Here is a 57,671-nt window from a genome sequence, read left to right as displayed (position 1 = left end):
TGATCTGCAACTACAATATTATCAATAAATTCACTTAATATTTTTGATGCTTCAACAATATTATTTCAATTTACATTTGCAAAATTTTGTTTTACTAATTCGTAATTAACACCATAATAATTTACTTTGCTATACAGTAAGTCATAAATTTTAGGCATTCATAGTTGTGTTTGATTGATATATTCAATAACATAATCAAAACGTTGATTAATTAAATTTAATTGATGAATAATTAGTTCATTATCAATTAGAATTTGTGGATCAAAATCTTTAGAAGCATTAGTTTTTTGAAATAATTTTTCAACATATTCAAAATCTTCTGAAAAAATATCATTAGATAAATCATGAAAAATGTTTTTATTTTCAAGATAAGTTTGAATTTCGATTTTTTTATTATAGATAGTTATAATTTTTTTAATTAAAGCATTTCAATGGTGATTTCATTTTGTTAATTTAATACTTAATTCATTTAAATATAATAATAGTTTTTGTAAATTAGTATAAAATGCTTGTGTTGAAACAATGAAATCAACATTTTGTTTAATATCGTTTTTATCAATTTTAGAACTAATGATTTTTTGATTAGCTTCATTTAAACAAAAAATTAATTGATCAAGTTCTTTTAGTTGATAATTTTTAGAAGTATTTTTTAATTGTTCTAAAACATTATTTACTTTATTAATACGATCATTAATTAAACTAAAATCATCATAAAAACGTTTTTTGTATTTATCAAAAACAGCACCACCAATGTTGTTTTGTGAACTAATATTAAGCCAATTTAAAGCTTGTTGATAATAATTATTTAAGTAAAGATTATTTAAATTTACAAATTTTGAATTATAAATAAAATCAGCTAATTGATTATTAATAAAGTAATTAAAATCATGATTAAATTGTTTTAGTTCTTTAATTTTATCTTCAGTTAAAAAAGTTATTTCTTGAACTTTTTGCATGCTATTTTTATTAGCTTCTTCAATGATTTTAATTGAGTTTAAAATCATAATTATATTTCTTAATAAATGAATTTTATTTTTAATACGATGAATTAATTGCACTAAGAAATAATTATATTTTGGATAATTCATGCTAATTTTAGTTTCAATTAAATTATTAAATAGTTCATCAGTTCAATTGATTGCTTTTTGGAAATTAAGATTAGGAATGCTATATTTACTAATTAAATCTTTATACATTAAATCTAATTTTTTATGAGTATCTGCAATTTTTTTCTCTTGTTGATCAATAATAATAAAGTCATTTCAAAATGATTCGATTAAATCAATAAAATCATTAACATTATTTTGAATTTTTATTTCATTTTCACTTGTATATTTAATAAATGATACATAAGAAAATATTTTATGATTTTCAAGATAATCTTGTAGTTTTAGTAAGCTTTTTTTATGAAAATTTAATTCTTTATTAATTGCGATTAGATATTCATTGATTATTGCTACTTTTTGCTTACTTGTGCGTGCATAAATGTTATCAGTACTAGCATAAATATCATTAAATTTTGTATTTACTAATTGGTCAAAATTAAAAAAATGTCGACGAAATGTATTATATTTTTTGATTGCTCAATCATCTAATAATGCAAAAACAATGTAAGGGATTGAAAATAATAAAACAAAACCTATTAGAAGATAAATTAAAGACATTAATAAAATCCTTTATTTTATAGTATGTAGCATATTAAATTATAATCAAATAATTTTATATTTTTAACCTTCAAATATACTATAATAATTAATAGCATATTAATCAGCTTATTAGATATATCGTTTGCCTATTTAATTCATATTTTAAAAATATGTTTATTAGTAAGAAAGTTGCTGACTTTTTCTGAAAGTATCAAAATTAAATAAAAAACGATAGAATCTAAGTTTTTGTGATTATATGCTTAAAAATGAATTTAGGAGAATATAATCATGAGTCGTTATACAGGTAGTATTTATAAAAAATCTCGTCGTTTAGGTTTTTCTTTGCTAGAAAATAATAAAGAATTTAATTCTGGTAAGAAAAGAACATATGGTCCAGGTCAACATGGTAATAAAAAAGTTAAATTATCAAACTATGGACAACAATTAGTTGAAAAACAAAAATTAATGTTTTTATATGGATTAAATGATCGTCAATTTAGACGTTTATATAGAGTTGCATTAGGACGTCCTGGTGTACTTACTTTAAACTTATTACAAGTTTTAGAATCACGTTTAGATTCATTAGTTTATCGTGCAGGATTTGCTCCAACACGTCGTGCAGCACGTCAATTAGTAAATCACTCACATGTTTTAGTAAATGGCAAAAAAGTTAATATTCCTTCAGCTTTAGTTGAAGTAGGTAGCACAATAGCACTTAAAGAAAAATCACTTGAAATGCCTTTAATTAAAAATACATTAAATAAACCAGCTGATTTTATTGAATTAGTTGATAAAGATAAAAAAGTTGCTAAACTATCACGTTTACCAGAACGTAGTGAATTACCAGCTGATGTAAATGAAGCTTACGTTGTTGAATGATACAACCGTTTAATGTAATTTATTATAAAAACACAATCAATAAAGAAAAGATTAGGTCATTACGATCTAATCTTTTTTATTGGTTTTTATGGAATAAAGAAGCATTAATTAAATTATCTAATAAAACTTTTTCATCATTATATTGTTTTATTAATTTTTCATTATTTGCAATTTGCTCTTGATTATCATTTATATCTAAGTTTAAATTAGTTAATTTTAAGTGTTTAATTTCATTTTTATATCATTCATATAAAAAACTATTTTTAGCTAGTTCAAATGCAATAAGATTGTCTAATTTAGGATTGTATTTAACAACTTGAATTATTTTTGTAAATTGATTAATAATTTCATCATATTTTGCATAATTTTTATTAATAAATTCAATGAAAATCTCACTATCTTTTAAGATTGCATTAACTTCAAAATTATACAAATAAAAATCTTCAATAATATTTACAATTAAGTTTTGATTTCTACTAAATTTATTACGAATTTGTGAATCAAAACGATTTAAAAACTTACGATTCATTAATAAGATAATTACTAAATGATTAAAATGTTTATTGATTTTTGTTAGTGGAAGTTTTTTATTATTAAATGATTGTTGAGTTATTTGTTTTTTAGTTTTGTGATATTTTTTGTCTTGATATACATATGAGTATTCATTCTCTTTATTTTGAATAGGCTTAGATTGTTTTTTTATTAATAATTCTTCAATAATCTTTTTTAATAAAACTTCATCCATTTGCAATGTTTGATTAATAAAATCAACATATTTATCTATATAGAAAATATCGCCATATTTTTGAATTATTTCAAAGCAATCTTGTTTGTAACTATGTTTTAGCGAAGGTGTTGATTTATTTGTATTAGTGATATCTAACAATAAAAATTCACTAATGTGAAGTTGTTGTTCTAATAATTTATTTGTTGCATCATAACCATATTTATTTGCATATTCATCAATATCTTTACAATCATTGTTTTTATGATCAACAACAAAAATATTAAAAGCTAAATTTGCTAATTTTAGAACTTGTTTTTTAGTAGCTAAAAAACCAGCATGATCATTATCAAAACATAAAATTAAATCTTTAATTCCATAATTTGCAATCGTTTCTAAATGTTTATTACTTAATTCAACTCCCATTGTGGCTACTACATTTGGTTTGTTTGATTTATGTGTTGTAATAGCATCCATGAATCCTTCAACAATGAATAATTGATGGTTATCATCAAGTGTTATAACATTATTAAAGTTATAAAGAATTTCATCTTTTTTAAAAACTAAAGTTGTTTTTGTATTTAAGTATTTTGGTGTTTTTTCATTATTAATTATTCGTCCACTAAAACCAACAATATTATTTAAATGATCATAAATACTAAAAATTATACGATCATTAAAAAAATCGTGATAATCACCTTTTTTATCAATTACTAAAAAAGAATTATTTATTAATTTATTAAGTTCAAACTCATCATTTTCTTGTACAAGATTATCGTAATTTGATTTTATTAAATTCAACAATTGATCATTACCTGGAGCATAACCAATTTTAAAATATTCTAAATCACTTTGATTTAAATTGCGTTTTACTAAATAATCAAGCACATGCTTATTATTTTTATTGTTTAAAAAATTAATAAACCATTTTTGAATTTGTTTATTTAAATCAAAAAGTTTATTTTTTTTAGTTTCCTCTGGTGAGATTTTTTGTAAATGATTTAGTAATTTTAAATCTAAATTCATTGTTCGTATTATCTCTTGAGCTGCTAGAACATAAGGAATTTTTTTATAATCAGCAACAAATTTAATCACATCACCAGCATGATTACATGAAAAACATTTAAATATTTGCTTTTTATCACTAATTGATAAAGATTCATTTGTATCATTATGAAAAGGACAAATAGCTCAATAATTATTACCTTTTTTAATTACTTTAATGTAATTTTGAATAACATTTGAAATATTTACTGCATCACGAATTGCTTGAAAAACATTATTAGTTATTTTTGACATTGACGTTGAAAATCTTCATGTGCTTTTTGATTTAAATATAGAGGTAATTCTGATAATTTAATTCTTTTTTGAGCCATTGAATTACGTTCACGAATTGTAAAGGATGGATCTTGTTGATCATCAAGTGAATCAAAATCAATTGTTAAACAATATATTGTTCCTATTGCATCTTGACGACGATAACGTTTTCCAATACTTCCACTATTATCAAAAGTAGCCGAGATATTTAAATCTAAAATTTTGCCATAAATTTCTTCAGCTTTATCTTTTAATTTATTTACTAATGGCATTACAGCAATTTTATAAGGAGCTAAGTCATATTTTAGATCCATTAGAATTCGTTCATCATCATTTTCTAATTTTTCAATAAAAGTTGCTTCAGTTAAAATAGCGTATAATAATCTTTCAACACCAACAGATGGTTCAATAACATGAGGAACATATTTTTCTTTAGTTTGTTCATCAAAATATGTTAAATCTTTTTTTGATAAATTCATATGTACTGATAAATCGTAATTAGTTCGATATGCAATACCATACAATTCAGAAAAACCATGTAAAAAATTATATTCAAAATCAATTGTTTTCTTAGAGTAGTGTGATAATTCTTCTTTAGGATGTTCGTGTTTTCTTAAATTATTTAAACTTAAACCACATGCACTAACTAATCAATTTTCAATTTGGTTTAAATATTTATCAAAAATATCATAAGCACTTTCTTCTTTTAAGAAAAATTCAATTTCCATTTGTTCAAATTCACGTGTTCTAAAAATAAAATTACCTGGTGTTATTTCATTTCTAAATGATTTTCCAATTTGAGCAATACCAAAAGGTAAATGTAGACGCATTGAACGTTGAACGTTTTTAAAATTAACAAAAATTCCTTGTGCAGTTTCAGGTCTTAAATAAACCACATTCTTAGCATCTTCAATAACACCTTGATAAGTTTTGAACATAAGATTAAAATGACGAATTTCTGTTCAATTAAATTGCTTGCATGTAGGGCAAGAAATCTCATAATCATTCAAAACTTTTGCAAATTCTTCATTGCTAGAATTTTCAGCAATATGAATGTTTTCATCAAATGATTCAATTAATTTATCTGCACGATATCTTGCTTTACAATTTTTACAATCGATTAGTGGGTCTGAAAAATTATCTAAATGACCACTCGCTTTTCAAACTAATGGATTTAAAATTATTGCACTATCTAAGCCAACAACATCTTTTTGTTTAGTAACAAATTCTTTTCATCATAAATTCTTTAAATTATTTTTTAATAATACACCCAATGGTCCATAATCTCATGCATTAGCCAAACCATTGTAAATTTCTGAATTTGCAAAAACAAAACCAACTGTTTTTAAGTGATTAACTAACTCTTCTTGTGTTTTAAACTTGTTTTTCATAACTATAGCCTAATTTCTTTTAATAAAATTCTTCTTTAAATGTTTTTTATTATTGTTAAATAAATTCCTAATTGATCATACATAATGGAATTTAATATTTTTAATAAACCTTTAAACGTTAATTCATTATCCTCTATTTGTTCTTTTTGCACTTGTGATGCAAAATAAAGTTTTTGTCATAATTGTAAAGCCTTTGGATCATAATCTATTTTATTAATAATTTTAGATTCGCAATTCACACAAACAAGACCACGATCAACTAAAGAAAATGTTTTAATATTTTTTGAGCTATTACAATAAGCACATGAACGGAAGTTAAAATTAATACCATTCATTATTAAAAATTTTACCAATAAAAAACAGCTTATGTAATAATCATTATATTTTAAAATAATATATTGCAAAATAAGTTGATAAAATTGATAGAATTCAACATTAAAATCAATTACTTTACTCATTAGTTCGCTTAATATTAACATTGAGTATGTATTTTCATATTTATAATCAATTTGGTCTAATGGAATAACTTTTTTAAGTTTAGAAAGCTTTGTTTCATTTGTTGCATGAAAAAACTGAATTTCTAAATAATTACCAAAAAATAAAGCTCTTGCATTTTTAGAAGTGATTCTTTTTGTTCCTGGTGCAAACATTACAAAGCGATTACCATGTTCGTTAATAAATGTTAGTATTTCATCAAAAACATCATAATCACGACGAGCAACTAAATATCCTTTGGTTATAATTTCTGCCATTATTTTTTAATTTTATATCCTAATGATTTAACAACATTATTATTTTCGCGTCAATTATTTTCGACTTTAACAAAAATTGTTAATGAAATATGACAATCATAAATTTCGTGCAGTTGTTTTCTTGCTGCCATACTAATTTTTTTAATCATTGCACCATTTTGACCAATAACAATTGGTTTATGAGAGTTTTTTTCGATTATTATTGATGCTTTAATAATTCAATGATTCGCTTCTTGATTATATTTACTTTCATCAATTTCTACACCAACACCATGGGGAACTTCATGATTTAAATTCAATAAACATTGTTCACGAATTGTTTCTGCAATAATAAACTTATCTTCTTTTTCAACTTTTTGACGAAAATAATCTGTAACAACATCTTTGTGAAGATATTGTTTAATTGTATTAATCAATTTATCAATATTAATGACATGCAACGCACTTATTTGAATAACATCTTTAAATTGTATATACTTGTTTAATTGATGAACTCTTTCATCAATTTTATCTTGATTTTTAGCAACTTCAGCTTTAGAAATAACTAAAATAACATTTTCCTTATTTGATTCTTTAATTAAATTTATAATTTCAAAATCATCTTCACTTAATTCTTTGTCCATACTTGATACAAACAAAATCACATTTGCTTCTTTATACGAAACTTCAATTTCGTGATTTAAAAATAGATCAAGTTTGTTTGATGGTTCATGAAATCCAGGTGTATCAGTAAAAATAATTGCCGAATCATCATCTTCATAAATTTCTTTAATAGCATTACGCGTTGTTTGTGGTTTATTAGAAATAATTGAAACTTTTTTACGCATAATTGCATTTATTAATGTTGATTTACCAACATTAGGTTTGCCAACAATAGCTACAATTCCATATTTTTTAACCATTTTTATTTCCATTTACATTTCTTGTAATATTTAATTCATTTAAAATTTCATCTTGTAAACCAAACATGATCTTTTCCTCTTCAACCTCTATATGATCATATCCTAATAAGTGAAGAAGACCATGCGTAAATAAAAAACATAATTCACGCTCAAACGAATGACCAAATTCCTTTGCTTGGTTAACAACTTTTTGATAACAAATATACATTTCTCCCAATAAAGGCGTAATAATTTCTCCATCATCAAATGCAAAACTAATAACGTCTGTAATATAATCTTTGTTTCGATAATCTCTATTAATCTCTTGTATTGTTTTTTCATCAACAAAGTGACATTCAAAAAAACGTTCTTTATCAATATTTAATTTTATTGAAATTAAATTAGCTATTTGTTCAAATCGTTGTAAATATATTTCATCATTAAAAACACTTTTAACTTCATTAGTTATTAAAAAACGCATAAACCCCTTATCTTAATTATTTAAATATTAAAACTATAAATATTATAACCTTGATATGTTTTAGCCAACTTAATTTTGTGCGATCGAATTAAAACAATTTTTAATAAATATTAAAATTTTATTAATTAAACCATAACCTTTAAGTCAATGAAAATTAGCATTAAGATATTCGTTCAAATACTTATCATTTATCAATATTTCATTTTTAATTTTATTTTCTACGCTACAGTTTGCAATTTCATGTATTAATTCAAGCGCCTTTGACATATTATTAAAATCTTTTTTAAAAAAAATGATCACTGGAACATTGTGAGCACAATTGTTACGAATCATTAAAATTAATTTAGCTTGAACTTTTTCAACTTTATTTTGGAAAATAAAAGCATTTAATAACATTAATACATATAGATTTAGAATTTCTACAAACGATGACAAATCAATATTTTTGCACTTATTAAAATATTTTTCGTAATTAATTAGATACTTATCATTTTTGTAATAATTAAAAAATGACTCAAAAACACTTCTTGGTTCTTCTTCATCATTTATGAAATTATGAATTTTAAGTTTTAGTAAGTGTTCTAAAATCATAATTTTGTTGTTAATATTTTTGCGTAATACAAAATCTAAATTAGATATACGCACAAGATGGAAAAAATCATGAATTTTGTTTTCAAATAAATTATTTAATCTTTTTAATTTGTAAAAATAAGTATGATACTTTAAGTATTGTATACATTCATTAAAACTCATTATTTCATTTTTAATAGCATTTTTTATAAAATAAAGTTCTAATTTTTGATTTTGATATTCATTCATAAACACTCACCTATTAACTAATTAGTATAAAAGGTGTAAGTTTAGAAAATTTATGAATTTTTTAGTAAGTTTGAAAAGAAAAAAGAATTTAATAATTGATATCATTACAATTACTATATAATTATTAATTAGTTAATATGAACATTTTTGAAATTTATATTAATTCCAAATAATATATTTCAAAATATTAATTTAAAGTTAGTTGGTTTGCAAATGTCATTTAAAACAAAAACAAAATTTAAACAAAAATGAAAAAGTGTTTTAGCCTTTTTAGGCATTGGCGCTTTAACAGTTGGAACAATTGTTGGCACTGGTGTTGGTGCTGCTAATTATGCTTACAAGAATAAAAAAACAGGTGATTTTGGCGATAAGATATCAGCAAGAACACAAGTTTTATTAAATGATTATCAAACCGAAGAAGAACAAATAGATTTACTAAAAACAACTGCTAATCTAAATCAAAAACATTTACAAGCATTAGGTGTTAATAACGTAAGTGCTAAATATGGTATTTACCAACGCATTAATAAAAATACGAAAAAATGAGAAAAGTTTGGTGAAATTGTTTATGAATTTTACCCAACAAATTCAAAATTAGACATCGTTAATTTTTTAACAAAAACAAAACCATATGAACAAATTAGTTCAAAAATTCAACTTATAAGTTTATTTACAACTGCTAATCGTTTAGAATTACAAAATATTTCATCACTTTTATCACCAAAACCAGAACTTTCACAAAATAAAGAATTTGATGATACAAATTGATTAACTTTAAATAGTGATGCTAAAAAAATTGAAATTAAAACAACTAATGAAGGCCAACAAGTTGAAGTATCATTACCAAAAACTAGTGCTGATGATCAAAAGTTTGATTTAAATTTTTTTGCTAAAGAATTTGATGCTAATTTCAACTATAGTGCATCAAGTGGTAAAACACGTGCTCAAACTGTAGCTGCTTTTGAAAAAACAAAACAAAATCGTAAAGCCCCAGTTAATTCATGATTATTATGAGTTAATCGTGATGGATTAATTGCAAGATTTAACATGCTATTAACTTTAGCGCATGCTCAAAAACAAAAATATGTAGATGCAAAAAGTTGAGATTATGTTGATGCTACTTATAAAAATTTAAATGTAAATGGTGAAGAAAAAGCATTTATTGATTGATTAGCAACACAAGATTTTGACAAGTATTTTATTCATAATAGTTCTATTATTAAACCAATTAATGTTCAAGTTGATCAATTATTAAATATTATTCGTGCTTTTTATCAATCATCATCACATAAAGTAAAAACTAAAGATGCTAATAATAAAGATGTAGCACAAACTTTTAAAGATAATGAAATGTTTTATTCATGAAACATTAATAAATTATCTTTAATTAATGGTTTTGTTTACGCTATTGATTACAATAATTTCTTTAATTATTTTGAAGCACCAAAAAAAGATGACAAACTAACATTAGCTCAACAAAGTATTGTTAAATATACATCTAATAAATTAGTTTTAAATCAAAAAAATACAAGTCGTGCTTTTATTAATACTGTTTATAATCTAAAACAATATTATCTACCAACGTATTTTGCTCAAGCAATTTATAGTGAAAATGATATTAAAAAAGATTATGCAAAAACTTTTTATAGTTTATTAAACAATTTTAGTACAAAATTACCAAATCTAAAACAAGGTGCAATTAAAATGCTAGATCCTATAGATGCTATTTTAATTGGAATTGCAGTTTTAATTTTAATAGTTGCGATTATTATTAGTGTTTTATATAAAGTTCCAGGCTTAATTCATAGTTTATTAATGGCATTTAATTTTGTGATTAGTTTATTATTGATTAAAGCAAGTAATTTAGGCTTTAGTACTGAAACCTATGGCGCATTAATTATTAGTGTATGTTGACCATTACTAAATTTAGTTAACTTTAATAATCATATAAAACGTTTAGTCGAACAAAAATACTCTTATAAGAATGCTTTAAGGATTAGTTTAAATAAGACAATCATTAATCAAGGAATGTTTTATTTATTAATGATCTTTATTAGTTTAGTGTTCATGTACTTTGGTAAAAATAACATTAGCATTTTTGGTTTTAATTTAATATTAATAACTTTCTCATGCTTACTAATATCTTATATCTTGTTTATTGCCATGATGTATCTATTGTGATTAATAGCACATCATGTGCCAAAAATTCATTTATGAAGACAATATTTAGCTGCAACTAATGCAATTAATCAAAATCGATTCAATGAAGAATTTGATTGAAATGATCAACAAAAATATCAACAATTTATTTTTAAAGCAATGAATCAAAAAGTTTATAAACTAAGTTTTTTAATTTTTGTTTTTGTTATAGGGCTTGCTGGATTGTTTGTTTTAGGTTTTGTTGTTCCAAATATGAGTTTTAGTTTTGGCTCAGTGTATGAATTAACAATGAAAAATGATCTAAAAAACTTTAATGAACATGAATTTAGTAGTTTTTTAGATTATGAAATTAATAATGGAATAGTATCAATGTACTTTGATGCGAAAAATCCAAGCGCTTTAAATGAGATTGCTTCTATTAGTTTAAATAATCGTTTTAGTGATGCTATTGTTTATACAAGTAGTTTATATAATTTGATAAATAATATCACTAATTCAATTGCTGCTTACTTCATTATTTTTGCAATTATTGTTATTTGATCAAGTATTTGATTAAAACCCCAATCAACAATTCCTTTAATAATTAATTTAATTTGCACAACACTAGTTAGTTTTGGAATTGCAGGATTGTTTAGATTGTTTAATAATCAAGCTTCAATTATTGCTATTAACACTAGTTTTGTTTTAATTGTTAGCTTTAGTTTACATATTTGTTTAAACTTAAAACAAACTTTAAATTTAGCAAAAGTTTTAACAAAAAAACAATTACAGTTACAAATTCAAGATTCTTTAATTAAATACTTTAATACTTATAATATAATATACATTGTGATGTTGTTTACACTACTATGGTTAATGATTTTCGCACCATTAGCATTAATTAGTTTTAATGCCATTATCTTATTTAGTTTAATGTTTACGCATTATTTAGCAATCATCATTATTAATTACTTATGAATGTTGACGATGATTCTATATGAACGCTTATTAGCCAAAACATTAGCTAAGAGTGATAATGCAAATAATGTTTATGATAAATTTGATGAACAAGAAATTGTTAATATCAACAAATTTTAAAAGGAAGACTTAGAACGTTTATGATCAATATTGATTATATTAAATCAAAAATTAAGGATGTCCCTGATTTCCCTAAAAAAGGAATTATTTTTAAAGACATTACTCCTTTATTTTTAGAACCAAAGGTTATTGAAAAAATTGTTGATGATTTTGCTGAATTTGCTAAATCATTAGATGTTGATGTCATAATAGGAGCAGAATCACGCGGTTTTTTATTTGCTGCTCCATTATCAATTAAGTTAAATAAACCATTTGTTTTAGTACGAAAACCAAATAAATTACCAAATGATGTTTATAGCGCTGAATATACATTAGAGTATGGAAGTTCACGTGTAGAAATGCATAAGGATGCATTAAAACCAAACCAACGTGTTTTAATTGTTGATGATTTATTAGCAACTGGAGGAACTGTTGCTGCAATTGAAAATCTTGTTCATCAAGCTCAAGCAACTGTGGTTGGTAGTGTTTATTTGATTCGTTTAGGATTTTTAAAAGGCGAAGAGAAATTGAGTGGAAAAGTTCACGCTTTAATTAATTATTAATTTTTATAAAAAATTTAATTTACTCTAGAAGTTTAAAAATAATTTCTAGAGTTTTCTATTATAAACATAATTTACACAAAAATATGTTCCAAAAATTTTATTTAAATTTAAAAATGAGTAAAAGACAAATTTTACATTTTTATTTTTCTTTGTGTAAATATAAAATTTATTAATAAGAAAATTTTGTTAATTTGTAAGAAATATGAAATTAAAAATAAAAAAACTATTATTGAGGATATGATTTATTTCATTACCATCGATTTTAATTGTTAGTCTGCTTTCTGCGTGTGGTTTTAATAAATCAAAATGTAAATTAGAGGTTTTAGATTATTTTTTTACAACAAAAAATAATGATTACTATATTGCTTACCAATTTGATCATTTAAACATTAATAATAAAACAAATTTAGAAAAAAATTCTTTTTTCAACAAGTGTTATTAATCATTTAAACCAAAGAGTTAGTTTTAATATTGATTTAAAACCAATTATAATAAATAATCGTATTTATATTCGTTTACCTCAACGACCACAACCTAAACAGACAATTATTATTAACTCAAGTGATAAATTTGTGCCAGTTAAAGTTATTAAAACAAGTGAAATGGCAACAGAATTTATTGAGTTTAACCAAAATGATATTAAACCTATTAAAGTTGTAAACCAAAGTGCATGATTTAGTGATATTAAAAAACAACGCGTACAATTTCAAATCAAACTTCTAAATGTTCGAGTTGATGATGCTAATTTAAAAAATATTGATATTGAATTGACAAACAAGAAAACAAAAAATATTTAAATTAAAAGTTTTGAAAAACCAATTAAATTATTTAAAAAATGAAAATAATGTTCTAACAGTTGTTGCAGAGTTTAAATCTAATGTTAACAACCAATTAGACGATGAAGAGTACTTTATTTCTAAATTATTTTTAAATAAAGAACCTATCAAAATAAAACAAAATGTTTACAAGCCAAGTGGATTGCAATTAGATGGAACAATTAATAATGAAAAACCAACTTATTTGATGATTCCGACTACTTTTTCTCGATGAACAAATATAAATATTTTTGATACTGAAGTTATTAGAAATAATGGAATTCCTAAACAATTAAAAATTAAATACGATGATTTTGTTAATGAACACAATTATAAACAAGATGAATTAAATGCGATGGTTGAACTTACATCAACTAAAACTAATAAAAAAATTTTATTATCTTCAATAAAATTTGATGATAAACATCATGAAATAGTATTCGATTTAACTGGTAATAAACAACTACAAAATATTATTTTAGAAAATCCAGTTTTTAAAATTAAAAATTTAAGTATTAATAATGATTTGCAAGTTTTAGATCCAATTATTAAACAAAAAGAACTTGATTTAGCTAACAAGCATATTCCTAATATTGGCAAGTTTTTATTTAATGATAGACAACCAACAAAATATAAGTATGATATTTCAATTAGATAGTGATTCTTCAATAATCAAAAATGCTAGAAAAATCACATTAATGGCTAAAAAAGTATTAGAAAATTACAGTTACAGCTCTTCTGATTTTACATTCAATTTTGTTAATAATGAAAAACGTTGTGAATTTTTTTATAATCATTCAAACAAACAATTTTTGCTTAATATTGATCATGATATGCGTTCTTCTAGTAAACAAATTTTTGAAAATGATTCTAAATTTTTGATTACTAAGCTTTTTGCAGTTAATAATGATGGTTCTATTACTGAAATTCCAATTAATATCAATAATCTGAAGGATAGAGAATTTCATTTTACATTTAGTGAATATGAATCTAGTGATATTGAATTCAATCAAAAAGATAAGCCTGTATTAAATTTAAATATTAAATATTTCAATAAACTTGAAACATCAAAAATTAATAAAATTAAATTAACTTTAAAAGATGACCAAGAATTAATTTTTAATCGAATAAATAATGATTTTAGTTTTAAAAAAAATGGTTTTAAATTAAATATCGATCAAAATACATTTCCAAATTTTTTGAAAGGACATAAATATTCAATTAAAGCCATTACTATAATTAATGACGATCAAACAAAAATTGAATTATTATCAAAATCTAATAGCAAAGCTAGTTTTAAAATTCCTTATATTGCATATATTCAGAATAGTGTATACGATCCAATTTACAATAAATTAAAAATTAAAATAAAATCGAATGATTTTAGAATTAATAAAAACCTTGATCCACTAAAATATTCGTTAAGTTTTTGTAATTACAATAATCCTAATTAAACTATTTCCATTAAAAAATAAAAAAGATTATTTCCAACGAAAAAATGAAAATGAAATTAAATTAAAGGTTGAACTAAAAGCTAATTCTAATATTATTAAAAATCTTTTATTTATTGCAACTTTTAAAGATGAAAAAAATAATATCATCAAAACTAATGTAGTTAGTTGCAATCCTGTTAAAAATGAAGTAAATAAATGAATAATTGAATTTAATTTAAAATTTGATGAAATTAAAACTAATACACTATATCAATTAGATAGTGTATATTATTTAGATAAAAATAATCAAGATGTTTTAAATGAAAATAATAAATTAAATAAAATTGATTATCAATTTGAATTACAAAATCCTTTATCTATAATGTCTATGGAATCATATCCTAAAACTACAATTGATGTTGATCCACAAACTAAGCGTCCAATTTGTGAAGTTAAATTGTTTGTTATGAGCATTGATTATCCTTGATTAGTAAATAAAAAAGCACGTTTTGTTTTTTTATATAAAACAGCGAATGGCAAAGAAAAATAATTTATGGCTCAAACCGATGATATTGGTGATAATGATCAAAAAAACTATAAAGATAAATTTTTATTTAAACTTAAAAATCATTTATACATAAAAGTTGTTTTACCAGTAGCAAATCGTGCTTACAAACTTAAACGAGTAGAAATTTTAAATGATAATAACACTTGGACAATTTTTAACCAAAGCGATAAAGGATTAGAGTTTTGTTGCCATGGTAGTCAAAACTCTATTTTGACTAGTGCAAATGATTTTAATGAAAATAAAAATAACAAGTATATTAAAAACATTTCTTCAACACAAGTAAATCTTAATTTAGAGTTATTTTCAAACGACCAAGGTTTTCGTGATGGTTTAGTTGCAAATGTAGAATTAATTGATGAAAAAGGTAATATCAAAGGACCTTATCAAATTGCACTTTCAAAAACAGACAAAAATATTGATGGAACTATTAAAACCAACTTTGACAAAGAATCACAATTAGGTTTAACATCATGATTAATATCTGATAATAAAATTAATAATTTAGAACCAAATACAAAATATTATATTAATCGTATTTGATTTAACGAACAACCAGATTATTTAACTTTTAAATGGAATCATGACGATAATAACAATGAAATTTATAATAGAAATAAAACGAAAAAAACAAATCCAACTATAGGTGATTATTCATTTACAACCAATATACAACAATAATTTATTTTAGAATTACAACAAAAAATTAATATAGAGTTTACAAAACTTTGTGTAAAACCAAAAAGCCTTCTAGTAAAATCATAATTACCAAGAAAGGCTTTTTTATATGAAAAGAAATAAAATGCTGTTCTTGATTTAACTAACCAATGACAACGCCGTTCTCTTGAAAGCATTTATAGTATTTGTTTTTATCGATACAATTCACTTTATATGTCAAAGACATAATAGAAGTAATTAAAAAGTAACTTATGTTAAGTTGGATGCAAATCTTGAAGGCAAAAAAGATTTTTAGACATTTGAATTGGTCAAAATGAATCAGCTAAATATTGATTAGACGTGCTAAATGACCTTAAAAACCGCGGTGTTAACGATTTTAATATTATGTTCAGATTGATTTAAGTGGTATTGATGAAGCGATTAAAGTGCCTTTTTCAAAAATCATTCAACAAAGATGTATTGTTCATTTGATTCGCAACAACATTAAAAACGTTTCATATAAATACTACAAAGAATTTTGTTTGGATTTAAAAACAATTTATGGTGCTATTAATCTAGAAGAAGCACAAGAAAATCTTGAGTTATTTGGACAAAAATAAATTCAAGAATATCAAAGTGCTATAAAAGTATGAAAATGAAATTTAAACTTTGTAGCTACGATGTTTAATTATTCCAAACCGTTGTGTAAAATTATATATACAACAATGCTATCAAAAGTTTAAATCGTTCATATCACAAATTTATAAAAAATAAACCTATTTTTAAGAGCGACGAATCAATTGTTAAATCATTGCATTTAGCAATTTGAACATCACTAAAATATGGACAAGTAGATGCGCTAATTGGGATCAAATTATTAATGAATTAGATATTTTATTTCTTGATTGTTTATTTTAATCTTAAAACAAAATTATTTTTAAAATTAAAAATTGAATATAATAAACTTGAAAATAAAAAGTTCACCTATTTTATAAAGGCGAACTAAATATTAAAGATTTATTAAAAAGGAATTGTGTTTTACACAAGATTTTAAAAACTCTAAATTAATATTTTTTGTAGAATATTGATTTTTTAACTAAATAATCTTTTACATTTAATATTAATCTTTAATACTAAAAATACGTAGACTATTAGAAGAAAAATTAAACACGCTTGGATTAACGTTGTAACCATGCTTACTGTTTGATTCTATACTTATAATTTCGTATTGCTCATTTTTTTTGATATTTTCAATTTCAAATAACACTTCGAGATTATTTGCCAATCGCACACTTTTTTCAAACACAACTTGGTTGGGACCAGCTTTTTTATATTTAATTTTTAATATATCATTCTCTTTTAAATTATTTTCATTGTCTTTAAATTTCAAAGTAATTAAACTACTTGGGTTATTATCGAATTTCGAATCGATTTCAATAGCTGTTATTTTAACAGGATTTGGAAGTGTAACGAAACTAAATTTTTGTTTTTGATTAGTAGATATTTTAGTTTGAGCGTTATTTAAATTTAAATCATTACTTTCACCTATAATTAGTTCTTCAAAAGAATATTTACGATTAGATGTTAAGTCTTCTAAAATAAAATTTTGCTTTTTAAGATCATTAATTTTTAAAATATTGGATAATTTTAATTTATTTTCATTATCTTTATAAACTAACCGAACATATTTATTTTCCAAATTGTTGTTATTTTCTATATTAATATTTAGGGTTATCTTTATTGAATTATTATTAACCTCATTAGTTTTAATATCTTCAATTTTAATGTTTGGATCGTTAGGTAAATTTGGTAGATTTGGAAGATTATTTTCTGGGCTGGTATTAAATGATAAATTATCAACTTTTGTTAAATCGGCAATTTTATTTGTAATACTAAATTTTGTAATTTTATATGTGGTGTTGGGTTTTAAGTTTTCTAATTTAAAGCTTAATAATTGTAATTTTTTATTGTAGATTGGATTAACATCAATATTAATTTTATTTTTTTTATCATCTTCTAATTCAATATTAAATTTTTTAACCAAAATGTCATCTATATCAATTTTATCAAAATAAAATTGAATGTTAATTGACGTTAAATCTTTATCCATAAATCTTATAGATCTAGCTTTAATTTTACTTTGTTCCTTAATCTCTTGCGTTTTAGCTTTTGAACACATTACAATAAATGAACTTAAAGGAATTAATGCAATAAGAGAAAATAATTGTAAAAATTTCTTGCGTGTATTTTTTTTCATAATTAAACCTGTTTGTAAATTTTATTATTAAATTTAATTATACTAAAAAGTATTTTCTAAATGCTATAAAGACAATTTTTTTATTAAATATAAGGTAATAAGTATTATAATTTGTGTAGTTTATTAATTTACACAAAAAAAGTTGTAAGTTGATAACTGTTTTGTATCTCAAGATACATAACTCCTTTATTAAAGAAATGGGTAGTGATTATATGAACAATAAAGATAAAAAGCGTAATGCTAAAATAGCTACAGGACTTACAATTAGTGCGTTAGTTTGGGCTGGTGTTATTACAGGAATTGTATTGCGCTCAGCAAATAAGCATTCTAGTCAATATTTTGATAAATATTATGAGTATACAAAAGATGGTAATTTAATCATTAAGGTTCGATTATTTGCAAAAGATAGCGATTCTAACCAAAAAATTTATGCAATTTTTAAAGATAAAATTGGTAAAGAAAAGCTAATTTTAGTTACAAAAGATAAACAAATTGGTTTAATTGATACATCAAATTTAGATTCTAATAATTCTTGAACGCTAGATCGAATTGCCAATGAAAAAGGCGACATACTAATAAGTAACGATCAATTAGTGTGACAACAAAAAATTATTGTTAATCGTCCTAATATTTTCTATTCTGGTATTGATAAAAATGCTGATAAATTTTTTCAAATTAAATTGAATCATGAACTAAATAGCAAATGATTAGTTGCCCACTTTGTTAATCAAAATAATGCTGAATATGCGTTTGATGTTCAAGTTGATAAAGAAGGAAATGTAATAGTTGATACTAAAAAATTACCTTTAGGAAATTTTTATAAATTAAATAGTTTAACTTTAAAAGAAGATAGTAAAAACACGAAAGTTGTAAATTTAGAAGAAATTGACCCTTCTATTCGAAGTGTTGATAAAACACGTAGTTTTGACGAAGAGGGAAACGTAATTGTTAATGTTCGTGTTTCACGAAATTTGGCCAATAAAACAATCCAAAGCTTATTTGAAGATGAAAATCATCAAATACATACTTTAAAAGTGGTAGTTGATAAAAACGGACTTGCACGTTTACCTGTAAAAAAGATGGATAATCACCATCAATATAAGTTAATTAAAGTTACCGATGAAAATGACAACGATCTTTTAAAACCAAATAAACTATCTTTTGCTCATCAAAATATCATTTATAATCCAATAAAAACAAAAATTGAAGTTGATGAAAATAACTCACAAAAATTATTTCATATTCAAGTTGATCCAAGTTTACAAAATCAATCATTAACAATCACCTTCAAGAATGAAAATCATGAAAAAACAAAACTTTTGGCCAAAGTTAATAGTGATGGTGAAATTGTTATTGATTTAAATGAATTAAAAGATGGGCATTTATACAAGTTAGATGATATTGGTATTAGTAACACTTCACCAAATAAACGTGTTGCTAACCTAAAGCAAGTATATGAAAGTGCTAAAACAATTAATAAATTAAATACTAGCCACTTAAATAATCCATACAATTATGACAAAAATGGTAATTTAATTTTCAATGCTAAAGTAGACCCAGAACAGTTTGCAAATGACCAAGTTGAAGCTGTTTTTGTTGATGAAAATAATACTGAACATAAAGTGTTAACAAACGTTGACTCTAATGGTAAAATTCTAATTAATACTTCTGACTTAAATCAAAATCACACATACCAACTAAAAGAAATTGTTAATTTAGAAGAGCCTAAGACTAGTGTTTTAAATAATTATGAGCTTGCAAGTAATCAAAAACAAAAATTTAGTAAACCAGCTGCAAACGTTAAAGCTTTAGAAGATAAGAATTTTAAGATTAAACTTTTAAATCCTGATCTAGCTAATCAGTCTATTGTTGTAACTTTTGAGGATGAAAATCACCAACTTTATCAATTAAATGCAAAATTAAATGATCAGCAAGAGGTAATTTTAAAAACTAAAGATGATCAACTACTACCAAATAACCATACTTATACGTTAACTAAAATTACGAATACTAACAATCAAGCGATTGTTAACGTTAATGATTTAGATAAAAAAGATAAATTACTAGAGAAAATTGATGTAAATAAATTACAACAATTAAATGCTTACAATTATGATGATCTAGGAAATTTGATTGTTGATATTCATAATAATCAAAAAGTTTTAATTGATCATGAATATGATGCGCATTTCATTGATGAAAACAATAAAGATCATTTTATTCCTACCAAGATTGATTTAAACACAAATAAAATTAGTATTAATACGAAACATTTATATAAAGATCATCATTATCATTTATCAAATATTGTTGATAAAAAAGATCATAAACAAATTTTATTAGATAATGATAAAATTAACGCTTTAAGTAAAATAAGTATTATTAAACCACTTGCAATTATTAAACAAGATAAAAATAAAAATCTAAATTTACAAAGTTTTGATAAAAATTTAATTAATCGTCAATTACATGCAACTTTTGTTGATGAAAATCAAAAAGAATATCATGTTAAAGCACAAAGTATTGTTGATTCATTAGGTCGAGTTCAATTCATAACTAGCGATGAAGTTTTACCAAATCATCACAAATATCAACTAACTGCTATTAATTATAATAATCAAAAAGTTATTAATGTAAATGATTTAGATCAAAAACAAATTATTATTAATAAATTAAATGTTGGTAAAATCGATAATAATCAACTAGTTTTTGATGTACCAAATAATGTAGAAGAAGGCGAAGATGTTTTTGTTAACTATCATGATTCTGATGGCAATGTAATTAAAATACCAGCAATTGTTAATAATCATCAAGTACAAGTGGATTTAACAAACAATCCTCAGTTGGTAAAAGATAAAATTTATCATTTTGATTCACTTACTATTGAAGATGAATATCACGTTCCTAAAGAGACAGTTATTAGTTCAGACGATGTAAATAATCTAATTAAAACACTAAATAACACAGTCGATTCAGGCCGCAAAATTATTGCTAAAAATCCAAAAGTTATCCAAAATAAACCAACAATTTTAAGTTTAACAATTAATGATTTTAATAAATTAGTTTCTGATAAATGGTTAAAATTAACTATAGCTTTAAAAAATGATCCAACACACACTGTTAGTGCTTATGGCTTAATTGATTATAAAAATGACACTGTAATCTTTAATTTTAATCATTTAAAACCAAACACTTCTTACTACATTAAGGATTTAAGTTTTAGAAATAATGATTTAAATGTTATTGATATAAAAAAAGATGCATGTAGTGAAACTAAAATTAATATAATCAAAAATGAAATAATTGGTTATACATTTGTAATTTTATCTTCAAATACACTAGTTTTAGAAAACTACCATCAATATGAAACAAATCCATCAGATACTAAGTTAAATTTAAACATTAGTAAAACTGATAAAGAGCCTAAAACTGTCGTTTATCGTCTTTTAGATGTAGATAACAATCCTTTAGAACCAGATTTATTTGCAAAATTAGATTATGATGCAAATAATAAATTTTATAATGCACATTTGCAAAATCTAAAAGCTAATAGTAAATATTTAATTGTAGGTTTTAATGATCAAAACAATCAAAGAATTAATTACTCTACACCAATAAAAACACCTTTAATTTTTGGTACAACCCCTCACGCAGTAGCTGTTAATTTTGATGCAAATAATAATAAGCAAATTATTAAAGCTGAAGATGCACGATTAATTATTAATTTTGTAGATCAAGATCAAAAACTACAAGTTGGTAATTTAGTTGAATTGACTTATTTAAATAAAAATAATCACCAAGTTTATAAAACTGTTGGATATGTAAAAAATATAGATACAGTTAATAAAAGTGGTGAATTGGAATTTGAACTTAATAATTTAATTTCTAATAATGACTATGAATTATTGGAATTAAATGCTTTAAGCGTACAAAATGATGCTTATCAAAAAGTTATATTTGATCGTTTTGATCAAAATCATAATCAGTTTACTACAAAACTAATCGGAACATACATTGAATCAATTAACTCTAATGATATTATTAAAAAGAATGAGAACAAATTAGATGTTAACGTTAAAATTTCATTTTCACAAAAAGATAAAACTTTAAATAATGCTTGAGCTCAACTAGTTTACATCAGTAAAGATAACGAAGTTTGTTTATCACAACCATTAAAACTAAATGTTAATAATAGCAACTATACTTTTACGTTACTAGATAACAATTCATTTGGTTTTTTACGTAATCGAGTTTATAAATTTGTTAAATTAGTTTATGCACAAGATAAAAATGATTTACAAAGCACAAATGCTATTATAAAAAATAGCATCGATTTAAGTCATGGTTTTAAAACAGAACCAACAGGAAGTATTAGTTTAAAAAATAACGATTTAAAAGTAATTAAACGTAGTTATGATAATATTAAATTACAAATTCCATTAGTTGATAATGATCATGTATTAATTGATAATGATGGTAGTTCATTTGTTGTGAAGGTTAGCGATCTAAATGATCCTAACAATATTTTTGATGGCGATAATCAAAAAATAGTTATTGATCAAAATGGAAATCGAAGCTTAGAATTTGATGTTCCTAATACATTATTGAATCATAAATATCATATCAATAGTATTACATTAACTAATAAGCCAATCAATGCTGCTTTTGATCAAAATGAAAATCACCAAAAACTTTATGAATTAAACAACTCTCAGTCTAAATTAAGCGAATTTGGTAATGAATTACTAGTAAATGCTTACAATTATGAACCAGCTATAACAAATACAAAAACTAATACTTTAAATTATAAAATTAAACTAACTCTTAAACGTTCTTCTACTTTAATGAATGATCAATATTTAAAATTAAAGTATGTTGATAATAATGGTGAAATTATTTGATCTAATCCTGTATCAATTAATAGTGATAATAACGAATATGAGTTGAATTTGCCACATGAAAAGACGTTAAAATCAAATCGTATTTACAAATTTGATGGTTTATATTACTTTAAAAATACAAATGATACAACAACATCATTAGCTAATAAAGTTAATATGAATAAAATAGTACCTGCAGATATTCAAACAGCTTCAAGAGTAAGTCTTGATGCACAAAAAGTTATTATTAATAATATTACGCCTGCTAGTGCTGATTTACTTCTACCATTAGTATCAAATGATGATGTCTTTAGTGAAGATCAAGTTGTTAATATTACGATTGGTAATAAAGAAAATAATAAAAACGATCAAGAATTTATTACAAATTTAGAATATGACGCTTCAACAAAAACTTGAATGGCAAAGATTCATGCATCTAATTTAAGTCAAGAAGTTAATTATCATATCAAATCATTTAAATTTAAACAAAAACCCATATTAGGTGCGTTTAATGTAAATGATAGTAATGATAATCATGTTTTAATTGATGATTCAAAAACACCAAGTTTTAGCACACCAAAGGCAAGTTTTGATTTGGTTAGTGTTATTGCTAATGATGTAATTGATTCTAATGTAAACACAAATAATGTTAATGTTGTTATTAATAATGATGGAACAAGTTTAAACAATTGCAAGGCTAAAGTTGTCTATAGCGATGGCAAACATGAATACATATCAGATAATTATGTTGTTTTAAATTTTGGCATTAATGAATACAGCTTCCATTTAAATAATTTAAAACACAATCGTGTTTATACATTTAAAAAACTAATTTATACTCAAGCGGGACAAGACAACTATCAATTTAGTTTTTTAAATACAAAAAAAGTTCAAAATATTTTTAAAACAGCATCAATTAATAAGTCGTTAGTAGTAAGTGATCAACTAATTAGAAAACCCGATTCAAATTCAAATAAAATTAATTTAAATCTTAAACTAAATGATCCAAACGATTTTTTAGAACAAGATAGTATTTTAGAAATTACATTTCATGACGAAAAAGATCACAAATCTCATCATGTTATTGGGAAAGTTAATGTTGATGCAAATAATAAAAAAACCCTTGAATTTAGTGTAGAAAATACTGACACATTTAAAATTCAAACAAATCATAAATATGTTATTGATAATATTAGCTATGCAACAAACAATCATGTTCAACCTGCTCATCCTTTTGATAGCACTAATAAAAATAGAATTTATGACGCCAATCAAAACCCAAATAAAACATTAAGTTTTATAAATGAATTGATTATTAACAATATCAAAGTTAATAAACCTAACGAAAATTTAGATCCAAGTGCAAGTCTTGATGTTGAACTAAAATGTAGTGAAAACTTATTGAAAGATAAGTATTTACGTGCATTATATATTGACAATAACCATCAAAAAGTTTGAAGTGATTATGTTAGTGTTAATGATGCTAATTTAGAAAGTATTAACTTTAATTTTAATCATCTAACACCAAATCGTAAATTAAATTTCGCTGGTATTTACTATTTTGATAATCAAAATCAAAATAACGATGAAAGTCAAGGTAAGAAAATTGTATTGAAACAAGAAACAAACAATTACGATTTTAATACACCAGTTTCAAACACAAAATTATTAGATTTTAAAGCTACTAATATTGATGAAGATCGATTTAATTATGACTTTAGTGTTAATGATGATGATCGTACTTTAGAAGCTGAAATGCCTGTTGAGTTGTATTTTGAAGATTTAACAGATAAAAATCAACCAATTGTAAAAGTACAAGCAAAATTAACTAAAAAAGATGAACGTAGTTTTAGTGCTCATGGACTGGTTGATAATTTATTAGCTACTCATTCATACCGTTTAGTAAAAATTAATTTAAAACAAAAACCAAGATTAGCTAACTTAAACATTAATAATAGTGATAATAATGAAATCATTTTAAATAGTGTTGTTGATAATCAAAAAATTATTCAAACTTTAGCAGTATCAATTGTTAATAAAATTAATAATTTAGAAACTAGTTATACAAAAAATGCTAATGGAACATATGATGTTAAATTTAATATTAACATTATTAAAAATAATAATAAAATTAACAATAAATATGTTAAATTGGTGTTTGAAGATAATGAACATCAACTAATAAGTACGAATGGTGTTTTAGTTAATAACCAAACTCAAGAATCAAAAATAGATTTAGAAAATTTTAGTTTCAATGATTTAAAACCAAATAAAATTTATCGTTTACAAAAAGTTGTTTATAGTAATAAGCAAGATTTTGATGCCATTAATGAAATTAAAAACACTTTAGTTTTAAATGCTTCTTTAGCTAATACAAGTTTTAGTACAATACCATCAAAAATTAAAGTTAGAAAAAACAATATTGATGTATGACAAAATGAAGCCTCAATCAACTTAATTTTAGATGATGTAGATGATCAACTACATAGCGGGGATGAAATTAGTATTAACTATCGCGTTAAAGGAACGCAAAACATTCTTTCAAACACAATTTTAATTAGTGATTCAAATAAAAAAAATATAAATTGCAGGGCAACTAATTTAGTTGCAGGCGTTAATTATGAAATTGTTAGTGTAACAATTAAAAGTCAAAAAAATAAAAATACTTGTCCTGTTATTTTTGAATTACCATCAGATGTAATTGATTTTTATACACTTGCACCTTTTTTCAAAATAAATAACATGTCAATAACTCCTGTTTATTATGAAAATAAAAATACTGCGGATTTAAAAATAAGTTTATGATTTAAAAGTGTTGGTGCTTCTTTAATCAATAAAGATATTAAATTTATTTTTAAACGTAAGCACGATGGAAAAGAAATTTCATTTATTAATAAAATTACTTCAGATAAAGAAGATGTAAAATACGAATGAGAATTTAAAGACCTTTTACGAAATCGTGAATATACTTTAGAACGTGTGGTTTATCTTAAAGATAAAGATTTTAGTCATAATGATGTTAGCGAAAAAGATTATACTAATGTTTTAATAAATGATAGTTCTAATACTTTAACTTTTAAACTATTACCAACTAAACCATTATCTATAATCGGTGCACCAATTAAAGAAATTAGTGATAATGGTGCAAAAGTACAACTTAAATTTGCAATTGAAGATCATGACGATATTTTAAAAAATGGTCAAACATTTAAATTTAATATTCAACCAAACGAAAATAATGGCGCTAGTTTAAGTGAAATTAGTGAACATGATGGTAAAATTGAAATTGTTGATGGTCAAAAATTCTTTGTAATTAACGTAGATAACATTAAAGTTAATAAAGAATACAAAGTTTATAAAATTTATTTTGATGAAAATCAAGATGTTGGAAATGGTGTTTATAAAATTAACTTTAAAAATGATTATAAAGAACCAAATAATGTTGTTTATGATGCAAGTGTTAACACTACTCAAACATATGTATTTACAAACAAGTTTGCCATCGAAAGTTTTAGTAATAATTTAAGTGATGTTAATGTAACAGAAAAACAAAATATTAGTATTAATTTAGATTCGCGTTCTGAAACAATCAAAGGATATCATTTTAAAGCAAAATATATTAGCAATGACAATCGTGTAGTGTGAACAAACACAATTCCATCACCAACTAATTCAACAAGCAATAAGAACAATATTCCATTAACTTTTGAATTAGATAAAAATCAACTTATTCCTAATCGTTTATATACTTTTGCAGGTTTATATTATTCAAAAGATGCTAATGTTGATGAAAAACACGCAAATATGGTGGTCATTAAAAATTCTGTAAATCCACAAACAATAAGTACCAAATTATCAAGTACATACATTAGTTTAAAAACACAAAAGGCTGATGAAAACAGAATTGATTTAAGTTTATTATTACATTCAAATGACCAAATTTTTGAAGATAAAAATAGTCAACAAACAATAGCTAAAATTAGTATAGATGAACTTGATGTACATGATCAAATAGTTGGTTCATCAACACATGATTATGATTTGACATTACAAAAAGAAGGTAATGAATGATTATTAAAAACACAATTATTTGATTTAAAACCAAATACTAAATATCGTGTAAAAAAAGTTTGATTTACTAATAAACCATCAGAAAATATTTATACGAATATTAATAAAGATAATATTATCTACCCAATTAATGAACATAAAGAAAATATTGATTTAAAAACTTTAAATAAATCAACTTTAAATAGTGTTAAACCAACAAAAGTGAACTTTGATAAAAATGATTTAATTAAATTAACTATTAACTTCAACAAGACTGGTTCTAGCTTGGAAAATAAGTATGCAAAATTGGTTTATAAAAATAATGCAAATCAAGAAATTGAATCAAATGCCGTATTATTAAACTGGGATGTAACTACAAAACAATTTGATAAAGAATTTAGTTTTAATAATAATCAAACAGGTTTGGTTGCTAATCGTGATTTTGAATTTGTTAAATTAGTAATTAGTGATTATGCAGATTTTAAAAATGCTAAAGAACTTGAGTTAACTTCTAATTTTAATAAAGAACAAGCTAAATTTAGTATTAATCCTACTCCTATTATTATTAATAATGTTGTTCAAACAACAGAAAACACATATGATCAAATTCATTTGTCATTTGATTATGATGATCAAGATCACAATTTAGTTGATAATAGTCAAATTACTATTACATATCGTAAAAAAGGCGATCAAAATTGAATAACATCTAAGAGTGATGAAGTAAGTGTTAAAAACGGCAAGATTAATGTGGCACTAAATGATTTAACACCAAATACAACTTATGAAATTGGGGTTATTAGCACAACGCATATTAATTCTCCTAATACAAAAATATCACCAATTCAATATAATGATGTTGCTAAAAAGCAATTAGAAAAAATAAATTTAACAACCAAAGTTGCTAATAATTTTATTACAAATATTAAAATTAATAAAAATCCTGTGTTAGTAAATGGTGTATATGAATGTGCTAAGGATCAAGATGTTAACTTTAGTGTTGATCTACACAAAGAAGGTAATGAACTTGATGGTTATGATATCTATGTTAAATTTGTAGATAAAACAGATCCTAACAAACCAATTATTGAAGTTAAAAGCACTAATGCCATTACTCAAAATCAAAACCAAATATACCAATTTCAATTATTAAAATCACAAATTACACCTAATCATAAATATGAATTAAGTGAAATTTGTGCGATTAGAAATAAGGGTGCAAGTGATGAGTATAAAAAGGATTTAAATAAAGATAATTTATCACTTATTTTAGGATTAGCACCAACTAAGATGGATGTACAAAAACCAACAATTAGTGTTGTAAGTATTGAAAACACTAATAAAGTTAGTGCACATGTTAAATATATAATTAATGATCATGATGGTATTTTAAATGCAACTGATTGTCAAAAAGAATTATTAAATATTAAATATGCTTTATTTAATGAGACACAAAATCCACATTCAATTATTAATGTTCCTATTAAATATGATCAACAAACTAAACAATTTTACTGTGAATTTAATATTAATAATTTAACTTTAAATCAAAATTATGGAATTTTTGAAATTAGTTTTGCTAATAAACCAACTCATGCAGCATTCGCTAAAATCAATGATACTAATAAACCATTAGCACTTTTAAATACTAATAATCAAGATGAAAATCAAAAAATTAATTTAAGTTGTGAAGTTAATAAAATTGAAATTAAAGAGCAAAATATTAACTATGATCAAAATACAAAGATTAGTTGACCAATTCAATTAAGTTCTAATTTATTAAATAATAAATATGTTCGTATCAAATATAGTGTAAGTGGTCATAAGTTCAAACAAACAGATCAATTTACTAATGCTTTTAAAATTGTTAATAATAAAGTTAATGTAGAAATTAATCATGATAAGTTAATTGCTAATAAAACTTATGAAATTGAAGGAATTTATTTCTCAGATCAAAGTAATGATTTTGCATGCACAAATGCAAATCAAATAAAAATTAATTCATCAATTGTTAACAAAAAAGTAGTTGTAAATCCATCAACAACAGCAATTAACAATCATCAAATATCAAATATTACTTCAACATCAGCTACTGTTAATTGTTCTGTAAATACAAATGATGGTAATATTTTTGAACCAAGTTCACAAATTATTGGTTATTTTGCTAAGAGTGATAATTTAACTAAAACATTTGCAGTTAATGCAGTTATTACAAAAACTAACAACCAAACAAGTATTAATTTCACATTAAATAATTTAGAACCAAATACAAAATATACATTAGTAAATGTTCAATTTAAGCAACAACCAAATAGTGCTTATTTAAATATTAACAACGATCGTGATAATAAATTCTATAGTCATAGTGAAACAAATAAAATTGATTTTACAACATCTAGTCCTATTCTTGAAATTAACACTATTAAAGCTACAAAGAATGTATATGGATCAAACAAAGAAGAAATTAATATCAATGCTAACTTCAACAAGATCGATTCTTATTTAAATGCTAAAAAGTTAAAATTAATTTATCAAACACAAAATAATGGTGAAGTTTTTGAAACTAAAGCAGTTTCAATTAATTCAAGCAATCATAACTATACATTTAGTTTCGATAAAAATGCATCAAATAAAATTATTGGAAACCGCGAATATACTTTAGCTAAGATTTTATATTTAAACGAACATAATCAATGATGCGAATTAAATAAAAATAATGTTAATGATCAATTTAGTATTGAACCTACACCAATTAGTATTGCAAACATCGTTGAAGATGACTCTAAACGATCAAAAGATGTTATTAACTTTAGAATTTATTTTAAAGATTTAAATGAAGATAAGGTCTTTAATGAAAATGATGAAGTTAATGTTAAATTAGTTTATCCAAATACAAATAATGAACGAGCATCTCATAATTGACAAATTCATTTTGATCAACAAAAAAATAAGTGATATACTGATATTTCATTAGGTGTTGGTACTTTATCTAATCAAGAATTTGAAGTTGCATCTGTTTCAATCAAACAAAAACCAAATAAAGCTAAATTTAATATTCATAAAACAAATAGTGGTTATGATAATTATATTTACGATAAAAATGTTAATAATAAAAATTATGCTGTTGGTAATGTATTTAGTGTTAATAAGATTGATATTACTCATCCTTCAACTGAAACTAACAACAACGTTACAGTTCGTGTTAAAATGAAAAATAACATGAAGAGTGCATTTAAAGGTAAATATTTAGCTTTAAGATACAAACGAAAAGACAATAATGAGTTTATTTGGGCTTCTACAAAAATTAAAATTGATGAGAATATTCATGATGACTTAGAGTTTGACTTTACAAACTTAACTAAAAATCGTATATATGATTTTGATGGTGCTTACTGTGTTGATGATCAAAATAAACCAATCTTTAATACAAACACTATAGCAAATTTAAATAAACCTCAAATTAAAGTTTTAACAAATACAGTTAATAATGTAAGTTATGTTGATGCAAATGATAAGATCAGTAATCTTGGTGCTAAAACAGCTAAATTAAAATTAATGTTTAAGGATCCTGATCATATTTTTAAAATTGGTGATCAGCTAAATCTTGTTTTTAATACACAATCAAACCCAACAAGTGTAAAACAAAAAAATGTGCTTGCTAGTGTTAAAGAAGTTAAAAATGATCAAGTGATTTTAAATGATGTAGATTTAATACAATTAAATGAAAATACTGATTATGAATTAAAAGAAATTAATATAAGTTCAGAAGCTTGAAAACAAAAAGAAAATTTTGTTGCTCAAAAACCACATTTTACAATTAATAATGTACACTTTAAAACATTAAAACACTTATTTATTAATAAAATTGAAATTAGTAAAAAAGCTCAAGAAAATAGTTATACACTAAAATTAAGTTTAGATGGCGATTCTTCACAATTTAAAGAAAAAGGTTTTTTACGATTATTATTAGTAAATAACAAAAACGAAGAGTTATTTTATACAAAATTATATAGTATATTAGAAAACCAAAATGCTAGTGTTAAAGATTTGATTTTTGATGTTGATAATTTAACATGAGGTATGCAATATACTATTAAATGAGTAGGTGTATCAAATACTAATACTAATGACAATACAGAGTTTAAAAAACATAAATTAGAAAAAGGTTATTTAACTAAAAAACAAGATAATTTAGATAACTTTACAGTTCGTGCAAGTAAACCTTTAAAAATTAAGCAAGTAAATGTTAGTGAAATCAAAGCACATCATGCAAAACTAAATCTAAAACTTGAAGACCAAGATAGTGTTTTAAAAAATCTAAATTATGAGCTTGAATTACGTTTTGGACCAAAAAATAATCAATCATCTAATTCATGAATTACTAAAAAACTAAAAACTAAAATAGTAAATAATGAAATTGTTTTAGATGAAATTGTTTTTGATAACTTAACTGAAGATATGCAATATGAACTAAAAGATGCTAAATTAATATTTACTAAAGAAGAATTAGAGAAATTTAATAAAGTAACAGCAGTTAATAATTTAAATGTTGATTTTGATCAAATAGTGTTTAAAACAATGAAAAGTGCTTATGTTGAAACTGCAACGATTAATTTTGTAAATAATACTCCAAACGCTACAATTGATCTTAAACTAAATGGGGATTTAAGTGTATTTAGTAAAAGTCAATATATTCGTTTTGAGTGAAAATTAAATAATAGTGATCCAAATACTAAACCACTTTATTACACTATTCCAATATCTTCATTAGATCTTAATAATTTAAATTGAAAAAAAGATTTTGGTAATGATTTATTATGAAATTCATCTTATACATTACGTATTGGGTATGGGGATGATAATAAAGCTATTGATGATAGTAAATGAACATGATTAGCATTAGAAAAAACTGCTAAAGGAAATATTAAAACACCAAATGCTCAACGTATTAGTATTAATCAAATGCAAACTCCAACTAATTATTCACTATTAACACAAGAAGTTAATGAAAATGGAAATAAAGTTAAAAAAGCATTAGGGGCTTTAGACTTATGTTTTGAGTTGAATGATCCAAGTAATATATTAACTAACCAAGATCAATTTAGTATTAAATACGCAATGTTAAATAATCTAAAACAAAGCGTTTCAGCTAGAGCACATGTTGAAATTAAAGAAAATAAAAAAATAGTTAAATTTCATATTAGTGGAATTGATCTAAATCAAGATTATAAAGTTTGTGAACTAATGTTGTTAACAAAACCAGCTAGAATGGGTGAAGACATCAATAATAATGATAAAAACAACTATTCATTTATTTATCAAAATTCAACAAATGATGATAATCAATATAAATTTAAAATTCTATTAGAAAATAATGATTTGTCAACTAAGGAACGTCCATCAAAAACAGGTGATGTTGTTAATAATAAAGGTAAGGTTGATATTACAATTACACAAGCTCCAAAATTATTAGCTAATAAATGAATTAGTGCAGCATATGTTGATAATAATGGGGAAACAAAATGAACTAAACCCCGTTTAATAACAACTAATGATAATAATCAAATTCTTTATCAAGCTGAGATTGATAATTTAACTACAAATCGTTATTATAATTTAAATGGTTTATATTTTGGAAATCAACAAAGTGATTTTGAACAAGGTAATGCTACATATTTACTAAGTTTATACCCAGCAAATTTATTAGTGCCAACCGATGGTGTACGAATTCAAAATATTAAAACACCAGCTACAACTGATGCTGCAACAGTTTGATTTCAATTAGAATCAAAAGATCAAGTATTTGATAAACAAGTATTACATATTCAAATTACACCATCTAATCAAAATATTCCAGTATTTGAACGTACATGCCCATTAATTGTAAATTCTAATGGTGCAAATGCACTTTTATCTTTAAATAATTTAGAGCCTAATATTGAATATAAAATTACTAAAATGTGATTTGAGCAAAAACCAACTAAGGCCTATGCTAATTTAAATTCAAAAGCTAATAATAATGTAATTTATGAAAATACTAATGGTAACACACAACCTAATATTTCATTCAAAACTAAAACTGTTGAACCAAAAATTATTAGTTTAGTTAAAAAAGATCAAACTAATGATGGTATAAGTTTTGATTTAAAATTACAGCATGATGGAACTTATATTGGTAAACCATTCAGATTAGTTTATGAATCTTCAAAAAGAACAAGTGATAAGTGAGATGAAAAGAATAATAATTGAAAAATTAATGATAAACATAATTATTGAAAATCTAATGGTAGACTAATATATTCTGAACCAATAAATTTTAAAGCAGGTCAAAAAGATTATTTAGTTCAAATCATTAAAGATCATAATCAAGATTTTAAGGGTAATCGTGAATATAAAATATTAGGAATTGAATGAGCAGATCCTAGTTTTTCTCAAGATAAACACCTTAAAAAACTAATATCTAAAGATACTGATAGTGAACCATTCAAAAATGTAAATAATAATGCACTATCATTTAGCACTAACGCAACAACAATTAAATGATATGTTGCAACCCCTAAGATTGTTTATAATAAAAATCATGAAAAAATGACATTTCAAATTCGATATGACGATCCAGATGACAGTTTATTTATGGGGCAAAGAATAGGTATAGAAAAAATTTTAATGCCAAATAAAAGAAAACAAATACCTTTGAACCCTCCATTAGTTGGTATGGTTGATAACAAGAAAAAAATCATTGAATTTAATATTTATAATAATAATGATTATTTTAAACCAGGTAATTTATATCAACTTATTAGCATTGATTTAGTTTATGAGCCTGAGGCACTATCCCATAAGGATTTAAATAAATTAATGTATGAAAATCCACAAACAAAAATGTATAAGAATAAAGTAACTTTTGAATTAGACAATAGTCAATACTCAAGTATTAAAATTGAAGAAAATCAAAATCCTTATGAAGTGAAAAGTGTTAAAAATAAATTAGATAATAAAAATCTAACACTAAAATCAACTGTGACATTTAATAATAAAGATGAACATCTTTATAATAAATACATGTTTGCTTTATTTACTAACACTAAAACAAATGCGGAAGTTTGATCTAAACCAATTCAATTAAATGTTAATAATTATTCAAAATTAGAATTTGATTTACCTAATAATGGGGCTTTAGAAGAAAATAGTGAATATCAATTTTTAGGTGTTTATTATAATGAAAAGCAAACTCATCCAAATAAAAATGAGATTGAAAAGCAAATTTATATGATTGATAATCTCAAAATAATTAATATGATTGATAATGACATAACAAAAACTATTAAAACAGGTATTCATATTGATGTTAATGAAGTGCAAAATCTTGCGCAATTTAAAGATGGAATTTCAAAACAATTTAAATTAGTTGGAAAAAATAATAGTACAGTTTTAAACCAAATTTTAAATGGTGATTTTTCTATAAATATTGAATACAAACCCAAAGATCAACCTGATAATGAAGCTGGTTTTAATACTGGAGCATGTAAATTATTTAAGAAAAATAATAATGATCCATTTTGATATTTCAATGCAGATTTTAACAATTTAAATTTTAATCAAGATTATTATATTAAAAGTATTTCATTTGTTAATAAAGGTATTAATAGAATTATTGGATCAATAAATAATGATGATAATCAAATTATTTACACAACTAAAAATTATAATTCATCAAAATACCACATTAAAACCGTGGGGGCTCAAATTGAATTTGATCAAACTACAGTTGTTAAAAACGATATTGTCTTTACAAAAGGTGATTCTGGTGGTTACCCAGCATCAGTGGTTAATTTTAAATTAAAAGGTAAAGAAGCAAATACTTTTGTTGAAGGACAAACTTATAATGTAGTTTTATCAACATGAGATGATCCATTTAATACACGTGATTATGAAAATAAGATTGATAATAATCTAAACTATGATATTAAAAAAGATTACGTGATTGTTTCAATTGTTGCACATAATAATTGTTTAGAATTTAAAAATATTCAATTAATTCCAAACCAAAATTATAATATAGTTAAAGTCTTACACTATCAAGCATCAAATACAATTTCAGCTAAAGATATGGGCTATAGTTTAAAAAATGCATTTAGTACCAAATCAGTTGATTGAAAAGTATGAAAATTTGGTCATGGAAGAAATAACTTTACTTGAAGATATCAAGTTGCTTTATCCCTTAAAGGACCATTTACAGGTTTTGGTGGTTATCGTGAAACAATCTTTGATTTAGGATTAGCTAAATCACTTGGTGTTTATGCTCGAATTTATGAACATAATACAAATAAATTAGCTTTAAAAGGTCAAGATATTGATGACTTTGTAGCTGGTGATGATACTTCATTACTAACAGATTTTGAAAGGGCTTCACGAGCAACAAGTGCTAACGTGTTATCAACAAGTTGTAAATTAGCAAATTACCTTCGAAGAAATTCAGATAGTTTAAAAAATACAATTGATATTGGTAAAGTATGATATGAACCACGAATTGATCCAAACCTTCCAAATAGTTCAAACGCTACATATTATTCAGGAGAACCAAAAACATCAATCTTTAAAATTGATGATCAACACAAACACTACACTGATAGTTTTGGTACAACGAATAATGACGCTATGGATACAAATAACGAGAACCAATTTTAATTACATTTAAATACCAATTGATTAACAATGAAAAAGCTTTTTAGTAAACAAACATTACTAAAAAGCTTTTTTGTATTTATTATTGATTTTTATGAAATAAAGAAGCATTGATTAAATTGTCTAATAAAATTTTTTCATCATTATATTGTTTTATTAATTTTTCATTATTTATGATTTGTTCGTTATTATTCATATTTAAATTGATGAGTTTTAAACGTTTAATTTGATTATTTAATCATTCATATATAAAATTATTTTTAGCTAGTTCAAATGCTACTATATTATCAAACTTAGGGTTATATTTAATAATCTGGACCATTTTTGTAAGCTGGTTAATAACATTAGTATATTTACTGTAGTTTTTATTAATAAATTCAATAAAAGAATCAGTGTTTTTTAAAATATTATTAATCTTAAAATGATACAAATAAAAGTCTTCTATAATATTAATCACTAAACTTTGCTCTTTAGTTAACCGGTTACGAACTTGCGCATCAAGACGGTTGAAGAAAACCCGATTCATTAACATAATTACTACTAAGCGGTTAAAATGTTTATCAATTTTTGTTAGGATAACTTTTGGGTTTGAAGTGGTAAGTTTATTAGTTACTTGTGTTTGTTTTTGATATGATTGAATGTTTTTTTGTTTTCAATAAAATTGCATTGTTTGTTAATTAATAATTCTTCAATAACTTTTTTTAATAAATTTTCTTCAATTGAAAATGTTTGCTTCATGAAATCAACATATTTGTCTATATAAAAAATATCACCATATTTTTTAATGATTGTAAAACATTCTTGTTTATAACTGTGTTTTAGTGAGGGGTGGATTTGTTTGTATTACTAATTTCTAATAATAAAAATTCACTAATATGAAGTTGTTGGTCTAATAGCTTACTTGTTGCACTATAACCATGCTTATTTGCATATTCATCCATATCTTTACAATCATTATCTTTATGATCAACAATAAAAATGTTGAATGGAGAATTAATTAGTTTCATAATTTGTTTTTTAGTAGCTAAAAAACCTGCTTGATCGTTATCAAAACATAAAATTAAATCTTTAATTCCATAGCTTTTAATTAATTCTAAATGTTTATTAGTTAATTCAACGCCCATTGTTGCTACGACGTTTGGTTTGTTAGATTTATGAATTGTAATGACATCCATAAAACCTTCAACTATAAATAACTGATGATTATTTTCAATGGTGATAACATTATGAAAATTATAAAGAATTTCATCTTTTTTAAATACAGAAGTGGTTTTAGTATTTAAATATTTTGGTGTTTTCTCACTTGCAATTATACGTCCGCTAAAACCAACAACATTATTGAGATGATCATAAATACTAAAAATAATACGATCATTAAAAAAATCATGGTAATTACCATTCTTATCAATTACTAAAAAGGAATTTTCTATTAATTTATTTAATTCAAACTCATCATTTTCTTGTATTAAATTATTATAATTAGATTTTATTAAATTCAATAATTCATCATTATTTGGAGCATAACCAATTTTAAAATATGCTAAATCACTTTTATTTAAATTTCGTTTAGCTAAATAATCAATAACATGAATATTATTTTTATTATTTAAAAAATTAATAAATCATTTTTGAATTTGTTTGTTTAAATCAAAAACTTTATTTTTTTTAATTTCTTGTGGAGAAATTTTTTGTAAATGATTCAATAAGTTTAAATCTAAATTCATTAATTGAAGAATCTCTTGTGCTGCTAAAGCATAGGAGATTTTTTTATATTCAGCAACAAATTTAATTACATCGCCAGCATGATTACAAGCAAAACATTTAAAGATTTGTTTTTTATCATTGATTGATAATGATTCATTTGTATCATTGTGAAATGGACAAATAGCTCAATAATTATTACCCTTTTTAATTACTTTAATGTAATTTTGAATAACATCAGAAATATTTACAGCATTACGAATTGTTAAAAAAACATTGTTAGTTATTTTTGACATTGCTTTTGAAAATCTTCATGAGCTTTTTGGCTTAAATATAAAGATAATTCTGATAATTTAATTCTTTTTTGAGCCATTGTGTTTCGTTCACGAATAGTAAAAGTAGGATCATGTTCATCACCAAATGAATCATAATCAATTGTTATACAATAAATTGTTCCTATTGCATCTTGACGACGATAACGTTTTCCAATACTTCCGCTATTATCAAAAGTTACTGAAATATTTAAATCCAAAATTTTATTATAAACTACTTCTGCTTTTTCTTTTAATTTATTAACTAATGGCATTACAGCAATTTTATAAGGGGCTAGATCATATTTTAAATTCATTAAAATTCGGTCTTCATCATTTGCTAGTTTTTCAATAAATGTGGCCTCAGTTAAAATAGCATATAATAGCTTTTATTGGCTTATTTATTTTAGGTTTTATTGTTCCAAACCATAGTTTTAGTTTTGGTTCTGTATATGAGTTAATTATGAAAAGTGATTTAAAAGACTTTAATTCTCACGAGTTCAAAACTATTTTAGATTATAAGATTAATGATGGAGTAGTATCAATGCAATTTGATGCTAAAAAACCAAATGTTTTAAGCGAAATAGATTTGATCAGTTTAAATCACCGGTTTAGTGATGCAATTGTTTATAGAAGTAGTCAATATCATTTAATTAATAATATTACAAATTCAATTGCTGCGTATTTTATTATCTTTGATATTATTTTAATTTGATCAAGCATTTGACTAAAACCCCAATCAATAATCCCCATAATAATTAATCTTATTTGTACATCATTAATTAGTTTTGGTATTGCTGGATTATTACGTTTATTTAATAATCAAATATCAATTATTGCAATTAACACGAGTTTTGTTTTAATGACTAGTTTTAGTTTACATATTTGTTTAAATTTAAAACGAACTTTGGATTTAATGAAGCATGTAACAAAAAAACAATTACAATTTCAAATTCAAGATTCTTTAATTAAATACTTTAATACTTATAATATAATATACATTATGATATTATTTGCATTATTGTGATTAATGATTTTTACACCATTTGTTTTAATTAGTTTTAATGCAATTATTTTATTTAGTTTAATATCTACCCATTATTTATCAATCATAATTATTCATTGTTTATGAATGAAAATGGTTTATATTAGTAAAAGTTTATTAGCTAAGGATGATAATGCAGATAATGTTTATGATAAATTTGATGAACAAGAAATTATGAATATAAATAAATTTTAAAAGAAAGATTTATAACGATTATGATCAATATTGATTACATTAAATCAAAAATCAGGGATGTACCAGACTTCCCTAAAAAAGGAATCGTTTTTAAAGATATTACTCCTTTGTTTTTAGAACCAAAAATTATTGAAAAGATTGTTGATGATTTTGCTGACTTTGCTAAATCATTAAATATAGATGCTATAATAGGTGCGGAGTCGCGTGGTTTTTTATTTGCAGCACCATTATCAATCAAATTAAATAAGCCATTTATTTTGGTACGTAAACCAAATAAGTTACCAAATGATGTTTATAGTGCTGAGTACACATTAGAATATGGTAGTTCTCGTGTGGAGATGCACAAAGATGCACTAAAACCAAACCAACGCGTTTTAATTGTCGATGATTTATTAGCAACAGGAGGGACTGTTGCTGCGATTGAAAATCTTGTTCATCAAGCTAAAGGAATTGTAGCAGGGAGTGTTTATTTGATTCGTTTAGGATTTCTAAAAGGTGAAGAAAAACTAAGTGGAAAAGTTCATGCTTTAATTAATTATTAATTTTTATAAAAATTAAATTCCTACTTTAAGAACCTACCAATGTTCTTAAAGTATTTTTTTTATATTATAATACTATAGGAAATTTACACAATATAATGTTCCAAAAATTATTTTTTAATTTAACTAAAAATAGCATTAATTTTTATTTAAATTTAACTTAATTACAACCGGTATAAAATATAAATATTTATTTGTTTAGTGGATTGAATAAACTATGAGATTAAAAAATAAAAATAAATACTGAAACTTACTTATTGCTTCATTAATATCAATACCTATTATCAGCACCATTTCTGCATGTAGTTTTAGTGAAACCAGATATAAATTAAAAGTTTTAGATTATTTTTTAAAAACAGAAAATGACGATTATTATATTGCTTATGAATTTAATAAATTAACAAATGAAGATATGCAAAAAATGCCAAAAGTTATTTTTTCAACAAGTATTATTAATAGTTCAAACCAAAAAATTGCTTTTTATGTTGATATAAAACCAATTATTATAAATAATCGTATTTATATTCGCTTACCCCAACGTCCTAAACCTAATGAAAAAATTATTATAAATTCAAGTCAAGAATTTGTTGGCGTTCAAGTGATTCAAACTAATAAAATGTTAACTGAATCTATTGATTTTAATTTTAATAAAAAAGATGATTTAATCAAAGTTGTTGACCAGAGTGCCCGATTTACTAACATTAAAAAAACAGAAGTTGAATTCGAAATTAAGCTTTTAAATTTAAATCTTAATGATATTAAAGATAAAAATATTGAAATTGAATTAACAAATAAAAAAACAAATAAAACCTTTAAATTGCATTTTCTAAAATATCAATTTAATCACTTAACACATCAAAATAAAAAACCAGTATTAACTATTACTGCTAATTTAAATGCTGATGCAAATAACCAATTAGATGATGGTGAATATTTTATTTCTAAATTAGTTTTAGACCAAAAAAAACTTGAAATTAACCAAAATGTTTATAAACCAAGTGGGTTACAGTTAGATGGAAGTATTAATAATCAAAGACCAACTTATTTATTAATTCCATCTGTTTTTTCAAAATGAACAAAAATAAATGTTTTAGATACTAAAGTGATTAAAAATGATGGAATTCCACAACAATTACAACTTTCATATGATCATTTTATTAACCCATATAATTTTAAAGATAATATGTTAAGTGCAGATATTGAACTTATATCAACTAAAAATAATAAAACTATTATTTTAAAATCATTAAAGTTTAATCACGATAAAAACAATATTGTTTTTGATTTAGCCAATAATTTAGAATTACAAACTCTTATTTTAAAAACTCCTTTTTTTAAAATTAAATCATTAACAATAATGAATGATAAGCAAACTTTGCCATTAAGTATTAGAGAAAAACAGCTTGATTTAACTAATAAACATCTTTCTAAAATCATTAAATTTACATTTAATGATACTGATCCACAAAATATGCTTATGAAATTTCAATTAGATAGTGATTCGCCAATAGTGCAAAATACTAAAAAAGTTTTATTAACAATTAAAAAAATAAATACAGATCAGCAAGAAGATATAAAGACTTTTAGTTTTGATATTTTAGAAAACAAAATAACAACAGGTTCTTTTTATGATGTAAAAAATAAATATTTTCTATTAAATCTAAATAAAACTTTGAATGCTAAATCAATAGGTCAAATTTTTGAAAATGATTCTAATTATATAATTACTAAATTGATTGCGGTTAATAATGAAGCATCAATCAATGAAATACCAATTAAAATTGATGATTTACAAAATAAACAATTTACATTAAAATTTGCTGAATACCAATCAAATGTAATTAAATTTAATGCTAAAAATGATCCTGAATTACATCTTAATATCAAACATTTTAAACAACTTAATCTTACAAAAATTAATAAAATTAAATTGACTTTAAAAGACGGTAAGCAAATTATTTTTAATCGTTTAAATAATGAATTTAGTTTCCAACAAGCAGGATTTAAATTAAAAATTAACCAAAACACATTTCCAAATTATTTAAAACAACATCAATATGTAATTAAAAGCATTAGTTTAATAAATGATGATCAATCTGTGATTGAGTTATTATCAAAACACAATCATGAAGCTATTTTTGAGATTCCTCTTATAGCATCCCTTGATACTTGAGAATATGACAAAATCCATAATATATTAAAAATTAAAATGAAATTAGATACTTTAAGTTTACATCAAAGCTTAAATCCATCAGATTATGCTTTAAATTTTTATAATCTTGATACTAATATTATTAACCGAAAATTTACACTTAGTCCCCAAACTGTTTTATCTTCAAAAGTTAATAATTCAAATGTAATTGAATTAATTTATGATTTAGATAAAGATCAAAATATTTATGGAGGTTTAAATCCTGATAGCATTTATCAAATTAGTTCGTTAATGATAAATGCTAAACCAGTGATTATTAATACTTCTTTAACAATGATTCAAATTAGCACTCCAGATCCTAAGATAGAAAAAATTATTGCTAGTTATGATTCAGTAACCAAAAAAACAAAAATATCATTGCAGTTTTCTAATAATTGATGATATAACAAGAATGCGGATCATAAACTGTTTGCCATTATTTCGTCTTTAAAGCCTAAAAATAATAAAAATGCTGATTGAACATTTTCATTATCTAGAGTGTTTAACAATCCTGAAGCAATTAATTCAAACAAGGACACAGATTTTGTTTTAGATAAAGCAACTAAAACTTTAACATATGTAATAAATCGTCCATATATTTACTATGAAGATCAAAATGATCATGAGTCACTTGATTGGTATTATGATGATTTAGTACTTAATAAAGTAACAATTATTTATAATGATTTAACTACAGATGTTATTAATTCTTCTTCTAAAGATGATCAAAATTTAACTATTAAACTACCAAACAAAATTAACTCTTAACGATATTTTTTTTTTTTTTTTAAAACTTAATTTTTATAAATAAATGAATTCTATATGATTCATTTGCTTTGCCTTGTCTAAAAGATTAAAAAAGGATTAAATTATTGTTTAAAATTTAATGACTATGAACAAAATTAAGGAAATTTATGAAGAATAATAAAAGCCGGAAATGAGTAATTACTATTTCATTAACATTGTTAATCGTTTTAATAACAAGTGCAGTTATAGGCGTTGTTTTTTATTTAAAAAATAAAAAAAAGAATGATACAAGTGTAAATAATGATAGTTATATAATTCAAAATAATAATAATAATAATTCTTTAAAAGAACAACCAAACTCAACAAGATCATTTTTAAACCAAAAAACAATTTGTGTAGGTCATTGAAATGTTTTAAATCAAGGTGGAATAAATCAGTTAAAAAATGAAGCTTTAGCAAAGGTGATTCTAAAAAGTAATGTTGATGTAATTGCTTTAACAGAAATTAATAGTGCAAAAAATAATGAACACGATGATTTACCAATGCGTGCCATCTTAAAAGAATTAAATTTACACAAAAATCAATTTGATCAAACAGCTAATTGAAATTATGTGCTATCAAAAAACTTATTTTCAAAAGGCAATGAATCACAAACTGAACGAATTGGCTTCTTTTATAAGGCTAATATAATAAAACCAGTTCAAGAATATATTTACAAAAACAATGATAATAAAGATATTTTGTTTGAACAATATTTTAAGAACTCGAATGATAATACTAAAATTACTTATTCACGTCCGCCTTATGCCTATGAATTTCAAACTTTAGATAACAAATTTAATTTTACAATTGTCGCTAGTCATTTAGATTCACCAGGAGCAAACGAACATAAAACTAGCAAACATGATCATACTTATGGTAATAAAAATTTAAAAATTAATATTAAACAAGGCTCAAAGGAATTAAATGAGGCATATCAATTAGGAAATGTGATGGATTATATTGATAGATTAGATGGAAATAATGATGATTTAATTTTTGTTGGTGATACTAATATTAAAACAAAAAACGAATTAGGAGCCTTTGCTTCACTTTATAAACGTAATTATTTATCCAATTTTAAAGATGATAATGAAAATAACAAAACTACATTAGCAAAAACTTATTTAAAATACGCACAACACTATGACAAAATTTTTACTTCACCATCAATTAAAGTTTTAAATACTTATAAGTATGATTTATGATCAGTTTCTTTGACAAATACATTATTAGATAAAAACTGAAAATTAGCTTTTTTAAAAACCTATTTTGGTTCTTTAAGTAATCAACAAATGCAAAATATTGTTGATAATTGGGATGAAATAACAAAATCAAATGATGTATACATTAAAAAAGCTACTTCTATTATCTCAGATCATACTTTAGTTGCTGTTAATATTAAAATCGATGAAAATGATATTATTGATGAAAATTAATAAAGAGATTTAAATACATAAATTTATAAAAAAAGAGCACAAAAGTTATTATACTTAACGTTCAAGTACCTTTTTAAATTTATCGTAGATTAACAATAAAGTTTTAAAAATAGATTATTTATTGTATGATATAAAAGCTCAATTTGCTTTTTAATAGATAATTTCAAAAAAGGATTTATAAAAGATGATAACTAAAAAACATTTAACTAAAATAATTACAATTTTAACTTGTAGTACTTTAATTATTGGTTTATCTTGCTTAATTGGTGCATGTACTAAATCAAAAAGTAAAGTTGAAGATAAACAAGTACTTTTTAAAATAAAAAAATTTAAAACAACTACTAATAGTATTGAGTTATTTTTAGAAGGTAGTGCAGTTTTAGCATCACATTCATACAGTGTTGTTTTAAAAGAAAAAGCATCTGGTGATTTAAAAACAATTAATAATTTAAAACTAGTTAAAGATAATGATCTTAATAAATTAATTATTAATGAATTAAAACCAAATATGGGTTATGAATTAGTAGATTTATTAATTAATAATCAAAAACAGCTGATAACTAAATTAGATTTTATAACAAGTACATTAGCACAAGAAAATGTGGATCAATTTAGTATAAAAAAAATTGATTGAAAAAATATTACTAACAATAGTGCTGATTTAAATTTAGAATTTACAAAATATTTTTTAGCGAACGAAAACGAAAATATTTTTGAGATTAGTTTATTAAATTTACAAACCCAACAAATTACAAAATTTAAGTTTAATTATCAACCAAATTCGCCATCAATAACATTTAATTTTACTCAATTAGAAAACAACGCTAAATACCAAATTCATAGGATTGTTTTAAATAATAAAGAGTTAGTTTTTAGTAACCAAAATTTAGTATTATCTAATACTAATAAGCAAAACTCAAACCCGATTATTAAAGATTTAAACATCACCAAAATTGAAAAAGAAATTTATGATACTAGTGCAAAATTGATTTTTTATTTTAAAGATAATAAGTTAGGTGATTTAAATAATCAAAAATTTATTTTAAAATTAGTTTCAGCACGCCAACCATCAAATGTCCTAAGTTTTGAAAATTATGTCTACAACAACTCTAAAAAGACCTTATCATTTAATTTAACGGGTTTACAAATTAATACAAAATACTCACTAAATTCATTAACTCTTAATGGACAGCCAATATCATTAGCTAATTTAGATTTAAATATTTTAACCTCTACAAAATTAACTACTGTTCAAAGATTAGAGAACTTAGAACATGAAAGCAGTGATTTTTGATTTAATGATGAAAATTTGGATTTTAAGATTAAATTATATTTTGAAAATAACGTTAATTATTTAAAAAATAAATATTTAAAATTAGTATACATGGATAATGCAAATAACATCATTGTATCAAAACCTGTTTTATTTGATCCCACAAAAAAAGAGTACGAATTTAGTTTCGATAAAGTTTTATTAAACCGAAAATACACTTTTTCTAAACTAGTTTTTGATGATCTACAAGATTTTAGTGAAAAACAAGCTTTAGAAGTAAATACTCAAGGATTAAATAGTAGTTTTAATACACCTCAAGCAAAAATTAAAATCAAAAAGATTTCTTATAGTTCAACCGATAAATCCGCTAAATTAGAGTTTCATTTAGAAGATGATTTTGATTTAGTTGATGGTGATAAAGTTAGTGTTAAATATAGACTAAAACCATCATCTAATAGTATTGATACTACTAATAATACTGTTGAGGGTTTGGTTAATAACCACATATTGAATGTAACAATTAATGATTTAGAATCAAATAAATCATATGAAGTTATTGACTTTGTTATTAATGATTATAAAAATAAACAATTATTAAACAAACCTGAATTTTTAAAAAATAATACAAATCATCATAACCATCCTTTTAATATCCCGCTTGATTTTGATACTAAAAATAGTGATTACAAAACTAAATTTAATGTAAATGAAATTAGTAAATCTTATAATAAAGAAACTAAATTAACAACAATTAAATTAAAATTTGATAATATTCCCACAAATCCTACATCATCTAATAATTTTACATTTACAATTAAAAAACAAACAGGATATAAGACTAATCCGATAAGCCCAAAAACTTTAGAATATGATGTAAATAAGAAAACTTTAATAGCAAAATTTGAAAATATTGAGGACCAAATTGTTTATGATTTTGTTGATGTTAAAGTAAATAATCAAAATATTGAATTTAACAAATCATTAGATAAGTATTTTTATATTATTCATAGTGCTGACTATCATGAATAATTTTTATTTTGTCTTATTAATTAAATTTAGCATTTCATAAGCAATTTCGTGCTCTTCATTCACTAAACATAAATATATAGGAATTTGTGATTTAGATGTTGAAATTTTATTTAACGTGTTTGTTAGTATTAAATGATCGTTAATTTCAAGGTTTATTAGATGAATTTTACTAATAATTTTTTCTAAAACAAGATGTTCAAATTCACTAATTCCTCCCGAAAATACAATTGCATCAATCTTTTGTAAATGGTTTAAATATTTAATAAAATAATCAACAATGCTATCAGTGTACATCTCAAGGGCAAGTTGGTTATTTTTTTTGTGCAAATTATTAACAACTTCATTAATACTATGATGTTTTGTTAATCCATAAATACCTGATTGCTGATTTAAAAATAATATCAATTGCTTCAATGATTGGTTTTTTACTTTTTTTAAAGTAAGTAAAACACTAGGGTCTATATCACCACTTCTTGTATTCATAATAATTCCTGAAAGAGGAGAGTAAGACATTGAGGTATCAAATGATTTTCCATTTTTAATTGCACAAACTGATGATCCAGAACCTAAGTGTAAAATAATTAAATTAACATCTTGTTTTCCTAAATAATTTTGCATTATTTTATTACTATAACTAAAAGAAATTCCATGAAAACCATATTTACGGATTTTATGTTTTATTGCTATTGTTTGATCAATAGCAATAGTGTATTTATTTTTATTAATACTACGATGAAACCAATTATCAAAAATAATAATAATTTTTGCAGAGGTGTTTAAATGCTTAATGTCATTGATTAACATGATAGTATTTTGGTTGTGAATAGGACATAAATCTGTGTGTTGGTTAAGATCATTATAAATTTCATTATTTAAAAAAGCACTTGCTCCATAAAAATTTTTAACATAAACAGCTCGAATTCCAAAATAAGTGATATCTTCTAATTTTTTAATAATTTTTTTGTTAATTAAAAATTTAATGATTAAATCAACGTGATTGTTGTGATCATCATCAAGTAAATAAACATATTCATTTTTATCAAAGATATATTTTAGTTGGTGTGGGCTAACGTCTAAGCGAATTTTGCCACTAAATATTTGTTTTAAATTCATATCAAACAAGCAAAATTTTCAACTACTACTACCAATATTAATTATTAACATCATAATTAACCACCACTTATTAACTAAACTTTAAAACCAAAAATAAAAAATTCTGGTTTTTGATCAGCACTTTATTTATTATTTTATTATATGTGCATATGCTTTTTTAATAATTTAAATTCAATTATTTTTTATTATTTACTTATCTAAACATTGCTTTTAATATCTTAATAAAAGCAGTGTTTTTTTTTTTTTTTTGAATTGATGTTTATGGGTTATAATGATGTCGTATTGTTTTGTGTAAAATTAGTTATTATTAAGGATATAAAATTATGAAATTAATTAAGAAAAAGTTATTATTTTTATTTACAGCTGCTTTAGTTCCTATTGTTGCTACAGCACTTGCATCTTGTAGTAATAAATCAAAGTTAAATGTTAATGTTTTAATGAAAGATATAATTCATACCAAGAGTGACCATTATTATGTTGTTTATGAAGTTAATGAACTAAATACTTCACAAGGTATTTATAAGAATTTAATTTTAAACACCAATCTTTTTAATCCATTGTTAAATAAAAAAGTTGACCGTTTAGAAAATATTCATCCTTTGATTATTAATAACAAAATTTATTTAAGGCTAGCTCGTAAACCAAAAATTAATGATCATTTTATCATTAATTTTTCAAATGATGCATTTCCTGCACAACATTTAATTTTTGATCATACTTTAAATTTTATCGAACAAGATATTAATGAAGATTTAAATTTACAACCATCACTTCCTAATATAACGAAGATTGATCATTTAGAAATTAATGATATTTCGTTTACAAATATTAAACAAAACCAAGTTGATATAAAGATTAAGTTAAAAACAGTTTCTTTTAAAGACGATGCTATTCATAATTTTAGTTTAAAAATTGTCAAAAAAACTAATCACCAAATCATTACTAGTGATGCTGTTTTTAATAAGCAAAAAAATGAAATTGATGCTACTGTTTATAATTTAACATCTGATTGTGAATATTTATTAGATGAACTTAATTTTAATAATCAAAAAGTGCAATTAACTTCAATTCCAAACCACAGTTTTAAAACCCTTGATGATAGTGATAATCTTTTAAAAAATCTAGAAATTACAAAGATTAATGATAATGGTGCTAATTTAACTTTAAACTTTAAAGAGTTAAAAATAAAAGATGATAGTGATGAAGCTTTAAATAACATCCACATTAGTTTAGCATATAATAGAGTTTATAAAAAAGGTCAATTAGAGCTTAATAAGAAGCATTTTTTTATTGATAAATTAAACAAGAGAATTATTGTTTATATTGATGAATTAGAAAGAGGAACTCATTATGATATTAAACAAATTAAGATTAATGATCAAGTTTTAAATTTAAATAATCAAACACATGATTTTACAACAAAAGGCGATTATGCTAAAGTTGAAGCTATCGATTATGAAACAGCTGTTGATAAAATTACAAAAGCAGTTACAATCAAAGTAAAATTATCTGAAGATCTTGCTTTCTACAATCCCAATATTCATAATTTTAAATTTTTAATTAGGAAAGAAAATGATCAAAACCCAATTGAATTCTCAGAAGTTAAATACGATGAACAAGAACGTTCATTAACTGCTGTAATTAATGGTTTAGATGTTGATAAAACTTATGAAATTGATGATATCTTATTAAATGGTAAACCAGTATCTTTCCCTAGTGATGATGACTATGCAGGTGGATATTATGGACCTATTAACAAAACATTTAAAATACGTCCTGATCGATCAAGTATTGAAATTTTTAAAGATAAATCATTCTATAATTCTTACTATAGTGCTTTTAATAGTTGGTTTTGATATTTATCAACTACTAAAGAACATGATAATGAAAGATCAAAAGAAGTGAAAAAAGATTATAAAGAACACCTTTTCATTTCGGATATTACTAAAAATAGTGCGATTATTAATATTAAATGTGAAAAATTACTTTTAAGAAAAGAAAATTCTTTAAAACCCAAAATTAAATTAAGATATCATCCATTAAATAATCCAAATGAATGAGCATATAAGGAGTTTAGTTTTGAAGATAAAAATTGCTTCATGAGTATTGATGAAGATCAAAAAACAATTAAAATTAAATTATTAAATTTAGATAATCATATTAATTATGAATTTGTAAGTTTTATCTTAGAAGATGTTGATGGTAATTACCATAGTGATCCTTTTAATGTAAATGTTTATATAGGAGATTTTTTTGATTCTCATCCATTTCACTTGGATCTTTCATTTCTTAAATTTAAAACAAATGAGTTCAAAAAAGCTGTTTTTTCATTCACAAATACAAAATCAACTTCAACCGATCTAAATGTTGATTTACAAGACAATCAATATGCTGATAGTATTGAGCATAAAATAAAATATACTTTAGAAGATGAAAATCATAATAAATATAAGTTTGTTAAAAACTTATCAAAATCAGAAACTACTCAACTTAATGCAACAAAAAACATTATTTTACATCTTTTTGCTTTAGATAAAAATCAAACATTCAAACTTATTTCTTTTGAAATAGATGATGATAATTATTTAACTAATAATATTACAGTTAAAACACTTAATGAATCATCTCCACATTTATTATTAAATTTAGAATTTAATGATATTAAAAATACAAATAGTACTTTAAAATTAACACTAAACCAAGCAGTTATAAATATGCCAAAAAGAGTTGATGTTATTTTAAAAAATAAAAAAACAAACAAGCTGTTGTATTTATTTAAAACAGATTTTTATTTTGACAAAAAAACACACCAAGTACTAACTAAATTAGATAATTTAGACTTTAATACTGATTATGAAATTAGTGAACTTATTATTGATAAGCAACAGATTAATTTAAAAAATATCAATAACAAGACTTTTAAAACTTTAGATGAGGGATTTGATCAATTTTACTTAGATAAAATTGATCATGAAATTAACCAACAACAAAAAAACATTAAATTCAAGTTGCATTTTAGCGATTTCATCTTTAAAGATAAAAACACTCATAAAATGTCATTAGTGTTAGAAGATGAAAACAACCAACAAGAAAGTATTGATTTAAATGCTCATAACCAATTAAAAATCGACTATGAGCACCAAACAATTGAATTTGAATTAAAAGATTTAAAGCCTGATATCGAATATCGAATTAATTCAATTCAATTGAATGATAAAAATTTAGATTTAACTTGAGTAGATAACCAACGCTATTTTAATTTTCCTGGTATCTTAAATCCTAATTTAAAATGAAAAGTAGATAATATTAAATATGAAGTTAATGGATCTGATCCAAAAATTAATATTACTTTTGATCAAGATATATTTTTAAGTAATTTATCCCAAGATAAAGAATGTAATATTGAATTAAATTATGTATATAACAATAGTGATGGGGATACTTTAGAGTCAAAAATAGTTGCAAAAATTAATAAAAATAATAATAAAAGTGTTGAAATTACACTAACTAATGAAAATTGTTATTGATTAAATGATTTAAAAGATATATGCTCAAATCTTGATTCAAATCAGATCTCTACACAATTTTTAAAGAGTATTAAAATTAATGGTCATAAAATTCCTAAAGTAAACTAAGATATGAGAGTATATTTTACACAAAGATTTTACACAAACTAGTTTTTTATAAAGATTTAAGTTTTTTATTTTACTAAGATTTATATACGTTTTAGTGGGTTTTATAAGCACAAAGGCCAATCAACGGTCTTTTTTTTTTTTTTTGCTATCATTTTATGAGCATTTTTAGTTGCAGTTATTAATGCTATAAAATAGTATTTTTTATAGTACATAAAGGAAGCATTTATGAATAATAAAAAAAGTAAAAAAATCCAAACAATAAAAAATGATAATAATAAAAAGAATCGTAAACAACGTCTTTTCTTATTGCTTGCCACGTTAAATTTAGCGTGAGCAGGAGCAATTATTGGGATTGTTTTACATTCAAAAAATAATAATGAATTAAGTAATAATGATTTTTATAGTTTTAATGATGATGGTGACTTAATCATTAAAGGTCAATTACCAAAAACTTATATTAACAAAGATGTTTATGGTGTTTTTGTTGATGAAAACAATCAAGAATATAAAATAAAAACTCAAATTGATTCTTATGCAAAATTTGAATTTGATACTAAGTATTTACCAAAAACAGGTAAATATAAGCTAAATCGAATTATTGATTTAAATAATAACATTGTTCGTGAAAATGAGAAGCTAAAACCTGAACAGAAAATTGAAGTTTTAAAACCAGTTCCAACTAATGTATATGAGGATCAAAAAAACGAAAAGCACATTCAATTAAAGGTAAATAAAATACTTGCTAATAAAATTTTAGTCGCAAAATTTGTAAATCAAAATAATGAAGTTTATAGTATTGAAGCACATGTTGGATTAGATCAAAAAATTGATATTGATACAAGTAGTTTAAAAGATGGCAATATTTATTATTTAAAAGATCTAATTTTAAAAGATTCAAATCCATTAACAAAAGTTGTAAATGTTAATGATATTGATGCACAGTTTAAAAAAATTGATAAAACACATACTTATGATAATGAAGGTAATCTTGTTTTAAAAGTTGATTTAACAAATAAAACTAAAAACCAAGCCTTGCCAACAGCAGTTTTTAAAGATGAAAATAATAAAGAATATTTAATACCAGCGTTGAGTGTAAAAAATAATGTTGGGTATTTTAATACTAAAAAATTACCTTTAAATCACAAATATGAATTAAATCGAATTGTTAACAATAATGATTTAAATGATGTTTTAGTGTCAAATAATGAATTAATGCTTGAACATAAAGTTAGTGTAAACAAACCAGCAAAAGCTAAAGTTAATTTTATTGATAACAAAAAAGTATATGAAGTTGATTTAGGTGTTCAATTAAAAAACACTACTCTTGAATTTACCTTAGAAGATCTAAATCATCAAACATATAAAATTAATGCAAAAACAGATGAAAAAGGACTAGCTGTTTTTGATATTTCATCTTTAGGTGATAATAATTTATATGAAGTTATTGGTATTAAAAAAACTAATGAAGTTGATGTTGTTAATCTTAAACAGATCCCATACCATAATCGATCAATTAATAATTTAAATTCAAACGCATTAAACACCCCATATCAATATACAAAAAATGGTGATATTAATTTAATTGCTAAAGTAGCGCCATATTATGTTAACCAACAAGTATATGGAATTTTTAAAGATCAAAATAATCAAGAACACCAAATTTTAGCAAAAGTTAAAAAAGATGGAACCATAGCATTTGATACAGGTGCATTAAATAATAACAGTAATTATTCATTAGACAAAATTGTTTCAGTTTCAAACCCACAAAATGTTTTGGCTTCAAATTTTGATTTAACTTCAAAACAAAAACAATTAATTAAAAAACCAGCTGCTAATGCAAGTGTTGATTCAACTAAAAAAACTCAAATTTTAGAAAATTTAAATAATGATTTAATTAATCAAAAATTAATAGCAACTTTTGTTGATAATAATGATAAAGAATATAAAGTAGTTGCTAATGTGGATCAAAATAATAAAATTATTTTTGATAGTAATGATTTACCAAAAGGATATATTTATCATTTAGCTAAAGTTGAAAATAACGATTTAAATAAAGTCATTAATCTTAATGATTTTGAACTAAAAGATAAAATAATTGATAAACGAGATTTGAATTTATTAGATTCACATCCAAATTTTACGTACGATAATGATGGAAATTTAGAGATTCACACTCAATTAGCAAATGATTTAAATGATGATTTAAAGCAAAAAGCTTTAAATAATCCAAATACCAAAGGGATTGTTGTTGATCAAGATGGTATAGAACATGAGATAGATGTAAGTATTGATGCTAATGGCAAGGTTATTATTCCAACAAAAAATTTAGCAAATAATGACCCAACTAAATCTAATATATACACACTTAAAAAAGTCGTTTTAAAACAAAATAATCAACCAAACATTGATCTAATTAGTGAAGAGCAATTAAGTGGTGATAATCATATTTCGTTTAAAAAACCAACAATAACTGCTAAAACTAAAGAAAATGATGATTATGAAATTAGTTTTTCAAATCCTAGTTTAGCAAATAAAAAAATTAAATTAACATTTAAAACCGATGATAATAATACTAATACAAAAACGGTTGAAGCTAGTATTGGTTTAGATGGAAAAGCTATTTTTAAAACAAGTGATGATACAATTTTTGCACCAGATCATAAATATACACTAACAAAAATTGAAGCTGATAATAAAAAAGTTGCTAATATTGATGAAATTTCACCATTAGATCGAATAGTTAATAAACAAAAAAATGGTAATGTTAATGCTGATAATAAGCATGAGTTTAAAATACCAGATCAAAAAAATAAAGATTTAACTGCTGTTTATAAAGATAAAAATAACAATGAAATTCATGTTCCAATCAAAACTGATGATAAGGGAAAAGTTATTGTTAATCCAAACAATAATTTATTTGATCCTAACAAAATCTATGATTTTGATAAGATTGTAGATTTAAATGAATATCCAAACAAAACAATATTAGATAGAAATAGTATTAACAAAGATGTTAGTGCAATTAATGATGGTGTCGATCAAGCTCGTAAGCTTGTTTTAAAAGCACCAGCAGTTTCTAACGTAACAGTAAATGCTATTAATTTCCAAGTAAACTTATTTGATTTAAATAAACTATCTTATAATCGTCAATTTGCACTAACAATTGCTAAAGTTAATGATTTAAATGATACACAAAAATACATTGCAACTTATGATCCAAAAACTAACAACTATAAACTAAATTTTGATTTTACACACTTAGATGCAAACACAAAATATAAAGTTGTTGATGTTGAATTACTAGAATTAAATAACAAAGAAAAACCAATAAAATTAATTAAAGATGATGTTTTAAATTTTGAATTCACAACAAGCTCAGCAACTACTATTAATCCACCAATTTGAACTAGATTTGATGCGGTTGTTAAGACTAATAATGATACAACTATCACCTTTGAAATTGATGATAAAGATAATATTTTAAAAAATGATCAAAAAATCTATGCACAGTTAGCTTTAATGGATGATGATTTATTAGATACAGATGTTATTAATCCTTTAGTTAATTTTAGTAAAACTAATAAAATCGCTTCAATTAATGGTCTTGATTTAAAAGGAAATAGTAAATATAGTATTAAAAACTTATATTATTTAAATGACCAAAACCAAAAGGTGTATTTATTTAAAAATGATGTTACAAAATATGAACAACATTTTATTACAAACCCTAATAAGATAAATTTATCATTTAATAAAAGCGCTGTAGAACAAGATATTTTTGCAGACCATGCTAATTTATTTATTGATTATAAAGATCATGATCAAAAATTACGAATTAATGATGATGTTAAAATTTATTATCAAAATATTGATAACACTAAAAACGAACTACAAATTGGATATGGAAAAGTTGTTGCTAATAATAAAATTAAATTCAATTTGGTTGGTTTAAAAGAAAAAACAACATATGTTATTAAAAAACTTGAAACTTTAAATAAGAGTGCAAGCAGTATTGTTAATAGTGAATTTGATTTACTAGATCCAAATAATAATTTTAGTACATCTAATAAAAACACAACCCTAGTGGGTCTGAATTCAATTGATAATTGAAATAATGATCAAGCTCCTATAATAAATGCCAAAATTAATATAGGTGATGATTTTCAAGATAATCAACAAGTTAAATTAATTTATGTATCAAATGATAACAAAGAGATTGAATCAAAAGCAGTTACTTTAATCAAAGGAAAAAGAAATTATCAATTCGAATTTTCAAATTTAATTAAGAATCGTTTATATACTTTTTCTAGAATCGTTTATGAAACTAATAATCAAGCATTACATAAGTTAGACACCTTAACTCATCAATTTAGCATTAATCCAAGTAATAATGCAGTTTCTTTAAAAAATAACACTAATATTGAAGTTACAAACCGTATATTAGTTAATAATGACCAATCATTAATTTCAGCAAAGATTGAAGTTGATGACATTGATAATGTTTTAACTACAGCTGATAAACCAAATATTGTTTATCAATTAGAAAATAGTAATGATGCCAATAATAATTTAAAATTAGCAACTAATGCCCAAGTTGTTGTAGAAAACAATAAAAAGTTTTTAAAATTTGATTTAGCTAGTTTGAAAATTAATCAAAATTATGTTATTAAAGAAATTAGTTTTAATTCAAAACCAACTAATGCATATTTTAATTTTACTAATAATAAAACTAATAACATTGTTTATTCATATGATAAACAAAATAAAATTAGTTTATCAAATAATATTAATCCAACATCTTATAAACCCCAAACAATTAACAAGAATGATAAATCAGTAAATATTGATGTTGATCTTCAAGTTGATAAGCAATTATTAGCAAACCAATATTTACGTTTAAAATTCAAGCAGTTAAACGATAATAAAACTGTTTGAACTGATCCAATTTTATTCAATAAAAATGCTAAAATTAGTTTTAAACTTTCTAATTTAATTCATAATCGTGCTTATGAATTAGAAGGTTTATATTATTTTGATGATCAAAATTCAGTAAATAATACGTCAAATAATCAAATTAGTTTTGATTCAAAGATTTATAAACCAAAAATTGAATTTGAACCATCATTAACAAGAATTGATTATGATACTAATAATGCTATTAAAGCAATTAGTGCACATAATGCTCAAGTACATTTTAAGCTTAAAACAAATGATGAAGCATTAGAAAACGATCAAATTGTCGAAGCAGTTTTTGCTCCAACTAATAATTTAAATGATCAAAAAGTAGTTGAAGGAAAATTAAATAATGTAACTAATTCATTTAATGAAGGTGAATTAGAATTTAACTTAAGTGGTTTAAAAGAAGAAACGACATATCGTTTAATCAAAGTAACATTTAAAAATAAACCAAATAAAGCATATGAGTCATTAAATAAAAATGGTGTTATTTTTGAGTATAAAAATGGTTCACAAGCATATGAATTCGCGACACAAAAATTTGAACATAAAGTTATTAGTGTGATGTCAAGCACATCAACAAATACAACACAACAAGAAATTACTGTTAAAATTGATGGTATTCAGCGAGCTTGAAATAATAAAAAGCTTGAATTAGTTTATGAATCAAACATTTTAGGTGATCCTGAAATTAAAACAACAGTTGATAATAACAACAATAGTGTTCATCTAAGTTTTGATAAAAAAGAATATAGTTTAGTATTAAATAATTTAAAACCAGGTCGACGTTATAGTTTAAAGAAAATTAATATTAAAGAAGTTGACAATGGCCAAGATCAGGAATTTGTAAAAGAAATCAATGTAAATAATTCATTTGATGTTAATTTACAAAGTGAAATTACAGCATCAAGCGTAGAAGAAATTAATGATCGTGCTCCTAATAAATTAAATCAAACAACTATTAAAATTAATTTAAAAGATGACAATGATATTTTAAAAACAAATGATATTGCAACAATTACTTATGATAACGAACAAAAAGTTGATGCTATTGTAAAAACTAATGCACAAAATCAAAAATATTTAGAAGCAATAATAACAAATTTGGTATTTAATAAAAATGTAATTATTAAAAAAATTGAATTTAAAAATTTAGCTCAAACCTTTATTAAAGTTGGCAAAAATAATACAAATGTAATTTATGACGAAAGTAATTTAAATAAATTAATTATTAATAATGATTTCCAAATCATTGGTCCATTATCAACTGATGTTAATAGTACACAAAATATAGTGGCTAATAACAAATACGTAATTTCTTCAACACTAGATTTTAAAGTTAATCCACATATTAGTAAGAATTTGAAATTTAAACTTAAATTTCAAAATATCAATGGTGAAGTTGTTTATAGTCCAATTTTAACTAATAGTTCAATTATAGTTAATA

The 57,671-nt window shown here is 23.3% G+C and carries 28 protein-coding genes and 2 pseudogenes (2 of these 30 cut by a window edge); 18 read left to right on the top strand and 12 right to left on the bottom strand.

Features of this window, described 5'->3' with window-relative positions:
• Nucleotides 1–1,664 carry the 5' portion of a hypothetical protein gene (locus UUR8_RS02785; protein ID WP_004025589.1) on the bottom strand. Its footprint begins 28 nt before the window's first position, so the window shows 1,664 of its 1,692 coding nt (coding positions 1–1,664); it begins with the start codon at nucleotides 1,662–1,664; the stop codon falls past the left edge of the window.
• 270 nt (nucleotides 1,665–1,934) lie between these two features.
• Here UUR8_RS02785 and rpsD point away from each other — a divergent pair, with 270 nt between their 5' ends.
• Nucleotides 1,935–2,543 (top strand): 30S ribosomal protein S4, encoded by a 609-nt coding sequence (rpsD, locus tag UUR8_RS02780; RefSeq protein WP_004025550.1) that lies wholly within the window; start codon nucleotides 1,935–1,937, stop codon nucleotides 2,541–2,543.
• Between the two features lie 58 nt (nucleotides 2,544–2,601).
• On the opposite strand, the gene dnaG (UUR8_RS02775) is transcribed toward rpsD, so the two are convergent.
• From dnaG (UUR8_RS02775) to UUR8_RS02750, 6 genes are all read right to left on the bottom strand, one after another.
• Nucleotides 2,602–4,548 carry a DNA primase gene (dnaG, locus tag UUR8_RS02775; RefSeq protein WP_004025502.1) on the bottom strand — a complete coding sequence of 649 codons (1,947 nt, stop codon included), beginning with the start codon at nucleotides 4,546–4,548 and terminating at the stop codon, nucleotides 2,602–2,604.
• Complete coding sequence (locus tag UUR8_RS02770; RefSeq protein WP_004025511.1) at nucleotides 4,536–5,957, bottom strand: glycine--tRNA ligase; 1,422 nt, start codon at nucleotides 5,955–5,957, stop codon at nucleotides 4,536–4,538. Before UUR8_RS02770 ends, dnaG (UUR8_RS02775) begins: the two co-directional genes overlap by 13 nt.
• A 35-nt stretch (nucleotides 5,958–5,992) precedes the next feature.
• Nucleotides 5,993–6,709, bottom strand: a complete 717-nt coding sequence (recO, locus tag UUR8_RS02765; RefSeq protein ID WP_004025604.1) for a DNA repair protein RecO — start codon at nucleotides 6,707–6,709, stop codon at nucleotides 5,993–5,995.
• Entirely contained in the window at nucleotides 6,709–7,611 is a 903-nt protein-coding gene (gene era / locus UUR8_RS02760; protein ID WP_004026085.1) for a GTPase Era, read from the bottom strand. Before era ends, recO begins: the two co-directional genes overlap by 1 nt.
• Nucleotides 7,604–8,071, bottom strand: coding sequence for an rRNA maturation RNase YbeY (ybeY, locus tag UUR8_RS02755; protein WP_004026175.1), 468 nt, complete (start codon nucleotides 8,069–8,071; stop codon nucleotides 7,604–7,606). Before ybeY ends, era begins: the two co-directional genes overlap by 8 nt.
• Nucleotides 8,072–8,140: 69 nt before the next feature.
• A complete protein-coding gene (locus tag UUR8_RS02750; protein ID WP_004025965.1) occupies nucleotides 8,141–8,890 on the bottom strand; it encodes a hypothetical protein in 750 nt (249 codons plus the stop codon).
• Between the two features lie 213 nt (nucleotides 8,891–9,103).
• Here UUR8_RS02750 and UUR8_RS02745 point away from each other — a divergent pair, with 213 nt between their 5' ends.
• The 9 genes and pseudogenes from UUR8_RS02745 to UUR8_RS02710 all read left to right on the top strand — a co-directional run bounded on the left by UUR8_RS02745 (nucleotide 9,104) and on the right by UUR8_RS02710 (nucleotide 16,759).
• Nucleotides 9,104–12,127, top strand: a complete 3,024-nt coding sequence (locus UUR8_RS02745; protein ID WP_004025779.1) for a membrane protein — start codon at nucleotides 9,104–9,106, stop codon at nucleotides 12,125–12,127.
• A gap of 20 nt (nucleotides 12,128–12,147) precedes the next feature.
• The gene (locus tag UUR8_RS02740; RefSeq protein ID WP_004025673.1) at nucleotides 12,148–12,669 is read left to right on the top strand and encodes an adenine phosphoribosyltransferase; all 522 of its coding nucleotides are present in this window, start codon (nucleotides 12,148–12,150) and stop codon (nucleotides 12,667–12,669) included.
• A 416-nt stretch (nucleotides 12,670–13,085) separates the two neighbouring features.
• Nucleotides 13,086–13,211 (top strand): annotated as a pseudogene (locus UUR8_RS03905) (MBA family surface membrane protein); the annotation flags it as partial.
• A gap of 30 nt (nucleotides 13,212–13,241) precedes the next feature.
• On the top strand, nucleotides 13,242–13,466 hold the full coding sequence (locus tag UUR8_RS02730) for a hypothetical protein (protein WP_004025525.1): 225 nt from the start codon (nucleotides 13,242–13,244) through the stop codon (nucleotides 13,464–13,466).
• 10 nt (nucleotides 13,467–13,476) lie between these two features.
• A complete protein-coding gene (locus UUR8_RS02725; protein ID WP_004025785.1) occupies nucleotides 13,477–14,142 on the top strand; it encodes a hypothetical protein in 666 nt (221 codons plus the stop codon).
• Nucleotides 14,096–14,938 (top strand): hypothetical protein, encoded by an 843-nt coding sequence (locus UUR8_RS02720; RefSeq protein WP_004025928.1) that lies wholly within the window; start codon nucleotides 14,096–14,098, stop codon nucleotides 14,936–14,938. The genes UUR8_RS02725 and UUR8_RS02720 overlap by 47 nt, the downstream gene beginning before the upstream one ends.
• Before the next feature lie 361 nt (nucleotides 14,939–15,299).
• Complete coding sequence (locus UUR8_RS03675; protein ID WP_155104985.1) at nucleotides 15,300–15,467, top strand: hypothetical protein; 168 nt, start codon at nucleotides 15,300–15,302, stop codon at nucleotides 15,465–15,467.
• 3 nt (nucleotides 15,468–15,470) lie between these two features.
• On the top strand, nucleotides 15,471–16,163 hold the full coding sequence (locus UUR8_RS02715) for a hypothetical protein (RefSeq protein ID WP_004025664.1): 693 nt from the start codon (nucleotides 15,471–15,473) through the stop codon (nucleotides 16,161–16,163).
• Nucleotides 16,164–16,552: 389 nt separating this feature from the next.
• Nucleotides 16,553–16,759, top strand: coding sequence for a transposase (locus UUR8_RS02710; protein ID WP_080508256.1), 207 nt, complete (start codon nucleotides 16,553–16,555; stop codon nucleotides 16,757–16,759).
• Between the two features lie 500 nt (nucleotides 16,760–17,259).
• On the opposite strand, the gene UUR8_RS02705 is transcribed toward UUR8_RS02710, so the two are convergent.
• Nucleotides 17,260–18,396, bottom strand: a complete 1,137-nt coding sequence (locus UUR8_RS02705; RefSeq protein WP_004025790.1) for a DUF1410 domain-containing protein — start codon at nucleotides 18,394–18,396, stop codon at nucleotides 17,260–17,262.
• Between the two features lie 212 nt (nucleotides 18,397–18,608).
• Between UUR8_RS02705 and UUR8_RS02700 the strand changes: the two genes are divergently transcribed.
• Entirely contained in the window at nucleotides 18,609–36,014 is a 17,406-nt protein-coding gene (locus tag UUR8_RS02700; RefSeq protein WP_004025914.1) for a DUF1410 domain-containing protein, read from the top strand.
• Between the two features lie 79 nt (nucleotides 36,015–36,093).
• Here the strand turns inward: UUR8_RS02700 and UUR8_RS03900 are convergent, their stop codons facing one another.
• From UUR8_RS03900 to UUR8_RS02680, 3 genes and pseudogenes are all read right to left on the bottom strand, one after another.
• Entirely contained in the window at nucleotides 36,094–36,678 is a 585-nt protein-coding gene (locus UUR8_RS03900) for a hypothetical protein (RefSeq protein ID WP_026057032.1), read from the bottom strand.
• A gap of 151 nt (nucleotides 36,679–36,829) precedes the next feature.
• A complete protein-coding gene (gene dnaG, locus UUR8_RS03895) occupies nucleotides 36,830–38,008 on the bottom strand; it encodes a DNA primase (protein WP_004025540.1) in 1,179 nt (392 codons plus the stop codon).
• A pseudogene (locus tag UUR8_RS02680) lies at nucleotides 37,996–38,412 on the bottom strand (His/Gly/Thr/Pro-type tRNA ligase C-terminal domain-containing protein); the annotation flags it as partial. The pseudogene UUR8_RS02680 and the gene dnaG (UUR8_RS03895), both read right to left, overlap by 13 nt.
• Nucleotides 38,413–38,486: 74 nt before the next feature.
• Between UUR8_RS02680 and UUR8_RS02675 the strand changes: the two are divergent.
• From UUR8_RS02675 to UUR8_RS02655, 5 genes are all read left to right on the top strand, one after another.
• Nucleotides 38,487–39,263, top strand: a complete 777-nt coding sequence (locus UUR8_RS02675; RefSeq protein ID WP_004025549.1) for a hypothetical protein — start codon at nucleotides 38,487–38,489, stop codon at nucleotides 39,261–39,263.
• Between the two features lie 20 nt (nucleotides 39,264–39,283).
• Nucleotides 39,284–39,805 carry an adenine phosphoribosyltransferase gene (locus tag UUR8_RS02670; RefSeq protein WP_004026209.1) on the top strand — a complete coding sequence of 174 codons (522 nt, stop codon included), beginning with the start codon at nucleotides 39,284–39,286 and terminating at the stop codon, nucleotides 39,803–39,805.
• 214 nt (nucleotides 39,806–40,019) lie between these two features.
• Nucleotides 40,020–42,761 (top strand): MBA family surface membrane protein, encoded by a 2,742-nt coding sequence (locus tag UUR8_RS02665; RefSeq protein ID WP_004025600.1) that lies wholly within the window; start codon nucleotides 40,020–40,022, stop codon nucleotides 42,759–42,761.
• A gap of 146 nt (nucleotides 42,762–42,907) precedes the next feature.
• A complete protein-coding gene (locus UUR8_RS02660) occupies nucleotides 42,908–44,218 on the top strand; it encodes an endonuclease/exonuclease/phosphatase family protein (RefSeq protein WP_004025635.1) in 1,311 nt (436 codons plus the stop codon).
• A gap of 184 nt (nucleotides 44,219–44,402) precedes the next feature.
• Nucleotides 44,403–46,520 carry a DUF1410 domain-containing protein gene (locus UUR8_RS02655; protein ID WP_004025821.1) on the top strand — a complete coding sequence of 706 codons (2,118 nt, stop codon included), beginning with the start codon at nucleotides 44,403–44,405 and terminating at the stop codon, nucleotides 46,518–46,520.
• Between the two features lie 3 nt (nucleotides 46,521–46,523).
• On the opposite strand, the gene UUR8_RS02650 is transcribed toward UUR8_RS02655, so the two are convergent.
• A complete protein-coding gene (locus UUR8_RS02650) occupies nucleotides 46,524–47,687 on the bottom strand; it encodes an acetate/propionate family kinase (protein WP_004026649.1) in 1,164 nt (387 codons plus the stop codon).
• A 269-nt stretch (nucleotides 47,688–47,956) separates the two neighbouring features.
• Here UUR8_RS02650 and UUR8_RS02645 point away from each other — a divergent pair, with 269 nt between their 5' ends.
• Entirely contained in the window at nucleotides 47,957–51,268 is a 3,312-nt protein-coding gene (locus tag UUR8_RS02645) for an MBA family surface membrane protein (RefSeq protein ID WP_004026047.1), read from the top strand.
• Nucleotides 51,269–51,493: 225 nt separating this feature from the next.
• A protein-coding gene (locus tag UUR8_RS02640) for a DUF1410 domain-containing protein (RefSeq protein ID WP_004025925.1) crosses the window boundary here: on the top strand, nucleotides 51,494–57,671 show its beginning. Its footprint extends 11,087 nt past the window's final position; the window shows 6,178 of its 17,265 coding nt (coding positions 1–6,178); its start codon is at nucleotides 51,494–51,496; the stop codon falls past the right edge of the window.

It is taken from the genome of Ureaplasma urealyticum serovar 8 str. ATCC 27618 (genome assembly GCF_000169535.1).
Classification (GTDB): domain Bacteria; phylum Bacillota_I; class Bacilli_A; order Mycoplasmatales; family Mycoplasmoidaceae; genus Ureaplasma; species Ureaplasma urealyticum.
This window is presented reverse-complemented; position numbering and strand designations above follow the sequence as displayed.